General features: G+C 53.3%; 10 protein-coding genes (2 of these 10 only partly in view). 1 reads left to right on the plus strand and 9 read right to left on the minus strand.

The annotated features are described in order from the left end of the window. The 6 genes from HW115_RS09660 to HW115_RS09685 all read right to left on the minus strand — a co-directional run. A protein-coding gene (locus HW115_RS09660; RefSeq protein WP_178932414.1) for an LEPR-XLL domain-containing protein crosses the window boundary here: on the minus strand, positions 1 to 44,176 show its 5' portion. 12,557 nt of this gene lie to the left of the window's left edge; only the first 44,176 of its 56,733 coding nucleotides appear in the window; its start codon is at positions 44,174 to 44,176; the stop codon falls past the left edge of the window. A 283-nt stretch (positions 44,177 to 44,459) separates the two neighbouring features. Further along, a complete protein-coding gene (locus tag HW115_RS09665) occupies positions 44,460 to 46,442 on the minus strand; it encodes a preprotein translocase subunit SecA (protein WP_178932415.1) in 1,983 nt (660 codons plus the stop codon). Positions 46,443 to 46,451: 9 nt separating this feature from the next. Continuing rightward, complete coding sequence (locus HW115_RS09670; RefSeq protein WP_178932416.1) at positions 46,452 to 48,596, minus strand: peptidase M50; 2,145 nt, start codon at positions 48,594 to 48,596, stop codon at positions 46,452 to 46,454. A gap of 31 nt (positions 48,597 to 48,627) precedes the next feature. Continuing rightward, complete coding sequence (locus tag HW115_RS09675; protein ID WP_178932417.1) at positions 48,628 to 50,397, minus strand: efflux RND transporter periplasmic adaptor subunit; 1,770 nt, start codon at positions 50,395 to 50,397, stop codon at positions 48,628 to 48,630. Continuing rightward, complete coding sequence (locus tag HW115_RS09680; RefSeq protein ID WP_178932418.1) at positions 50,394 to 51,134, minus strand: efflux RND transporter periplasmic adaptor subunit; 741 nt, start codon at positions 51,132 to 51,134, stop codon at positions 50,394 to 50,396. Before HW115_RS09680 ends, HW115_RS09675 begins: the two co-directional genes overlap by 4 nt. 65 nt (positions 51,135 to 51,199) lie before the next feature. Next, positions 51,200 to 52,789: a TolC family protein gene (locus HW115_RS09685; protein WP_178932419.1), complete on the minus strand. Its 1,590-nt coding sequence runs from the start codon at positions 52,787 to 52,789 to the stop codon at positions 51,200 to 51,202. A 278-nt stretch (positions 52,790 to 53,067) separates the two neighbouring features. Here HW115_RS09685 and HW115_RS09690 point away from each other — a divergent pair, with 278 nt between their 5' ends. Then, the gene (locus tag HW115_RS09690) at positions 53,068 to 54,558 is read left to right on the plus strand and encodes an amino acid carrier protein (protein ID WP_178932420.1); all 1,491 of its coding nucleotides are present in this window, start codon (positions 53,068 to 53,070) and stop codon (positions 54,556 to 54,558) included. A gap of 47 nt (positions 54,559 to 54,605) precedes the next feature. Here the strand turns inward: HW115_RS09690 and HW115_RS09695 are convergent, their stop codons facing one another. The 3 genes from HW115_RS09695 to hisD form a co-directional block, all read right to left on the minus strand. Next, positions 54,606 to 55,541, minus strand: a complete 936-nt coding sequence (locus HW115_RS09695) for a SphA family protein (RefSeq protein ID WP_178932421.1) — start codon at positions 55,539 to 55,541, stop codon at positions 54,606 to 54,608. A 74-nt stretch (positions 55,542 to 55,615) separates the two neighbouring features. Further along, positions 55,616 to 57,073 carry an arylsulfatase gene (locus HW115_RS09700; RefSeq protein ID WP_178932422.1) on the minus strand — a complete coding sequence of 486 codons (1,458 nt, stop codon included), beginning with the start codon at positions 57,071 to 57,073 and terminating at the stop codon, positions 55,616 to 55,618. Between the two features lie 223 nt (positions 57,074 to 57,296). Next, positions 57,297 to 57,671: the end of a histidinol dehydrogenase gene (gene hisD / locus HW115_RS09705; protein WP_178932423.1), read on the minus strand. Its footprint extends 924 nt past the window's final position; only the last 375 of its 1,299 coding nucleotides appear in the window; its start codon lies off the right edge, out of view; its stop codon occupies positions 57,297 to 57,299.

The following is a 57,671-nucleotide window of genomic DNA, read 5'->3' on the forward strand; positions in this document are numbered from 1 at the left end:
TTTCAAGGAATCCACCTGCGACAGGCAGAAGGTTTTCATCGACCTCGTAAGAAGCCACCACCCCGAGGTCTGAGACCTGGTTGGCACGGAAGTGGAACAGGTTATCATCATCATTACCGAAGATACTGACTCGGTCAGTCCCGCTGCCCCCACCGTCTTTGATGTCAATCGTGGCACTGCCTTCACCTGCAAGACCCACGTTGTATGTGTCCGAACCGTCTCCACCCTTCAAGAGCAAGTCGGATCTGACACCTGAAGCAAAGGTCTGCAGCCCCAAGCGATCGTAATTGACCTGGATGAGATCGTTACCTCCTTCGCCATTGATGGCGGTAGGGCCGCTGATGCCACCGATATTAATCACATCACCTGATCCAGATTCATCACCACCGTCGATGATGGTTTCCGTGGTATGTGTATCCTCGATGTAGAGATTGTCCGAGCCATCGGTCAGGCTGAGGCGCAGCGACTGCATTTCTGCGTAAGCAACACCGGCACCCATGCCAAACCCGAGCAACTCATCAACGCTCAAGGTTCCTGTTCCAGGATCTCCCTGACCATTGTTGAACTTCACAACGTTACCATCGGTCAGGTCCTTGTTCTGCGTGAGTGGGTTGGTGCCGCCACCGAAGAGGCGCAGACGGCCTTGAATCGTGCTCAAACTGGAAGTCGCAGGAGTCGTGGAGGAAGTGCTACCGACTCGGAAAAGGTCATTACCGGGAGCAACCGCAAAACTACGGTAGCCCACCTCAATCTGATCGCTCACCGCATCACCATAGATATTGGTAGCGGCACTCGTGCTATCAATGTTGAAGACATCATCACCATCGCGACCTTCGATCCGGGTGTAAACCGAGCCTGAGGTGCTCAGCACATCCAGTCTGTCATCTCCCTTACCGAGGGCGATATCCAACAGCTCAACACCGCCATCATGATCGTAGTAAATCCCTTCATTGTTCGAGATACCAAATCCAGTGAGGGAAGCACTGCTGAGCGTTCCGTTATTACCCGCGGTGTCTTCGGTATCATCAATGCTCACACGATCTGTTCCTGTGCCACCATTGACGTAAATCGAACCGTTGATGTCATTCAAGTCACCAAGCACGTTGATAAACTCGGCATTCTCCACTGCCGGCTCATTGAACGGCTGACGACCGGTAATATCGGCAGTCTCCCAATATCCAGCTTTGCTACCCACGGCGACCAAATCATCACCTGAACCGAGGTTCAGGGTCAGGTTGCCATCGATGGCACGGACGGCAACGGAATCGTTCCCTGCGCCGGTGTTCAATTCAATGCCAGCGTTAGGTGAGAAATTGAAGGTAAAGCTGTCATCACCAGTTCCGAGATCAATCTGGAAGGTATCGGTCGTATCAATCACTGGCTGGTTGGCAGCATCCGGGAAGAGACCATTGACGAGGAAAATATTGCCGGGGATTCCCAGACCTGAAATCTGGATCGCATCGCGCTCTTCGGTGATTGCCTCTTTCGAAGAATAATATGTCTTCTCACCACCGAAGTAAATCAGCGGCTCGTCACCGCGGTAACGTTGCTCCAGGGGACCTCCAGCCAGATCGGCTGCGGTGATTGTTTTTTCGACAAACTCACCATTCTGTTCAATGAACACCGGCTCGCTGCGCTTGTGAAGGATGCGCTCTCCCTTGCTATCGTTCCAGAACACCAGGTCTTCACGGCTGTCGGCGAGGGTTTGGTTACTGCTGTAACGCATCGCCTGACCTTCAACGGTTTCACGGATGACAAAGGTTCCACCTTGTTTATCAACCACAAGATCACCATCCTGAACGCCTTCGTTTCCGTAATAGGTCACGGCGTCACCGGTGCGGTGGAAGGCAAGCAAGGCAAGGTTGGCGCGAACCGTAACCGATCCGTCATCGGCAATCATGTCTGGGTCAACGTCATTAACCACCAACTGGCCAATCAGCGGGTCAAAGCTGTATCCATTGGTGGCAGCCCCTTCCTCCAGGCGGAAGGTTCCACGTGAACTGCTGATGACCACCGAAACCAAACGATCTCCTCCGCCAAGCACGGCAGGATCTTTAAAGAGGTCAGTGCGGATGCCGCGAAGATTGGTAAAGTCGAGGAACCATCCGTCCACGCCTTGGTTTGGCTTGAAGTTCAGTAACAACTCATTGGCAAGATCCAACTGCTGACCGTCACCGCTAAATGATGCCTCAATAAAGTCCGGAGCGTAAATCAATGTGCCACGGTCGGCGATGATTGCCTGACCCGGCAGACGTTTGAAGACAGACCCATCGCCATTAGTGACTACGTTACCATCCTCATCGAGTGCCACTTCGCCGCCGAGGTAGCGTTGGATTTCACCAGCATTGTGCAAGACCGGGTTATCTTTGAAGTGGAGGATGGCATCTCCTGGCTTACGTGCCAGATCGACCCCAAACGGATCAACCAGAATGGCGCCGCTGAAGAGGTTGTATGCGTCCTCCCCACCTTCGTAGGTCACTTTCTCCGTGCGGAAGTAATTCAACGGATCTTTCAGCGCTTCAATGACCGAAGCACCCACCAAGCCCTGCTGAGCAGGATCAATCAAACGGTAAACTGTTTCACCACCACTATAGAAGCGCTGATCCAAAGTGACCACTCCGTCATGCAGGCTAATCTTGCCATCCTGAATTTGCTCAATATCAATCTGCACGCGGTCGAGCGCTCCGATCAGGTTTTCGGTATTATTGGAACCGTCAATGATCAGGCGGTCGGCACCCGTGGTATTAGGATCGGTGACTCGAATATCAACCGTGCGGGTGTAAGTAATGATCTCAGAACGTGAGACCTCTAACACGGCTGGCAGATCTTTGGCTGCGGCAGCATAAACAATGCTCATGCTGTCATCGACATTGCTAAAGAGGTTGTCAGCAACCCGGAAAGCCCCCGGGCGGTCATCGGTTATGACCGTCGAACGGTTATCGATCAATGGCTTAAAGGCATCGACCCGTTTAATGTGAGCAGGTCCGGCAGATCCAATATGGACACCGATGCCATCCAAGGCAAAGTCACTGCCATTGATGCCGATGACCCGGATGTATTTGGCATTGTTGCCAGCGCCGAGCGAGTAGCTCCGGATATTTTCATTCGCGACATCATTTTCATCTGCCACTTGACGCTCATAGGTGGAGCCATCCGCATCCGTGGCAGTTTCCGTGGTTTCGAAGTTATTGGGGAGAATCCGGCTCAATCCAACCTGGGTGGCATTGTTCCAGGTGGAACCATCGGAGCTCCACTGCAGTCGAATATTCGCAAAGCTTCCTTGGTTGGCAGCATTGCCACTACGGTAAACGTTGATGTCGGCACCATTACTACCAAGAACCAGGAAGGTAGGATCGATGGCGGTCTTCACACCAAATGGATCAACAAACAGCGGCACGGCACCGGCGCCAATCAGGTCAAAGGCGGTTTCATAGAGTTGTGGATTTTTCTCCCCGTCGGTGAACGCGCTCGATGTTTCAAGTCCGTCAGGTCCAATGTAAACAAATCCTCCATTGCGTATGGCTGGCACCCCATAGTCGCGCACGTAGTCGGTATTGATTTCTCCATCCGAGCGCAGCGAGATGGTCCGCACTTTGACCTCATTGCTGAGGGGATCGAAGAACACGATCGGTGCCAACTCGGCATCCGCGTAGTTAATGAAGGTGGACTCATCCAGCTGGACGGTTCCATCGACGTGAGTGGTATTGATGAAGGTATCCGGGAATGCGACATTTGGCAGGGTTCTGACAATTTCCTGCACCTCATCGATATGGGCATCACCATCGAAGAGCAGACCGCCACCGATATTTGCGAGGCTACCGTTGTCGCCAATGGTGACGGTATCCACTCCGGGACCTCCAAAGACCTCGGTGGATCCGGTGGTCTGTTTCAAGAGAATGGTATCATTGCCATCTCCGGCAACAATCCGCAGATCCAACTCCTGACGTTCGTCATCGGTAACTTGACGCAGAACACCTTCACGGCTTTCAGAACCGCGGAGGTCGGTAAGCGCGACGGTAAAGTTATCGTCGCGTGATGCGCCGTTTCCTGGGTCCTCATCGGCAAGGCGAAGGTCGAGGGTTTCAATTTGTTTCAGTTGAACTCCGAAGGTACGGGTGCCGTCAGGGTTGAGGTAGCCATCGTCTGCAATCCGCAGTCCCATACCTTCCACGGAGATATAAACATCATCGATCTCATTGCCGTCACTATCGAGAGCGCGGCGGAATGTGCCGTCATCGAGGGACTCAAAGCGAGGAACCAAACGGTTGGTCACCAATCCGGCAAGGTTCGGCCCGGAGGAGTTATGGAAGATCACGGTGTCGCCCTCGTCTTCAAAGGCATTACCACCCTCGACCACCACTCGTCCACGGATCTCACCCACGGTGAACTTGGCAGCTTCTTTAAAGGCGAATGGTGGAGGGTCAAAGGTGAACGACAATGGTTGGATCGTCTTGGTTTGCGTTGTAATCACACCCTCTTCATAAGACTCGGTGACGTTACTGACGGTGACACGGTAAATATCGCGCTGGAAGACACCGAAGAACCATGAATAGCCCGTGCGAATCCGCTCGACACGAATATTATCCCGATCGAAATCAAGTTGCTGGTTACGCCGGTTCGGATAGGTATTGCGCTCAGCTTGGAAACGGGCGTTGACGACATTTTCAATGGCTGCGACAGCCACCTCGGCCAGGTAATTCGAGAGGCTCGGGTTAAAGATGGAGGCGAATCCGGACCACCAACCAAACTCGAAGGTGTAAACCTCGGTCGGACGGTTAATCGTTACCGTGTTGTATTCCAGCTGACTTGGTAATTCAATAGTCACTGGCGGAGGTGTCACCGTCACAGCAGGAGGATCAAAGACCAGCGGAGGATGGTCACCACCAAAGTGGATAGTATCGTCACCAGAGCCACCAACGATCGTGGTCGTGAATGCCTCATTGGTGCTGAGCACGTAGATATGGTCACCACCACCGGCACCGTTCACCTCAAGTGCCTCAATGCCACGGAAATTAACCAGTCGACCAGCTCCGGCTACCACACTTTCAGTGATGACGAAGGTGTCGGAAATAGGTGTTCCCACCACCACGAGGGTGTCAATGCCAGGACCACCATTGATCGATACCGGACCATTCTCAAGATACGAGTAGCGGTTACTTCCCATACCGCCGAAGAGGTTGGCAAGGTTGGTCACTTCTTCATTATCTTCTGGGTTCTCGCGCAGGACGAGGAAGGTCTTCAACAGGAACCGGTCATCACCACTACCACCGTGGAGGTAAAGCTGGGCACGGTTGAAGTTGACCTCGAAGGAATCATTTTCACCGCCACCATAGATGTAGAGCTTGTTGGAGGCTCCGTTGGTCATGTTTTCGGTATCAGCGACTGGAATTCCCTCGGGGAACTCAAGGGTACGGTTTCCGGTGTCTGGAATCAGTGGCACGGTGCCTACAATGATTTCATCATCACCGTCGCCGGTGTTGATAAGAGTAACCGATGCGGTATCGTCAGAAAGGATGGTATCGTCTCCGGCACCGAGCTCAATTTGCACCAGCTCAATACCGCGGAAGAACAAGATGTCGCCCTTGGCACGATCACCCGTGTGCAGTGCCAATAAGCCAGTGCGACCCTGCCCCGCACCATACGCAGCACTGGAAACTGTATCCGCCTTGGCGGTGCCAAAAATCTTAATCTCATCGCGGCCCTGGCCGGCACCGGTGTCAGCCACGGTAATCCGGGCATTGTCTTCACCGGTCAATGTCACAGCGTAGAGCTCAGCGAGGGAGGCGTCATCACCTTCTGTGGCATTGGCAGTATCGACGGTGATCTCCATGGTCAAGCCACCCACGGTAAGCTCGGTTGTACCAACGGTGGCAGATCCCGTGGAACTGCTGACGGAAATAATCGTCCGTGACGCGCCTCCGGTGAGGATGGCTTTTTCGAAGATCCCTTTCAGGTCTTCAACAATGGCATTGGAAGCAAACCGGGTGAAGCTGTCCGGGATGCCCAGTGTTGGATCCACTCCCTTACTGGACTCGTTTAATTCTGCCTCCGTAGGTAATCCGCTGATCACACCACCGGCTTGCAGGTTATTTTCTCCCTGCTTGAGAAGGAGAACATTGTTGGGTCGGTTGGAAGAAACAACAAAGGTCACCAAGTAGCTGTATGGTCCTACGACATCACCATCGGAGTTGCGCAAAGTGATGTCCTCAACACTGACCGTGCCAATATCCACTTTTGCACTGAGCGCATTCAATGCCACAGCCAGTTCGGCAGCGGATGCATCCCAATCAATAGCCGCGGTTTCCTCCTTATTCAGACCATCGTCAAAGATGAGTGTATAGCTACCACCGGCACCTGAATGGGTGATGCGCTGAACTTCGACTTCGGTCGTGGCATCTTTCACAATACGAGCCACAGAGTCCGTTGTGCCAGCCATATTAATACTCAATGGAGAATCAGCCGTCGTTCCGGCGCTACCACTTTGAGAAGCATTCGCTGGGATCACCGCTCCGGTAGGTCCAAGGAATGCCACTTCCCAAATATACGCTCCGCCACTGCCACCGTCACTCATCTGCTCGACCCGCACTTTGTCAATGGTGCTCAATTTCAGCAAGGCATCACGAACTTGATCACCTGTAGCGTTATAAGCAATGGCATCCGTCGTCTGACCGCCAAAGCTCAGGGTGAAAGTGCCACTGGTTTCACTGTGACGTACCTCCTGAACTTCCTCGCGGTCGAATCCATCCTTACGGTTGAGAATCTGGATCAGTCCATCACCCTTGATCTTACCTGTGATAAAGCTGTTGTCCGTGATCAACATATCGCGGTCCTGCTGTTCAATCAGGGTATCGATATCGTTCGGATCCGTGCTGGCATCGAAGAATTGGTCCAACCCGTCACCACCGGTGTATGTGTCACTACCGACACCACCATTGAGGATGTCATCGAAATTCGATCCGATCAAAATGTCATTCCCGAGATCACCCACAAGGTTGGCAATGATTTGATCGGTGCGTGGAATCGTCACACCGTCAGGGCGGGTCACTGAAACACTCAAGCCTGAAGCATCGATGATATCATTGCCACCCAAACCATTGATAACGGCGGTGTCCCCTTCATGTCGGACCGAGTTGCTGATATTGATGCTAACGGATGGGTTAGAGACGGATAGATTTCCATTGCCATCCACCGAATAATCCGAGCGCCCAATAGCAACAATGGTGTAACGTGCCGTGCCAATCACTGTGCCATCCGCATCCACCCCAGTGAACTCCCCGGTGTTGACCAGATTGAAATAGTCATTGCCCGAATCACCAATCACACTCAAGCGATCCAGGGCATTATCATTCGAAACCGCAAGAACAGCAGCAAGCTGGTTAACCGACTCGGCATCCGGGTCGTCGGGATCCAAGCTTTCTGAAACCACCTTGGTTCCCGTCTGCACTACGCTACGACCGAAATCAATCGTAAACGACTGCAGTCCGGACCCTTCCAGATCCGATACCACGAAGTTGTCCGCTCCACCACGGCCGTCGATGAACAGATTCTCCATTCCGGTGCTGACCAGATTCTGACCATCGAAACTTGAAGTGATGGTGCCACCCACGTTGGTCACCGTGATGTTATCACCACTGACCCGACCGGAAATATTCAAGTGGTCCGATCCGCTGCCGCCTGTGATGGTGGCGTTCCCAGTCTGAGTTTCGATCGCAAAGTTGATTTGGTCATCACCCTCTCCACCATTGATGATTCCGCCAGGTCCGTCGATATCATCATTTCCGGTACCACCGTTGATGACGTCCGCCGAGGTGTTTCCGAAGATCCGGTCGCGGCCACCATCACCATTGAAGGTCACCTGCCCCGTGCCCAGGTTTTCAATAAAGTCATCACCGGATCCACCGTCCACGATGGCTCTACCTTCGCCAATGATACCGGCGTAGTCATTCCCTTCACCCAGCTCGATCAAGTTCTGTTGGGCGGCACGGTTAGGTGTCACCGTTCCGGAGAACGAAACCGAGTCATCGCCATCACCCATCTTAAGATAAACCGGGATGGTGGGCACCTGGGAAACAGGAGCAGCCGGTGTGTTTGGCCCTGGGGCAATCGCATTGCCATCTTCATCCAGAACCGGTGCTCCGAGGAAGACCACATCATCACCGCCAGCGAAGTCACCGTAGATGCTATTGACATACTTGAAGGTATTGGTGCGACCGTAGGCAGTCACCTTGATCGTCCGTCCAGCCTCCGGCTTGGTAGGATCGGTAAATCCAATGTCACGGACAATATAACTTTCATTGATGTGCTGAAGGTCCTCCCTGAGGTCGGTATCCGGATCATCAGCCTGTGGTGTATTGCCAATATTTCTGGAACCGGAGCGGTCACCCACGTTCAGGTAGAGGGCGGATCCAGTGGTGGCATTTTCAACCCATGCCTGTGGGCTGTTTAAGCTGGCTGCCAGATAGACCGGCTTAGGAAGTTGCAGTGTGCCGATCTTGAACCGTGCGGTTTTGGTGATCTTCACGAAGAGAATCTTAATCCGGACAGAGACGGTGAGGACGATCGGTGTCTCACCGGCACCGGCAGCGCGGAAGCTGAAGCTCATACCGAAGGATGCCAATGAAATACCAAAGATCTTCGCTTTGACCTGAGCGGATCCGCTGAGCAGGAATTCATACTGGGCATTCCCCAGGGTGTCTCGTTCGACTTCATCGCCACTGATCTTACCGTCATTATTGGTATCGGTTCCAAGGTATCCGGAACGGACGTGGAAACTAAAGTCACCGAAGAGTCCGGTTCCACCACCACCAAGGCTAACATAACCACTGATGTTGATATCGAACATGCCTTCCGAATCGAGGTAGAAGCTACCTGAAAGTCGGGCGATACCAAAGAAGTCGAGATCGACACTGAAGGCGATCGACCATGAGTTGTTGCCAATTTCAATCCGGAAGTCGGCATCAATCTTGATCACCTGAAGAACCTCGATCTTACCAGAAACGTCGAGGATGAAGGTGTTGGCGGTCAGGTTTTGCGTGCCAAGGACGCGGTCAATATTCGTTGTGTTGATAATCAGAAGTCCGGAGGCTTCAAACGAGGCGATGGTGACATCGGCATCAACAATGACATTCAGGGCGAGAGCCAAACCATTCTGACCTGCAGGTTGGTTCACATACACGGCAGCCCCACCGGATGCGGAGAAGGTAAGAACGCCAGCGACATTAAAGCTAACATCAAAGAGGAACTCAAAGCCGTTCTGGCCAATAAAGAGTGATACCGATCCTTGTGCCGTTGCAATGCCGATAAACTCGACGCTACCTTGCATAGCCAAGAGGAACCCTGGAGGGATCGTTGTCGTCGCCAATTGCTGGTTCACACCCGTCGTGTTGAGTTGGATCACCGCACTCATGGTGAAGTCGAGTCCAATGGCATCACCAAATTCCGTGTCGAGTGAGACCGCGGCGCGTGCCACCAGACCATCGCTATTGATGCGGAAGCCACCATCGACTTTCACCGATCCAATGCCATCGATTTCAAGGCTGGCAAGGACAAGCAGTTCGATGCCTGGATCGTCTCCGGCAAGATCAAGCGTAAAGCGAACATAACCAACAAATTCAAAGCTATCCGAAACGGTCAAGATTCCGGCAAGTTCAAGTTTGAATCCTCCCACGGTCTGGATCGTGACAATATCGGTGATAAGATTGCCACCGGCGTCACGCGCAAATCCATCAAAGACGGTCAGTTGTGATCCATCGCTTCGGTCGTAGGTTTTGGTTTTGGTTTTGAAGTTGGTGACCTCACGGGTGGAGCCGAAGGTATTGATTTCAAGAATGAGGATTCCGGCGAGTTCAACTTCTGGAATATCGGTATTGGAGAGAGAAAGAACGACGCGACCCACCACTCCGGTTTCGGTTCCGACATAGACATCGAAGTTCAGGGTTCCGGTCAGGGTTCCGAGCAGTGGGATGGTGGTGCTGACAGCACCTACGACGGACAGGCGACCACCATCAGCATCGGCAGCAACCGTAATCTGCAGGAAGCCAACCAACTCGATGAAGTCACCGATGATTAACTCGGCTTGGATGATTGCGGTGGCGTAGACCTCGGGAGTTCCGTCAGCGCGACGGCTACCATCGATGCCAGGTGCGCTTTCAAAGATGGTGAAGGAAGCTTTGTCCTCTTCATTGACAACGCCGTCACCATTGGAATCAATCGTTCCGGCCTCGGCAAACCCGGGAAGCTCATCACCGTCGATAATGGCAAGGAAGGAATCAGGAAGCTGGAAGATCACATCCTGCATCGTGGTATTCACCACCACCGTAACTGATCCGCTTGCCTTAAACAGGTTACCGACATCTGGTAATCCGATATCAGCACCAGCAGAAACGCGGAAGGAGCCGGCAAGACCAATATTTTCACCTGCACCCAGACCCGTCTGAACGACCAAGAGACCCGTTGCCTCACCAAAGTTGATCGAAGATTCGCCGGCACCAAAGGAAAGTGAGGCATTGACAAAGAGCTCAAAACGCGTGGGGCTCAAGCTCAGGTAGAAGCCACCTTCAAGGCTCATGATGTCCGTGGATGTTCCCGGAGGACGGATGCGGGCGTAACCCACCAACTCAATCGCGAAGAGTTCAGGTGCCAAGACAAAGGTCTCGGTGCGATCCGCTCCACCGTCGAGCCCCTTGAACGTCAAGGTTTCGGTCTTCTGCTGCGAGGTCAGGTTCAGCTGCAGCATTCCCTCGGCATTCAGGTAGAGACCGTATTGCTCAAGGAAGGAGAAATTCGTGCGGAGGGCTGCAACTCCCCAAATCTGAATATTGTCGGAAACTGTGCGTGAGTTATCAACGACAAAGCGACCGGCCGTGGCTCCGACGGAGCCGAGTTTGTAAAGTGATAGTTGGGCGTTAAAGTCCAACTGGAAGACACTACGGGTGGTGTCAAATTCCATGATCACCTCACCGGACAGTTCAATGATTGGCTCATCAAGGAAACCTGCACCATTAAGAACAATACCACCGCTGATCTCGATGAAGAACGATTCCGATTCGGTCAGAATCTTAATGGCGGATGTGCTGGCTTGCCCAAGGTTGCCAGCGGTGTCAGCCCATGCTCCTTCGATGAACTGCACTTCCATGATCCCGGTATCCAGTTGACCTTCATAGAGGTAACGGAAGGTGTTATTACCGAGATTATATACATCAACAAAGACGAGGTTTTGTGCCTGCGCTCCGGAGAGGATGAATTCCGCGTCGGTATCCAAGATCGTCGAAAGATCCACTTCGGTGCCGTCAATAGGCGTATAGGTGACATCAAAATACGGTCCGGCACGGGTTGGATTAGCAGTATCATCGGCAACAGCTGCGACGTTGATGGGCGGAGCATCAATATCGGTTTGATTGACGGTGCGCCCGTTCTCAATAGCCCAAGTATCGGCATTGAAGGTCACGATGGCATTGGCGGTGCTTTCGCCATTGGTCAGGACATAACGGAAGCGACCATTACCCAAATCGATGGGTGCCTCGTCCAGTTCCACGGTGATCAGGTTGCCATCAGTATCCTTCACCTGGACGGTGATTTCATCATCGGCATCGGTGATCGTGTCGTAATCGATGTCAAAGGTCACAAACTGCCCCCCAACGGTTCCGCGGATGCCATTGAACTGAATATCAATGACACCATCGGTATCAGCGGGCACCTGCTCGGCGGCGATGTAGCCACTGGCTTGCTCGGAGGTTACCTTATTGCCATTGGCATCTTTCCAGGATCCGGCAAGGAACTGGATACGGAAGTTATCGCTGTTAGCGCCCGACTGCAGGAAGTAGCGGAATTTATTGCCGCCCAAACTGACAGGTACTGCTTCGACATTAATGGGGTTGCCTTCTCCATCGAAGAGGAGGAACTCAGCGCCCTCGTCGAGGATCGTATCGGGGTCAATCGGCGCGGTGGTTGATCCGGTTTGTAGTCCGGCATCATTAATCGTCGGAGTATAGACATCATCAAAGACAATATCGATATAACCACGGCCGTTGAGTGTCTCCCGGTTTTCGGTGGATCCCGATGGTGGGTTGCTCAAGTTGGCGCGAGCCACGTTGACAGTAAAGCGTTCGGTTTCCTCAAGGTTGGTATGACCGGCAGAGTCAGAGAAGGTGTTGGCCACAATCGTGAGTGTATAGACACCGATCGCCAGATTCTCACTGAGGGTATAGCGGAAGGTATTGGTGCCACTGATCCTCTCAGGAATACCCTCAAAACGAATCTCGGTTCCATCAGGTGCCGTAAGGGTCAGTTCATCTCCATTGACCGAGTCATGGTTCAGGGTATTGCCATTGGATGGGCGGAAGGTTACATCGATATATCCAGCGTCATTGATCTCGGCAAGCCCGATCTCCGAACCGTTCAAGCTATCGGTTTGGTCACCGCGCACGACCACTGAATCGGCGGTGCTACCCTGGACGGTGTAGGAGCGTGTGAAGGCGTGGTTCGTTTCACCGGATCCGTCTTCCCAGGAATTCACAATGAAGTTGAGGTTCACCTGACCGACCTCAAAATCACCACTGATGAAGTAGCGGAAGACATTTCCGCCGATCGCTAACGGGTTGTTATCGGTGAGTAAGGCGGCGGTTCCAACACCGATACCGGAGAGGTTGAATTCAGGATCACTATCGAGCACCGAGCTCTCCACCAAATCCTGTCCTGCACTGCCGGCAAAGAGGATATCGATGTAGGTCCGGTCGTTGGAAATGACAATATCACCGGCCGTGGCGCTGGTCTCATTTTTGAGCTGCACGGCATCACCGGGCTGGGTTCCTGTAATCACTCCGTCAACGACGCTGAAGCCAACCGATGTAGGATCAATATCCACTTTGATGGTGAATGAAGAACCAGGGGCGGTGGCGTCATCCGCGATGATGTAAGTGGTAGGAACGCTGAGTGTTTGCGTATCAGGCGAGTAGCTGACTGAGAGCGTTTCATTCAAAGTCACCACAACACCGGCGGGTGCTTCAAACTGAATACCCGGTGTATTTAAATCGAAGTCAATAAATTCGAGGTTGCCATCGGTCAACGACCCAGGGTCCAGCTCGAAGCCGGCTGGTGGTGTGACGCCATTGGCAACATCAAAGATCACGTCGAAGACGATCGGCCCTTTATCACCGGGCTGGAAGTTTCCTCCGGCAGGTGTGTTGACATCCTGGTCATCGACATCCCCCGCACTCAGGCTGCTGTCGACATAGGACCAGGCGTTGGCAAGGAAGGTCAGCTGCACCGTGCCATCGATTTCACCGGAAGCATTCTCGGCAAAGTTACCTTGCAAGAAGTAGCGGTAGGTATGGCTGCTATCACTCACACGGATCGGAGCCGTGCTATTGTCCAAGGTAATCGTCCCAAGCCCGGCACCGGTCAAACGGAATTCCGGGGAAAGGTCGGTGATCGAACTCTCAAGGAAGTCGAGTGTGCCGGTGGTCGGACTGACAAACTCCACATCGATAAACGTGCGGCCATTGATGGTATTGATGTCGAGGTTGGCTCCGGTGGTTGGGTCAACCAGACGGGCGCTGGCGCCTTCGACAACAAACCCGAGCGTAAAGGCGTCATTGCCAATCCCAGGTGTCACCACCACGCCATTTTCATCGACGATATCGGCATGTTTAAAGGCATCCTCGGCAAAGCTCAGTTGATAGTCTCCCTTGGTGAATGGTGCATCCACCAAATAACGGAAGCGGCGAACACCGGTGGTGCGCAGGGCTGCGACCAAGAGAGCCTTTTCATAGGCCGCACCCGTGCCGGCAGCATCCGGCACATCGGACGCCGTGAGGACAACCTCATCGCGGTAGCCACTTGGATCGGAATCATCTTTGACCACACGCACAATCCGGTCTTCCAACTCGCCCTCAGACGCTCTGAAGACCAGTGCGGCAGTTTCCACAATACCAAACTCATTGATGATGGTATCGACAGGAACCACTACTCCAGTCAGGGAAGGTCCATTTCCGCTGAGCGTAAATTGGGCATCCAGCAGAGAATCAAAATCGAGCGACACCGAACCGGATGAGGCGTAGTTGACATCCACATAGTAGTAATCATCTCCATCCGTATGTCTGAACATGTTTGCCTCATTGTTGATGACACCGGAATCAATCACACCACCGTCACCGACAGGAGCAATCAGGTCGGCAGTCGGTTGACCTCCACCCGGGATCGCGGTGGCGTCCGTAGCAATTTCAAATTCCACTTCATCCCCGGCTGCATTGCGGAAGCCCATCTTGAGCTTACCGTAGATCGAGAGCAGCTCGACTTGGTCTGGGATATCCGCGAGGAAGAGAACGGTCACATCACCATTGGCAACATTCGACAAGTCAGCGTAGAGCTTACCGGAAATACTGATGTTGTTATCGATAAAGTTCAGCTGTCCACCGACCAGGAATTTTCCGTCGGTGGAGATCTTGATAAACACCTTACCATTAAACAGAGTCTGCGAAGTATAGATCGAGAAGATGCGGGCACTTCCGGAAATAACCAACGGTGAAGTGAAGGCTGCGGTAAAGCCGTTGAGAGCTGGGTTGGCAGCCACCAATCGAGCTTGGGTGGCAACCTGACTGCGCACGGTGTCCAGCCAGGTAGAAACATCGATATCACCGGGAGCGGCAAAGGCGGAACCACGGAGAGCAAACGGATCATCGATCGATGGCAATGTTTTAAAGAACTCAACACTTCCGACAAAATCAGCAATCGTCAGGCCGGAGTTAGGCTCAACGGTGATTGGAATGTCAGCATTCAGCAGAACACTCAATGGTCCGAGCTCGGAAAGAGCAAAGCGGATTCCGAAACCACCGATGCCAGCGATGGCAAATTTTCCTTCAATCCCGATAAAGAACACGCGCTGCTGAACTGGAGTCACCGTATCGAGGGCTGAGATGATGTTGTATTGCTCATCGAGACGAAGGATCCCTCCGATCAATGTGGCTGATACTTCACCACCAAAGAGATTACCCTCAATACTCACTCCCATCGACTCGATGCCGATGATCGGGTTTTTGCCTTGGAAGAGAAGATCAGGAGAAATCTTAATGCCAACCACAGAACCTGAGAAGGTCATTCCCTTCATCCCTTTGATCTCAGTGACCTCGGCGGAAAGAATTAAGACAAAATCACCAGGGTCATTTTCAATGTCATCCCACTGGATACCAATCTGGGTAATCTTGATTGGAATGAATGAAGGCCACTTGAACGACTCACCCGTGGCGGAACCAATGCTGATAAAGACCCCGAACCCAGGCAGAGTATCGAAGCTGCCGTCACCCATGATGCGGAACTGGCGGGCTTCACCCGTGAGCAGCAGCGAGCCAATCTTGACCGTGGCTCCGACACTGACGAAGGAAACGAGCGCCTCATCTGCAGTGGCTCCCGTATCGAGCATGAAGTCGGTCGCACGCAGCGTCACAAAAGTGCTCAAATTCAATTCAAGGGTATCGACATGGAATTTAAAGGCTTTGACCCGACCATTTTCAAATTCGAGGGTCGCACGAACAGCTTCGGTATTCTGCACGCCATTGGTAACGTCGGTGGCATCGTTGCGATCACTCATCGATCCGCTGATCGGTTTACCAGGAAGGAAGCGAACGCCACCGGAAGCGATGTAAATTTCACCATTGAAGACCACTGGGTTTTCGGCATCGAAGTTAACGGTGAAGTTGTTCACGCCGATCCGGATGTCATCGAACTCAAGGATCGTGCCAATCTTAATGGCGGCGGTCTGGCTGCTGGCAACGGTGCCGTCGGCATTGAGCGCTGTGCCGGAGTTCGGGGCATCGAGGCAACCATAGCAGATCTCCGCATTCCCCAGAGTGAAGCCGTTGTCGCGGATCGTCACATCATTGAGTGTGCCCATGATATTGACCGACGGGAACTTGATCACCGCTTTATTCACAGTGATCAATTCTTGTGCCATGCCTTCCGTGGCGGATCCTTCAGCTCCAAATGAGGGATCATAGTTTACGTTGATTCCGTTGGCGGTGACGTTGACCACATCCGGCACGTCAATTTCGAGAACTCCCACACGCAGCCCCCATCTACCGGTCAGGCTGATATCAACGTTACCACTCAGGAGGCCAAAGGCATCAACAGCAACGTCAAAGGTGCCGAGCAGACCAAGCATTTCCACTTTAATGCCGCTATCGGACTGGGCATTGCTCTGGTTGGTTGTCTGGCCATTGGCATCGGTGGCATTGCCACCACCACCAAAGGCGAGGCTGGCACGGTTGACTCCAATCCCCACGGTCAAAACAAGCAGGCCATCTTTGAAGCCGATATCTTCCAGACCAACGGTTGGTCCCTCGACCGTGAGCGGTCCGATATTGATTGGTCCTCCGCCGGTGGCTGATCCGGCAACGGTGGGATCAACAGTAAACGACTGGGTAATATTGCCCGCATTGACGCTGCCGGCGGGTTTGTTCCCCAAGCTGGCAAATGTCCCGTTCGTAAATGTGACACGCACCTGACCACCTTTGAACAAGGAAGGTGCCGGTGGAGTCGGAGCGGGCTGACCGGGTTGCGCTGGTGCTGCTGGCAGAGCATCCATCGGTGTCAGGAAATAACGGTAAGTGACACTCTGGGCGGTATCTTCAAAGCCGGAGATCAAAAGTGGCAGGTTACCGCGGAGGACTGGTGTGCCATTCGGGTTCAGTTTGATCCGATCCAATCCGGTGCCACTCAAGGTAAATGGAGTGGTGTCGGTGATCGTGTCCTTGTTGATTGCCGTGCCATCTTGCGAAGTGAAAGTGATATCGAGATACTGCTTCTGGTTCATGGCAGCGGCATCCACTGCTCCACCATTGGCGGGGCTGGAAATGCTAGCCGTAGCACCAGGCAAGGTATTCGCATCGGGAACCACATTGAAGTATTCAATTTCAGTAAAGTTACCGATACCTCCATTGTCTGAGAACGAGCCGGCGTTGAACTCGACGGTGATGCGGCTATTGAGCTGGTCACTGGTGAGTGTGCCACCGGTCAACTGGTAGCGCCAAGTGTTGGGCTTACCTGGCACGCTGGCAGGAGTGCCGTTAAAGACGAGGTTATGGTTCGTGCTACCATTGACCTTGACGACAAACTCCTGGGCAACATCGGTGATCGTCGCATTGTTTAGTCCAACGTTGTTGAGGTCATTGTATTGGACATCGATGTAACGCTTGGTCAGCAGGTCATTGCCGACAATGACACCTCCAGTGATAGGACCGGCAAGGTCCGCCGTTGGGAAGAAGTCGGTTCCGCTGAAGCCATTGTTATTGCCTGCGCTGTTATCGACCGCGCCTGCGTCCAGCCCCATCTGATCCATGATCGAGAAGCCACGCACCTTAAATGAGGTCAGTTTAAATCCGGCAGCCTCGGTGATTGAGAAGGAAGCACTTCCCTTCACTGCCACCAGGGATTTACCATTTTCATCATTGATCGATACCGACCCTCCGCCGATGAGCACATCCAGATCACCATTCGGGCGACGTGAGATAACGAAGGTGCCGCCAACACTGAAGCGGTTGCCAATGCTGAACTCGGCTCCACGTGCGATGAAGGAGAACGTGCCCGGAGCAATCGACTGTCCTCCGAGATCAACCGCGACGGTCGAGGTGTTGATCAACAGAGTTACAGCACCTTTGACAACTAGTCCATCAAGTCCCACAAGAGCCAGATTACCCGTTGCCTTCACCGCATACAGCCCCTGGCCTGCGGCACCAACACTCTTATAATCGACGACTCCGTCTGAAAGTAATACTCCGATCGCGTCAGGATTAAGTGAGCCGTCCAATGCCTCGAATGGGCCCTTACCAATAAACAGATCAATATCCGTGCCTGAGAAGGTATCGCCAGAACCGGAAAGGTTGCCGCGGAACTCAACAAAGTCACCAAAGTCGATCGCGATATCGAGCAAGACAAAGCTAAAGGCGGCATCGGAAAGTTTAACACTGATGCTTTCCTCACCCACGAGAAGCTTGAGATCGACAGCGGCACCGGTGGTATTGATTCCTCCACCAATCTTGGCAGAGGCACCAGATCCTCCCGAGTCACCATCACCTACCTGCACACGTCCGGCGAGTTGTGCCACAATACCATTCGGTAAGAAGATGATGGCGCCACTGGCATTCACCAAACCTTCAGGCAAATCGTCCGAAGCATCAATACGCACATTGACGGCAGCAATGGACAGGGCTTCGACAGGTGCGGATGTTGGAGTGACGCGCAGCTGACCTTTTTCAAAGGCATAATTCCCGATCAGGGTAAAGCCGCCAATCGTCAGTGTTGCGTTAATGGCCTCGGCTCGGAAGAATGGTCCCTTCTTCAGCTTGAGCACGGTGGTCTCGGTTTGACCGTTGGCATTGATAAAGTCAAAGCGCTCATTGACGGCTATGCCCAAAGTGTTGATCTGGAATTTGAGATCTGCCGTAATCCCTCCACCAATCTGATTCATCAGCGCCTGGGTCAGCCCCGTGGTGCCGCCAAACTCACCAGCGATACCTTGCTGGGTAATGATAATGCTACCGTATCCATTGCGGAGGAAGACGCCGACGTCATCGGCAGTGCCAGCCCCCTTCGGATCTCCAAGGAAGATCGAGACATCGGATAAACCGATACGGATGACTTTGACATTGGCGGCCGTGGTGATCTGCTCGAAGAAGAACACAGCCTCGATCGTCTGACCCATGACAGTGAGTGAAACAGGAGCCGCAGGAACGGTATCCGACCCGGCTGCGCCAGCCTGCAGTTTGAAGTAGGGCCCCTTCTGCACATTGATCGTCACAGATCCGGCACCACCAACTTCAACCGTCCGGGTCACCTTGACATGGGTTGTGTTGATCTTGAGGAAAATGTTGTCTGCAGAGAACTGGATATCCTGGCTTAAGCTAGGTGAGAGGCTGAGACCCACCTGAAGGTCTGCCGCGATACCCGCCTGGGTAATGAGGATGACGCCACTCTGAACGGTGGCAGTGACAAAGACCTCATCGCCGTCGCCTAACTCAAGCACCACATCTTTCAGGGCAATCACAATCTCACCGGTAGCAGATTTCTGGAAGACAAAGTTACCTGTCAGGCGCTGACCGAGAACATCGAGGTAAACGTTGGTGCCGGAAACGGTCAGCCCCGCTGCGATCGTCACGGCTGGAGTGCTTGGGATACCGTCGACATCGAGGTCGTAGCTGATACCAACACGCGGTGCGGATGGTGTAGCACCGGCTGTGGTCAATGAGTTAAACCCAACGCTGAAGGTTCCGCCAACGCTAACACCCGGGATGGTCACCGTTACGGTCACGGTGATCAGTCCGACAATACCACCATTCGGACCGGAGATGATTTCAAGCGTGCTTGGAATCGTTTTCGAGGTGTCGGTTGGATCGACCGGGCTTTCGGCGCGAACGAACTCCTTACCATCGGCAGACAGGGAGATCAGCACATTATCCAGCATAATGCGGGTCACAGATACATCCGCTGCAGCGCCAGATCCGCCGATCTTGTTATCGCTACCGAGATCGGTCTGGCGAATAAAGGTAAAGTCGGCGGCAATGATCTGCCCCCCCAACTCGATCTCCAGCCCTTCTACTTCGACCGAGACATAAGGTCCTTTAGGAAGGTTGAGTGTGGTTTCGACATCACCGATGCGGAAGCTCTCATTGACCACCTCCAAGGTGTTATTGATCCGGACGGTGACCCGATCCACTCCGATACCCTGACCACGCTCGATGAAGACCATGGCGGTAGCGGCAAACTCACCGGCAAGTCCACGTGGAGAAATCAGCAGTTGTGCGGTGCCACCTGTAATCCAGAGTCCGACATCGTCGCTGTTATTTTCAAAACCTTCCGTGCCTCCGTTGTCACCGAGGAAGAGGCTGAGGTCGCTGATGGCAAGTTTGAGCGTTTTTTCATCGTCCGTGGTATTGAACTGACCATCGAGTCCCGGGCTGGTCACTTGCTCGAAACTAAAGTTGCCGGACAGGCTCTGACCAAAGAGATCAAGGCTGAAGTTCTCGATATCGACTCGGAAGTAGATACCAGCTTCCAGGTTGACCATCAGGTCTCCTGAGCCATCAGCACTGGCAATGGGGAAGGTCGAATGCAGTGCCTTGTTCGTGGTGTTGATCGTGACTGTCACCGTGGCGGTGGTTTGAACCAGCCCTGGGATATTCAGATTAATCGTGCCACCAATGACACCTGCGACACCATCAGGAGAAATGACCAGACCGATTGTCCCTCCGGTCATCCGGAGTCCGGCATCGTCAGTGAAGTCATTGACCGTGCCCATGTCGTCACCGAGGAAGAACCCGATGTTGGATCCACCCAAACGAATCACCGTGCTTGGCGGCGCAGTGCCAATCGCAGGAATGGTGCTGCGTTCGAAGAAGAAGTTACCACTCAGCGTCTGACCTGCCACCGAGAGCGTGCTGTTAGCTGCGGTGAAGCGGATGTAATCCCCGGCGTCCAGCTCGAGGCGGATATCGGTTCCTCCAACTTCAAACAACTGGTCGATTTGCTTGCCGGTATTGTTAATTTCAAGAACCAGATCACTGCTGAGTGAAATGCCAGGAATATTCTTGAGCTCCACCGTGCCGCTGATCCGTCCAGCCAAGCCTTTGGTCACCACTGTTCCAACCGTCTCTTCAACCACGAGCAAGGCTCCGGTGCCGTTGGTAAGAGCGACATAATCTTTCTGACCATCACCGAGAGTGAGGGCGACATCGAGAGCTGAAATACTCAGCATGCTACCGGTCGGTGTTGTCAGTTTTTCAATGGCGAAGCTACCCGAGAGGCTCTGACCAGCAATACTGAGAACGGCATTGGTCACTCCGATACGGAAATACGGTCCGGCAGGAAGATCAATCTGCACGGTGTTATCGCCCACCTGCACCGAATCAATAACACGACCGTTGGTGTTGTTGATTTCCAGGCTAAAGGTCCCGCTGAGTTCAACACCATCGACCAGTCCACCGATATCGACTGTGGCGCTTAAGGTTCCGGCGATACCTCCGGTGTTCGGCATAATATTGCCGTTGGTGTCGGTTGAATCAGGAAGGATGAGCAAGGTGCCACTACCGTTGGTGATCGCAATCCCGGCAAAGTCGATATTGAGGTTCTGAACGATCAGCGTCAGACGGTCCTGACCATTGGCATTGGTTTCCTTACGGACAAAGAAATCAGCCTCAAGCACGATATCCGCGACCGTGATATTTCCGCCGATGGCAGCAAACTCAAAGAAAGGTCCACCCTCGATACGGGTGCTGGCAGCGTCATCAAGAATGACAGGAGTCAGTCCGGTGTTGACCCGGATAATGATTTCATTGGCGGAAATGCTAACCGGGCCGAGGTCGAGTGAGGCTCCGAGTGTCAGCTGGCCGGCAACCCCTTGTTGGGTCACGAGGAAGGCACCATTGATGTTGGTCAGTTCGGCCAAACCGTCGCCCAAATTAAGGTTGGCATTTTCAACCACAAACGAGAGGTATTTACCACCGTCTGCCCGCACGCCCTGCTCGAACTGGAAGGTGCCGTTGAGCGTCTGACCTGCAATCACGACATCAATGTCAGCGGCACGGAAGCGAAGGAAGGGTGCTCCAACTCCTGCGGCAGGAACCGTCAAAGTAACATCGTCCGCACCAGGGATCTGGATGGTCTCGGTCACGGCTACTGTGCCGGTGTTGAACAGAAGCGACATGTTCGCTGCGATCGTGATGCCGGGAATGCTTTCTGTGAAGTTACCGCTGATGGCACCCGCGATACCATTTTGATCAATCCGGATCGCTGCGCGTCCCTGGCTGATGCTGATCAAATTCTGTGAACCATCGCCAATGCCGATAAAGACATCGCTGGCGGCAATGCGGAGAATTTGCTGTCCACCTTCAGTGACTTGCTCAAAGACAAAGTTACCGCTCAGTGTCTGACCGAGAATGTTTAGCTCCAGTCCAGTCGCTGCCACCTGGAGATATGGTCCGGCGGCGATGTTCAGGTTAACCACGCGGGTTCCGATAGTAACCACCTCTTGCACCGCCTCGGTGCCGGTGTTGATACGAAGGCTAAAGTGACCGCTGAACCCAAGATCAACACCTGGGACGGTCAGAGCCACCGTGCCACTGGCTTGTCCAGCGAAGCCGGCTGGAGTGATAACAAAGGCACCTTCACCATTGGTGATCGAAAGTCCGGCGTCATCAGCATCCCCTGCTCCACCACGGTCACCGAGGAAGATATTCAGGTTGGTGACGCCAATCTTGATAAACTTCGGTGCGGTCAAGCCTCGATCGCGCGCCTCTTGGGTGATCTCGCCCTCGGTTTGCTCAAAGCTGAAGGTGCCACCCAACTCTTGGCCGAAGATCACTACTTGCGGGATCGTTGCTGTGATCCGGATAAACTGTCCGGCTGGCAGTGTCGTTGCCACTCCCCCAACATCAAGAGTCTGGGATGTTGGAGTGGTGTTGATTTCCAGTTTGGCAGTGATGCCGGAACCAAAGTCGATGTCTGGAGTCGGAAGGTTGAAGTTCAGTGTGCCTTCAATGATTCCAGCGAAGCCGGCAGAGCTAAAGCGAAGAGTCGATGCCGGACTGGTCAGTGTGATGTAAGGAGTAAAGATCTCGTTATTCTGAGCATCACGGGTGCTGGCGCCGAAGCTCGCACTGAGATCTGTGATACCGATCTCGATGAATTCCTCGGTCATGGTGAACCGGAAGTCACCCGAGACCATCTGACCTGCAATGTTGAGGTCAAAGTCGTCTACAGTTACCGTCGTTGTCGGTGTGTCAGGCACCACCACGATGTCAGCAGGAAGCCCACTGGAGGTTGATGGCAGTTCCAGAGAACGACCCACTCCAGCGGTGGAGGCATAGACAACGCGAACACGACCACTGAGGGAGAAGCCTTCCAGACCAATCACCTGCACCACACCTTCACCGACGAAGGTTTCGCCATCGGCGGAGCGGGCAAAGCGGGCATCGGTCAGCAAGAAGCCTTGGGCAGCAGGGTTGATTTCACGTGTCGCAGGGTCATCACCGATGAAGGCTGGACCATTACCAACAAAGACAACACCGGAGCCACTCTCAATCGAACCGTTATCGATCTCTACCAGAATGTAATCACCAATGGCAAAGGATGCTGAAACCTGCACCTCGATACCTCCGTTGGTCGTAATAGGAGCGAGATCAATCACAAACTCACGCTCACCTAACATGATGCTTTCATCCACCGAACGACCGGTGGTGTTAATCAGCACATTGACCGAGGCACCCAGGCTTACATCTCCACCCTCTTCACCCACGCTGAGGCTACCGACCAAGTTACCGGCAATACCATCGGCGTAGAGAACCACAAATCCTTCGGCTGCGGCAACATCTTCACCACCGACACTGAGGGCGGCATCTGCAATCGCGATCCTTGTTGTGATCTCACCTGTCGTTCCATCAGTGGTCTGGTCAAAGACAAATCCACCGACAATGGCAACGGGTCCGACATTAAGGGCTCCACTAACCACTTCCACACGGACATAAGGACCGGCAGGCAGAACGCCTAAGCCGTCACCCAGGTCGACTTCTGACCCAGTCGTATTTAAAAGGAAACTAGCATCCGTCACATCCAGGCTGAGGCTATCTCCCAGGGAGGCGCTGATGCCAGCATTGGCTACCCGCAGTCCGAGCCCTTGGGAATTGACCACCAAAGCTGTGGAGGCGGCGGTGACGACGATGATATCATTGGTGCCATCATTCAGGGCAAGGCGGAAGTTAGTGACCAAGAGTCGGACCACCTGCTCACCACTCGCCAAGGTCACTTGCTCGATCAAGACCAGATCCGCAGTCACCTGCTGTGACATCACGTTGATCAGCACCCCGGCAACCTCAACCTTAAATTCATTGGCTGCCGTATCGAAGGTCACGGTGGCGGTGCCGGACATCGTCACATCAGGAACATTCAGCGCAATCACACCGGTGAAGTTGCCAGTCACGCCTGTGCTGCGCAATGTCAGCTCACCGCTCGCCAATGTAACACTGACAAAATCAGTGGTGCCATCACCGAGTCCGAGAGAAACGTCATCAAAACTGAGGATGGTGACTTGCTCACCAGCCTCATCGCGTTGTTCAAAGGCAAAGTTACCTCGGAGTGTCTGACCGGCAATTTCCAATGACAGGTTGGTGCCGCCAGCACGGAAGTAATTTCCAGCATCGAGCTCAAGTTGCTGGGTGATGTTGTTGACCACAAATTGTTCATCAATTGCGCGACCTGTCTGGTTCAACTCAAGTGTGAGTGTGCCACTGAATTCAATACCAGGAAGGTCGGTTGCAACATCAACACTCAACTGGCCGGCAACCCCATTGCCGGTTGGATTCGGTGAGCTAATGATCAGGAAATATCCTTCGCCATTGGTGAGGCTGATGAATTCGCGATCACCATCACCCAGACCCAGCGAGGCATCGGTGATGGCAATCCGGATCGCAGTGGTGTCATCGGATGGATCATCCACAAGAGTGCCACGATCCAAAACAACACTTTCGAAAACAAAGTTACCGCTCAGTCGCTGACCGGCGACAGCGAGGATAATGTCATTCCCTTCGAGGCGGAAATACGGACCGGCAGGTAACTCAAGGCTGCGGGTCGCAGCTCCGACGCGGAAGGACTCCTCAATGGCATTACCGGTGGTATTGATTTGAAGTGTCAGCTTACCTTCAATGCGAAGGGCATCTGCTGGCAGGATTTCAACCCGTGCGGAGATTTCAGCGGCAAAGCCATAAGAAGTGATCAGGAAGAGTCCGGATCCCTCGGTGAGACGAAGTCCGGCATCTGCGGTTCCAATCGAGATCTCAGCATTGGCAACGGCGACACGAATGATACTGGTATTTTCAACAGGGTTGGTAACCTGCTCAAAGCTGAAGTCGCCTTTGATCGTCTGACCCGCAACGGAGATTTCAGCCTGGGTCACATTGAGGCGCACCGTGTTGGCGGCAACTCCCAGATGATTGCTGGCGGTGGTGTTAAGTTCAAAGTCGACCGTGCCATCGAGAGTGACACCATCAACGTTGAGGATCGGCACGATGCCTGTAACCAAAGCGGCCACTCCGTCAGGCAAGAAGAGGAACTGGGCAGAGGCAACCGTCACCCCGATAATGGGTTCGGTCTCGGTGCCACCAATGCCGAAGCTCAGATCCGTGACGGTCACGCTGAGCGCTTTGGCACCGCTGGTGAGGGTGGTTTCGGTGATTTCAAAGTCAGCCTTCAAGCGGAGGTCGGCAATGACCAAGGTAACATCGTCACCGGCAACGCGGAACGTCTGACCGGCATCAATCTGTAAATTCAAAGTGGCTGATCCGACGCGCAGCGTTTCATCCACTGCGGCGCCTGTGTTATTCACCTCAAGGGTAAGTCCACCTTCGAGGGAAATGCCTTCGACGCCGAGATGCACATCACCGGAAATCCGACCCGCCAGTCCGGCAGCCGTGACGACAAAGAGCCCCGTGCCGTTATCCAATGTCAGCAGCCCGTCAGCCAAATTGATGGCGACGTTGTTAAAGCCAACACGGACGATTTGAGAGTCGAAGTCTTCACCGGTTCCTCCGGGGAGTCCATCTGCACCCAGTGACTGCACTTGCTCAAAGGCAACATCACCGGAAAGCGTCTGACCGAAGAGGTTGACTTGAACGTTGCTTGCTTCAATTCGCACATAAGGACCAAATGGCAGTTCCAAGGTGTAGGTCTGACCGGCGATGACAAAGTCTTGGTTGACCGCGGCATTGGTATTGTTGATCCGAAGTGAGAAGTCACCGCTAACCGAAACGTCCGGTCCGAGGTCGATACCAATCGTGCCATTGATTTCACCGGCAAGACCGGCATCGGAAATGACCAGAGCACCCGATCCGTTGGTCAGCGAAACAATATCCGATCCTCCGGAGGTCAGGGCAAACTCAACTTCGGTAGCACGGATGGTCAACAGGCTGGCACCCGTGGTTTGATTGGTGGTCGACTCAATCGCAAAGCGTCCTTGGATACTCTGACCGGCAACAATCAGTCGGGCCGCAGCTTCCACACGGAAGAACTGACCAGCAGGCAGATTAATGTCCACCTGTGAGGCGCCCACCATGAAGCTCTGATCGACAGCGTCAGGTGTCGTATTGATCGACACTTCAAAGGTTGCCTCGGGAGTGCCAATACCTTGGAAGATGATTCCCGGAATTCTGACATCAACACCACCACTGATGGTTCCAGCGATGCCAGCCTCGGTCACGATCAGGACGCCGGAAGCATTCACAATCGCGACACCGGCGGTGGCTGAGCCCAGAGTGATACCTACATTGGCGGCCGCAATCGTCAGCGTCGATCCGTCATCGGCTGTGCCAAAGATGCCGTCAGGTCCTTCGGTCACAGCCTGACTGAAGGAGAAATCACCGGTGAGGCTCTGCCCCATGATATCGAGCGTCGCATTGATGGCTTCAAATTGTTTGACCTCAGCGCCATCGACAAATGTCACCGCCACTCCAGGACCGGTACTTCCGGCAATCGTAAGCACCTCAGAAATGGCATGACCCGTCGTATTGACTCGAACACTCGCCTCGGCAGAAATAGTGACGCCATCGACACCGATCAACTCAATGGTTCCGGTGGCAACCAAGGCAAAGGTTGTTGGGTCATTTTCCGTTGCTCCGGCGATCTGGATCAGACCGATGCGGGCATTCGTGAGGAGAGCTCCTTTGGCGAGTGGGTTAATCGACTCATCACCGATCCGTAACGGTCCTTGACCAAGGAAGATTTCCAAGTCCTCACCGGCGAAGGTTTTGGCAGCAACATCATTGCCACCCACATTGATCGTGCCATCGGAGAAGGCAACATTGCCTGAGATAGTTACAAAGTCACCAATGTTGATGGTCAGATCGGAGATCGAAATATCAAATGCCATTCCTTCGTTGGCGCTAAAGACGATCGGAATGCTTGTGCCACCGATGAGGATCGTTTCATTGACTGCGCCACCCGTGTTATTGATGCGGAGGGCTAAATCACCACCGGCATCGATGGGTCCAAGAGAAAGATCAGCGCGACCGGTCAACATACCGGCAAAGCCACCATTGGTGATCACAAAGGCTCCCTGACCATCGACAAAGGTAGCACCCTCGCCATTGAACTGAATGCTGGCGGTCACATTGCTGGCTCCCAACATCGTCACCGCATTCACTCCCGATCCGCTCTGTTCAAAGACAAAGTCACCTTGCAGGGAAACATCCGTGCCACCCACTTCAAGTCCGGCAGGAGCCAGACGGGCATTAAGTGCCTCAACCCGGACAAACGGACCAACAGGAAGGTTGAATCCTGGGTTGCCAGCAAAGGCGGTCAACTCTGGTGTCACGGCAAATGGCAGCGAGTTAATCTGCACCGTCACTTGATCCACCGTGAAGTCGAGACCCGGAATGCTGAACGGGTTCTGGCTCACCACAATCTGACCGGCAACCCCTTCAGGTAAGATCAGCAATTGTGCCGAGGCATCTTGCACATTAACAAAATCACCAATCTGCACGGAAAGCTCATTGATCGCGATACGAACGACATTGCGGGCTCCCACCGTCACTTGCTCAAAGTCAACATCACCGCGGATGTCGAGACCAGGAACCGACAGCACCACATCATCCGCAGAAACGCGGACAAATTGAGCTCCGGCGGATGTCCGGGTATTGATATCGAGCATCAACTCAGAAACGGAGAGCTCAACACCCTCGATACCAAAGCTAACACCCGCGAGGAATGAGGCACTGACACCATCGGCGAAGAGATCGATACGTCCTGCATCGACGGTGATATTGAGCAGTCCATCACCGAGGTTCATTTCAGCATTGCTGATCTCGATGCTGGTGACCTCTGCTGTCTGGGTAAAGGCGAAGTCACCGGAAAGGCTCTGACCCGCAACAATCAATTCAGCATCCTTGGCGGAGACACGGAAGAACGGACCGGCAGGAAGTGAAACGGCGATGGTTTCACCACCCAACTCAAAGACCTCGTTGATCACATTCGGAGTCTGATTGATTTCCAACCCGAGTGTTCCGCTGAAGCTCACTCCCGGGACATTGAGGGCAACCGTGCCGGTAATGGTTCCAACCAAACCACTGGCAGCGGCACCGGAGGCATCCGTATAACTCTTCAGAAGCAAGACACCGGAACCATTGCTCAGCGTCAGGAACGGATCGTTGGCTGGTCCGAGATTCAAACCGGCACGGGTAATGACCACGCGGGTTTCCGTGGCACCGTTGACCGTGCTTTGCTGGAAGGAAACGTCAGCGGTCAGGCGTTGGTCGGCGATGACGATTTCGGCACCGATGGCTGCAACCCGGAAATAAGGACCGGCGGGCAGATCAAGGATCAGCGTTTCTCCAGCAAGTTCGATGGTTTCAAACACAGCGGCTGGGGTGGTATTCACTGCAACTTGCAGCTCATCCACATTCAGGGTGAATGCCAGTGAGGGGTTGGTAGCAACCGATACGGAGAACTGACCGGAAACCCCTTCAGGAGTAACCAGAAGAATTCCCGATCCATTGCTGAGTTCGAGGAAGTTCGTGGTGCCATCACCAAAGCTGGCGGAAATGTGCGACAAGCCAAGGCGTGTGATCGTCGATCCATCAGCGAGCGTTTCATTGCCTAGGAAAACATTGCCAGAGAGCGATTGACCCGCAATCTCGATGCTGAGATTCGTTCCGGAAAGCTGGAAGAAGTTTCCTGCCTCAATGCCCTGGCGGGTCGTACCATCGGCAGCAACCACAAACTCTTCGGTGAAAGCTTCACCGGTGGTGTTAAGCAGGATGTTCAAATCACCACTGAGTTCAACCCCCGGGATGTTGAGAGCAAAGCTGCCACCAATCGCGCCCACCAACCCGACATCGGTAATCAGCAGGTCACCAAAGCCATCAGTGACCGTGACGTAATCCGTGCCAGCATTGCTGATCTTCAGTGAAGCATTGGCAAGGAGCAAACGTGTCTCGCGTCGGTCATCGTTAAGATTGAATGGTGTATTATTGACGTCACGCAGGCTCTGCTGAACCGTGATGTCTGAAGTGATGACGTTGTCGCCAATACCAATCGTGACGCCCAAGCCAACAATGGAAACATAGGCTTCACCTGCGGCATTCGCCACTTGGTCTGAAGCAAAGATAACATTCACACTCTGGCTGGTGCCGGGGATGGTGATGGTTTCATCAACCGCTTGATTCGAGCTATTCACCCGGACCCGAACGGTGCCACTGAGTGTGATGTCAGGCAAACCAACCACACTGACATCACCGCTGGCATCGATAGCGTATTGGGTGGCAGTGCCTTCGGTGATCTTGATGAGTCCAAGGTTGGCATTGTCGATCAGTAACCCTTTGGCAAATGGATTAATCGATCCGTCCGCCAATGTTGCTGGACCTTCTCCAATGAAGAGGCGGAGACCTGAACCAGCGACCACTGAAATGCCATTGCCTCGATCCGTGAAGCTGAATGAGCCTTCCAGAAGAATGATGTCACCAATCACCAACGAAGCATTGGCGAGCGCAACGGAGAAGACCATGCCTTCACCCTCACCGAAGAAGACGTTAATAGTGGAAGCGCCGAGGGTAATCGTTTCATCCACCACGACACCGGAGTTATTGACGCTCAGGATCAGGGTGCCACCGGCATCGAGATCACCGGCAGTTACGGCAAGATCACCGGACAGGGTTCCGGCAACTCCGGTAGGAAGAAGGATCAGTGCACCTTGTCCATTGATCAGGCTGGCTCCTTGTCCATTGACATCAACGGCAACCGTCACATTCGCCATCGCAACACGGGTCAGGGTCGGTGATGACTCAAAGAAGAAGTCGCCGGCAAGCACGGCATTGGCACCCAGTCCGTCCAGTGTCAAGTTAGCTCCCAGAACCGCCACGCGAACAAATGGACCAGCTGGCAAAGTGAGAGTTTCAAGCCCGTCACCGAGGGAGAACTCACGGGTCACTTCGGTGAGTCGGGTATTGATCTCAATCCTTACCTGATCGGTGCTCAGTGAAACATTCGGGATGGTGACGGCAATATTTCCAATGCTAAGAGCACCGACGATACCTGCGGCGGTCACCTCAAATTGACCCACACCTCCACTCACCGTGAGGAACGGGCTGGCTGGAGGACCAAGGGCAAGAGAAACATCGGAGAAGGAAGCAATGATCGATCCGTCAGCCAGCTGAGTAAAATCAAAGTTCCCTGAAAGTGTCTGACCGGCAATATCGATCGAGACATTTGAACCGCTAATCTGGACAAACGGCCCTGCACGCACGTTGATCTCACGTAATGCTCCTTGCACATCGAAATCGACATCCAAATCAACTCCCGAGGTGTTGATCTGAAGTTCAAAGGCACCACCTAGTGTCAGTCCTGGAACGTTCACTCCCACGGTGCCACCAATGTTGGCAGCGATGCCACCGGAAAGAATCAGGATATCACCAAAGCCGTTATCCAAGGTCAGCAGTCCGTCACCAATGCTGGTGCTGACATTGCTCAGCGAAATGCCGATTGCCAACTCACTGATACCACCACCAAGGTCAACACTTGGACGGGAGAAGTTGAGATCAGCACTGATGCTGAGGCCGGCGATTTCGAAGGAAATGTTGGGTGCGGCGATTTCAAAGAACAATCCATCACCAATGCTTGGCACATCGGCACCAGAGAAATTGATGTTGATTGGGGCATCGAGACCCGGAATTGAAATCGACTCGTTGATGCTGGGAAGGATGTCACCGGTGATGGTATTGAGACGGATCGAGATTTCTCCGCTAAGATCGAGGTCGGCAATACCCAACACGGAAATGGTTCCGCTAGCTTCAAGTGCGTAAAGTGAGCCGCTTGGGCTATCGACTTTGATCAATCCGATGGTGGCACCGGTGATCAGAAGCCCGCGGGCGTTCGGGTTAAAGCTACCGTCGGCAAGTTGTGGCACCCCTTCGCCGATAAAGATCAGCAGGTCAGTTCCTCCGGCAATCTGGTAGTTACCCCGGCTTGTGAAGCTGAAGGAACCTTGGATCAAAACCAGATCGGCAATGTTCAAGCTGGCATTGGCAAGTGCGACGGAGAAGACCATGCCTTCGGCAGCGCTGAAGTTGATCTGGAAGGTATCGGTTCCGAGTGTGATGGTCTGGTCGATTGCACCGCCGGTGTTGTTCATACGGAGGTAAAGGTCACCGCCGGCTTCAAGACCACCAAGTGCGACATTCAGTGAACCTTGCACCGTTCCGGCAAGTCCATTGGCAGTAATCACCAGAGCTCCGGCACCATCAATGAGACGGGCACCTTCACCATTGACGGTCACTTCAGCGGTGACCTGGCTGAGAGCGAGACGGGTGATGCCACCAGCTTGGTCGAAGGCAAAGTTACCGCTGAGGCTGGCACCGGGAAGGGCATCGATCGTCAGAGAAGCGTTCAGGATTTCAACACGGATATAAGGTCCGGCGGGCAAGGTCAGTGTCTGGGCGCCTTCGGCACCGAGGATAAATTCATCGGTTACGGTCACGGCACGTGTATTCACCTGCACGGTTACTTTGTCCGTCGTGAAGGTCACCCCTTCCACATCGAGCGTAAAGGTGCCAACGCTGATGCCTCCGGCAACACCCGTGCCATCAATCAGGAAAGTGCCAAATCCATCGGTCACTGAAATGATGGTCACGCCTTCGGATTTCAGATCAAGGAAGGCATTTTCCACATCCACCCGAACCGAGCCATCGGCATTTTGTTCGAAGGTGAAATCACCACCGAGTTGCTGACCGGCGATCGTCAACTCAACACCCGTTCCGGCAATCTGGAAATAAGGACCGACTGGCAAGGTCATCGTTTGTGACACACCAAAGACATCATAGCTCTCAGCAATGGCTTCACCCGTGGTGTTGATCAGAAGAGAGAAATTGCCGGTGGCGGAAACATTGGGAACATCAACCGTGATCGTGCCCTGCACTTCGGCAGCCAAACCTTCAGGAAGCACTAGGAAGTCACCCGTGCCACCCGACAAGGTCACATAGTTTTCAGTCAGGGAACCAAAGGAGGCGTTGACGTTACGCAGGCTCAAGCGGAGCACTTCGATGTCGTCCGTGCTGTTTGCCGGTGTGTTGTTCCGGTCGGAGCGGTAACGGTTGACCGAAAGGTCGGCAACCATCGACTGACCTGCCACTTGCAGGGTAATACCCACGGCTTCGATCAAGGCATAAGGACCATTGATACCTGCGACCTGACTTGCATCGAAGTTCACGGTCACCGACTGCTCGGTGCCGGGGATGCCGATCGTCTCGGTGACCGCTTCATTGAAGGTGTTGACCCGGACCCGGATGGTTCCCTGTAAGGTCAGGTCAGCAATACCGATCACTTGCACATCTCCATTGGCTTCCAGTGCGTAGAGTGGACCACTAGGACCGTCGAGTTTGACCAAGCCCAAGGTGGCATTGTTAATCAGAAGTCCGCGGGCGAATGGATTGATGTCACCATTTTCTAACTTCGCAGGACCTTCTCCAATAAAGAGAGTGAGCTCCGTTCCTGCCGCGACCTGGCGACCGGCATTGTCGACGAAGGAAACATTACCTTCGATGGTGACGATGTCGCCAATGTTGAGGGTTGCCCCGACGAGTGCGACACCAAAGAAGTTGCCCTCGGAATCGGTGAAGATCACCTTGATCCGGTCAGCGCCAATCTCAATCTCTTCATTGACGGCTGCGCCCGTGTTGTTGAAGCGTAAAATCAGAGTGCCTCCGGCATCCAAGCCTGGGACACTGGCTTGAAGTGTTCCGCTGATGCTTGCGGCCACACCGGTGTCGGTGATGATAATCGCCCCTTCGCCATCGATCAGTGAACCGCCGGAGCCATTGATATCAACCGATGCCGTAACGTTGGTGGCAGCCACACGGGTCACAGTGCCTACTTGGTCAAAGAAGAAACTACCGGAAATGGCAGCGGGAGATCCACTGGAGCTCAGACCGGTCAGTGCCAGGGTGACATCGAGCACTGCCACACGGACAAATGGACCGGCAGGGAAATCGACCGTCTCTAGTCCGGAGCCAAGGTCGATGTCGCGGCTGACAGCCACCGAACGGGTATTGAGCTGAAGATAGGTTTCACCCACGGTAAACGTCACATTCGGAATCGTTACGGCAATCGAGGAAATCGCAAGTGCTCCAGCAATGCCGTCGGTGGTGATTTCAAAATCGCCCGCAGCGTTATCCACCACCACGACGTTGGACCCGTTAGCCGTCAGGGTGATATCCACCTGCGTTGCCGTCACCTGCACACTGCCATCGGCGTGCTGGGCAAAACTGAAGTTACCGGTCAGTGTCTGATCGGCAATGTTCACGGCAACATTGTCACCGGCGATATAAAGGAAGGGACCCACAGGAAGCACCAGCGATCTCGACTGACCAAACGCCGTGTAACTTTCGTTGATCGGTGCGGTGGTGGTATTCACTTCGAGGGTGAAGTCAGCGCTGGTTGAAACATGGGGAACTTCAAAACGAAGCTGACCGGTCACTGCCAGTCCGACACCATCGGTGAGCAACAAGATATCACCCTCGGCATTTTCAAGAATCAAGATCTCTTCGGTATCGGAGCCAAAGGCAGCACGACCATTCGCAAGCGAAAGTCTGACGATGTCCGCATCATTGGCATCTTTATAACGGCCGATGGCAAGGTCACCGGAAATCGACTGACCGGAAACATCAATCAGCACTCCCAGCGCTTCGATCTCGATAAAGGGAGCCGTCACCGTTGCCACTTCTGCGGCGGAGAAAACAACATCAACATTTTCCGTTTCACCCGGGAAGACGATCGTCTGATCAACCGCTTGATCCAGCTGGTTGATTCTGACAGTCACGGTTCCTTCGAGCGTGATCTCAGGAAGACCCACCACCTGAACGCGTCCGGTAGCAGAAACGGCGTAAAGTGTGCCAGCTGCATCATTCAGTTTCACGATGCCAACCACCGCTTGGTCAATCAGGATACCGCGGGCTTCCGAGTTGAGTGTGCCATCGGCAAGGAATGCAGGTCCCTCACCAATAAAGATCGTCACATTCTGTCCGGCAGCCACTTGTAAATCACCACGTGAAACAAAGCTGAAGGATCCCTCGATGGTGATGACATCCGCAATATTGAGGGAAAGACCATCCAAGGTGACTTGGAACAGGGTCTCTTCACCCACACCGAAACTAACGGTGATTTCACGGGCACCGAGGCGAACAATTTCATCCACGGTCGATCCCGTGTTATTGATCCGGATAAAGATCGTCGCTCCGGCATCGATTCCTGGCAGGGCAACATCCACCTCACCCTGAACCACACCGGCAACACCGGCTGGCAAGATGACCAGAGCACCACCACCATTGGTGAGAGTGGCGCCACTGCCGTCGACTTCAACCGCAGCCGAAACGTTGCTCATGGCAAGGCGGGTAACACCACCCGCTTGATCGAAGAAGAAATCACCGCTCAAGGAAGCTGCCGATCCACCAACGCTCAATCCGCCCAGTGTCAGGCTGGTATCAAGCAAGGCAACCCGAACGTAAGGACCGCCGGGCAAGGTCATCGTTTCAGGTCCTGTGCCAAAGTTAAACTCACCGGTAACTTCCTGCGCCCGTGTGTTGAGTTCGACACGAACCTCACCCGTGCCAAGTGTCACTCCGGGAACATTAAAGCTGAAGGTTTGGATGCTGAGACCACCCACAATGCCGTCTTGGTTAATTTCAAAATCACCCGCACCACCGGAAACCGTAACAACTCCGGAGCCGATATTGATTTCGACATCCGAAGCGGCAAAGCGGACGCTGTTATCAGCGCGCTGTTCGAAGAAGAAGTTACCGCTCAGCGATTGTTCGGCAATTTCGATCTGGGCATTATTGGCCTCCACGCGGAGGAAGCGACCTTGAGGAACACTTAAAGCAACCGGGGTGCTGTTAACCACAACGACTTCATTAATGGCACGGATCGTTGTGTTGATACGGATGCCGAAACTGGAACTGGTGCTGACTCCGGGGACATTCAGAGCGACGTCGCCATCAATGCCACCTGCAATACCATCATCGAACAGTGCCAACGCGCCAACACCATTGGAAATCGTCACAAAGTCATTTCCAAGAGCAAGACTGACATCGCTGGCAGCCACAATCACCGTGCCATCGTTACTGCGCTCGAAGGTGAAATTACCATTCAGTGACTGACCGGAAATCACCAAAGCAACATCCGATCCGGAAACGCGAACGTATTGACCGGCGGGAAGATTCAGCGTCTGGGGCGTTCCGGTGAGGTTGACGGTTTCATTGACTGCTGCGGTTGAAGTATTGGCCGCGACGGTAAAACTACCGGTCACCGAAACGTCCGGAAGATCCAGAGTAAGGTCACCTCCAAACTCAAACGCGAGACCGGCGGTCGTGGCAACCAAGGCACCATTGCCATGATCGAGAACGAGAATATCGCGGCTGCCATTATTAAAGGTGAGGCGGGCATTGCTCAACTGACCGAGGACGCGACCATCGGCAGCCTGCTGAAATCCGATACTACCGGAAATCTGATTGCCCAGCACATTCAAACTGACATCACGTCCAACCACCTGGATCAATGAACCCGCTGCCACTTTCAGCGATTGCTCGGTGCCGGTCAGGTTGATCGTGCGGTCGACGGCAGTGGTGGTCGTATTGATAAGAAAGCGGAAAGAACCACTGGCGGAAACATCGGGCAAGTTGAGGATCAGGTCACCGGCAACATCTGCGGCAGCGCCTTCAGCGGTCAGCAACATCACACCATTGCCATGTTCAAATACCAGAATGTCAGAACCACCATCGCTGAAGGCAGCACGGATGTCAGTTAGTTGCACCAGCACTTCACCCGCGGCATTTTGCTCAAAACCAAATGAGCCGCTCAGTGTCTGACCATCGATGACCAACGCAACCCCCTGACCCACGATGCGGACAAAAGGACCGGCTTCGACCACCAGTGAGCGGGAATTGCCGGCAATCGTAAATGCTTGGTCAACCGCTGTGCCTGTGGTGTTGATGACGAGGCTGAAGTTGCCCGTGGCACTGACCTGTGGAACCGAAAGATCAAGCTGCCCATCAAACTGTGCTGCCAAACCATCGGTAAAGACCAACAGATCGCCATTGCCATTGGTGAGTGAAACCAGCTCATTGCTGCCGTCAGAGAAGACCGCACTCAGATCGGAAAGTCCCAAGTAGAATGCATTTTCGGTGCTACCGTTGCGGTTCAGTGAAATACGGCGCATGGCAAGGTCCGCCGTCATGCTCTGACCGTAAGCATCGATCAGGATATCGCTGGCTGTAATCTCATAGAATACCTCACCGCCATTGGTGACCTCGGAACTATTAAAGTCGATCACGACCGTTTCCGATGTTCCGGTCACTGGCAGCGTCTGGCTGACGGCTTCGCCAAACTGGTTCAGACGAATGGTCAACTCGCCACTCAAATCGAGGTGGCTGACGCCAATGACCTGAACCTGACCCGAGGCAACCACCGCGTAGGTATCACCCAACTTAATCAAGCCCACTTTGGCGTTACTAAGCAGGAAGCCACGGGCGAGTGGATTGTTACTTCCATCTTCAAGGGTGGCTGGGCCATCACCGACAAAGACAGAAAGCCCGGTGCCCGCTGCAATTTCCCGGCCGTTGGAGGAGGTAAAGGTAAGTGATCCCTCCACCGTGATGATGTCAGCAATGGTGATGCTGAAGTTGGCCAATGCCACCGAGAAGAAGTTCCCTTGTCCGGCGTCGTACTCAAGCTGGATGCTATCGGGACCGAGGGTGATCGTTTCATCCACCGCACCGCCGGTATTATTAAACTGAAGAATGAGAGTCGCCCCGGCGGAGACACCTGGCAGGCTGGCAGCCAGATCACCTTCGATCACACCCGCTGTGCCGGTTGAGGTGATTAATAAAGCACCCCGCCCATTTTCAAGGTTGGCACCACTGCCATTGACTTCGATGGCGGCACTGACATCAGCTGCGGCAATCCGGGTGATGCCACCGACTTGTTCAAAGAAGAAGTGACCGCTGAGTCGGGCTGGCACGCCACCCACCTCAAGGTTGCCAAGTTCAACCGTCGTAGACAGCAGGGCAATGCGGAGGAATGGTCCGGCAGGGAAAGTCACTCCGGCAACCGTTGCTTCAGTGGTGCGGGTGTTGACCTGGAGTTCGGCGGTGCCGACGTTAAAGAAGAGGCCGGGAAGATCAAACTGCAGTGTGTTGATGGTCAAACGACCTGCCAGTCCGGCTTGAGAAAGTTCGAAATCGCCTGAAGCATCAAGGACAGATGCCAGGGTGCGACCGGAGGCGTTAATGTTGAGGCTGGTGTGACTAAAGGAAAGAAGGGTGAGACCGGTGTTGGTCTGCTCAATGATGAGATCAGTCGTCAGTGTCTGACCCGCGATATCAACTGAGACTTGTGAGGCTTCGAGAGCAAACGTCGGCCCAGCACGAATCTGCAGTGCTTTTTCAACACCATTGATTTCCACCGTTTCGTTTACTGCGGTGGCACGTGTATTGATTTTCAGATCCAGGGCAGCCGTGATAGCGACATCCGGCACGTTGATGGCGATATGGCCGCTGATATTGGCAGCCAACCCGGCAGCATTGATCGCAATGATTCCTTCGGCATCACTTAAGGCAAGTGCTCCATCACCAAAGATCGCATTCACCTCCGTTGCGGTGGCAATCACATCACCGGCAGCATTCTGCTCGAAGAGGAAAGTACCGGAAATACTTTGACCCTCAACCGTCAGTTGGGTGTCGATGCCTGAAATCCGGAGATAGGGACCTGCCGCAATTTCCACTCCACGGGTGACATTACCCACGTTGAACGTTTCATTGATCTGATTACCCGTGGTATTGATTTGTAAACTGTACGAGCCACTGGCAGAAACCGATGCCACTCCGAAAGCAAGGTCGCCAGAAGCTTGCATTGCCAAGCCGTCATCGAAGAGGAACAAGTCACCACGAAGGTTGGAAAGAGTTAAAAGGTCCGTTCCTCCGGAAGTAAAGGAGGCACTACCATCAGCAAGGCTGGCACGGAACACCTCGCGATCGTTAGAGCGATACCGGCTGATGTTGATATTGGCGGCAATCGCCTGCCCTGCGACACCAAGAGCGAGATTGGCTCCGGCGATTTCAAAGAAGGCATCACCGGAAATCGATGCTGTTTCGCTGTTGCCCATGACAACAGGTGCCGTGGCATCTCCTGTTGAAACCGATTCATTGATCGCCTCTTGGAATGAGTTATAGCGCAGCGTAACCGTTCCACCGAGAGATAATCCATCGATGCCGATGACTTCGACATTACCCGTGGCCTGCAATGCATAACTAACCACTCCGGCATCGGTGTATTTCACAACGGCAAAGGTGGCATCCGATAACAAGAACCCGCGGGCAAGTGGGTTGGCCGATCCATCATCCAGCGAACGAGGTCCCTCGCCAATGAAGATCTCGACTCCGGTCGCTCCCACTACTTCACGGTTGCCATTGCTGGTGAAACTGAATGAGCCCTCCACGTAAATCAAATTGGCGATCGTCAGGCTGGCGTCGGAAAGAACAACCGTGAAGACATCACCTTCGCTGGTTGAAAATACGATCTCAAGTTCATTGGCACCCAGGGTAATGGTTTCATCAACAGCCGCTCCGGTATTATTAATACGCAGGAAGAGTTCGGCACCGGCATTCAGACCCGGAACTGCGAGGGCAAGTGAGCCTTTTAAGACACCGGCCAATCCGGTATCGCGAATCACAAAGGCGCCTTCACCATCGGTCATGGAGGCACCGCTACCATTCACCTCCACTGCGGCCGTTACTTCAGACGCGGCAAGGATCAGAAGATCGTCGGACTGCTCGAAGAAAAAGTTACCGCTGAGTTCGGCGGCATTACCAGCGACGGTCAGACCAGAAAAGAGAACCGTGGCATCAAGTGCTGAAACACGGACAAAAGGACCGGATGGCATTTCAAGTGTCACACTTGAGCCGTCGAGTTGAGCGCTACGATGAATCGCTACCGGCTTAGTATTGATCTCAACCGAAACAGTCGATGATGAGATCGTTACACCAGGGACGGTAAAGTTGACGGAACCGACCACAATGGCGCCGTCGAGCCCTGAGGCATCGAGCTGGAAGTCACCGGAAGCACCGGTAACGGAGACAAGGGGTAAACCATTCGCACTGAGAGTCAGATTGACTCCACTGGCAGTCAGGGTCATTCCACCTTGGTTATTGGCTTGGAAATCGAAGGTGCCGGTCAATGTTTGTCCGGCAACGATGAGATTGGAGTTTACTCCGATCACTTGCACCACCGGCCCCGCACGAATCTGAATCGAGCGGGTCACATCACGTAAAGAAATGGTTTCGTTGATCGCACCTGGCATCGTGTTCACCACCACCCGGAAATGACCGGAGGCAGCAACGTTGGGAACCAGAACCGAGAGGCTGCCACTGAGGTCGAAGGCTGCTCCTTGGGTGGAAGCAAAAATCGCACCGGCGCCATCATCGATCTGAAGGAAGTCAGTCGTGCCGTCACTGATTGTCGTGCTGATATCGTCAGCCACAATCATCAAGTCTCCATTGGCTCGGGACTCGATGATAAAGTTACCGGAGAGACTCTGGTCACCCACCATCAATGAGGAATTAAGACCGGCGATGGCAACCAAGGATCCAGCAGCAAGGTCAAGGGTGAAACTTTCACCTCCGGCTGAGATCGTCCGATTGACAGCAGCGGATGTGGTATTCACCTCGGCAATGAACTGGCCGCTGGCAGAAATGTCAGGGAGGTTGAGTGCCAGATCACCGCTGAAACTGACCGCCAGTCCGGTGTCGTTCAAAATCAATCCACCGACACCATGACTCAGGCTGGCTTCAGCATTGGGACCGAGGGCAAGTTGACCGTCGGTCACCGCACCGACAAATTCACCGGTATTCAATCCACTACTTGGGTCAAAGCTAAAGAGGAAGTTACCGCTGACGGTGTTGTTGGCGAGTGTGGCGGTGGCTCCGGCGACATCGATCTCAAAATAGTCGGAAGCGCGGAAAGTATATTGGTTGTTCTGGAAAACTTTCGTCAGCGCCTGACCGCGGGTATTAAACTCAACATCGGCACCATTGATCGCAAAGCTGACATTCGGAATGCCGTTGATCACCATGCCCCCACTGAAGGAAGCCGCGACACCCAAGCTATCGACAAAGAGCACACCGCTCAGATTGGTTAATTCATAGGAGCCGGTTCCGAGGTTCGCTTGGATGTTAATATCCGATGCCGCAATCAGCAACTCATCCACGCCTTCGGAGGTCAATCCTGAGGAGAGCACCAAGGAAAGATCACCCGTCAATGAAGCACCCAACATCGTGAAGGCCGTGTCTTCAAAATCGATCGAGAAATATGGACCGCTCGGCACATCGAGCGTCACCGACTGATCGGCAATTTCGAGTGTCGAGAAAATGGCCTGATCGAAAGTATTGATCTTTAATGTCGAGCTACCGGCGAGATTGAGGTCCGGGGTATTAATGGCAACCGATCCGCTGAGCTGACCTGCAAATCCAGAACGGCGCAAGACCAGACCTCCGGCAACACCAGCGACATTGCCAACGCCACCCGGCAGGCTGAGGTCAACATTGGTGAAGCCAATTTCCAGCCCTTCGAATTGTGGGGCATCCGGCAAACCAATGCCGTCAAAGTAATCGACCAAGTCGGATTTGATCAGACTGAAATCGATCGCTCCACTGAAATCCAGGGTTCCCAATGTCAGGTCCAGGTTGGGACCGCTCAAGCTAAAGTCGCCGGCACTGATACCACCGAAATCGACAGCCATCGTGTTGAACTGGAAATCAAGCAGGCCGGACAAATCCAGTGATCCGCCAACCACGCTCAAGCCGGAAAGGTCGCCAAAGACACCACTATTGGAAATGCCAAAACTTCCGGTGGGAAGTGACATCTGCACCAGCGGCTCACCTGGCAAACCACCAAAGTTGATCGTCAAATTCTGAAACTCAAAATTGAGCAGCGGCTGCGCATCCACCAATGAGGTGCTTAATGCAAAACTACCTTCCAGTTGGGCAGCACGCAGATCGATCACAAAGTGACCCGACTGCAAACGGAACTGGGGACCGGAAGTGATCACCGTATTTGCTCCGTCACGTGGTGAGGTCACCGTGACATCCGTTGCTCTGGTATTAACATCCAACTGAAGCTCACCTTCGACCCGGATATCATTTTCCGTGTAGAGGAATGCCCCGGCAAGTTGGGTGGCGAGGAAAGATTCTGAAATGACTGCCACACCGGACAAGTCCATCTGTCCGGCATCAAGACCATGAGTGGAAAGGCGGACCTTGTCAGCCAAGCCAATCAGCACCTGCTCGTCACCTGCCTGACCCGTCCCGGAGGAAACCACTCCGGTGGTTTGGTCAATCGATCCAGTTTCAAAGATAAAGTCACCGGTGATGGATTCTCCCTGGGTGGAGATCGTTAAGTCATATCCGGAGAGACGAACAAACGGCCCGGCAGGAAGATCAACCGAACGGATGCCGGTGGTCGATGCCACCGCGGAATCTCCGGAGTTAAACTCGGCTGACAAAGTTCCGGCAAAAGTAAAATCGGTAAAGCCGGAAGAAATGATCGATCCGGTCACACCGCCAAACACCGCATCATTGGCAAATGTGATATTGCCCACACCGTCACGTAATCCGAGATAGCCGGAACCAACGGCAAAACTGGCTTGGACCTGGTTAAAGGCAACATTCAAAGAATCCGTATCCGCCGTGACACGTGCGGCACCCGAAATCGTCTGGTTGTCGATTTCAAGATTCAGCGCACCAAAGTCAACCGTCAGCTCGGATGAGCCCGTAGGGAAATAGAGTCGGGTTCCATCGGCAGGGTTACCATTGCGCTCAAGCACGGTATCAATCACCAGTCCCGATTGATTCAACTCAAGACGACCGGTGCCGGACACAGAAACCGAACCAAGGTTTTGGGCGGCAAAATCACCATTCACCACAACCGTGTAATCATCGGTCTGGGTAAAATGAATAATCACCACCGTGGCATTGGCGACATACAATCCGGAAGCATCCAGATCAAGCCCCCACACTCCGGGGATGAGAGGGTCGACACCAAGGAAAAATTCGACGTTGTTGTCTGCGATGACATTGACATCGTAATCCACGCCATCGATTCTGAGAGATTCCGAACTGAAGGAAATCGGGCCACGGTACTGGATGCGATCACCTAATTCAAAGAAAGCGGAAATCGCAGTGACTTCAAAGAAATCCTGCAATGCTTCGGTAGGGCCAAAGTTGAGGGTCATCTCACCGTCACCAATCGGCAGACTGCGGGAGACTTCCTGGTTCGTGGTATTAAAGCGGACTTGTAAACGTGCACCTGCCGCAAAAGCGGAGCCAGCTTGCACCTCCGCCGTGCCATACAACTCACCCGCGACACCATTGATATTCCCCAAAAGAACACCACTCGCGTCCGTGACCGAGGCCGCATCCGTCACCAGGGACAGCGCATCAAAAGCAACGAGAAATTCCATCCCGCCACCATCCACCGCTTCGGCAAAGAAAGTAAACTTGCTCTGACCGATATTCGATTGGATCGCAACCGCCACACTGTCAGGGGTGCTGACCTGGAATTGGCGCTGACCGTCGACCGATGCATAACTGACATCCACTGCGGCATGACTGACATCAAAGCCAACCAAATCAGCATTGAGAATACCTGAAAGTGTCACGGCAGTGTTGCCCGTTGAATCGATGGTCAAAGCTCCATCCACATCGCTGACTGAAACATTCATGCGGGGGGAATCCGAGAAAACGAGCGATCCATCTTCAATGGTAATGTTGATCCCCTGCTGGTCCGCCGTGCTTAAGGCGATGGAAAAATCAAAAATCAGATCCGCCGCTTCAGTATCAAGCGAGACATCGTCACCACTGAGGGCGGCTGTTCCATCAGCCGCAGTGACACTGATCGAGGTGCTACCGGAGGAAATCACTTCATCGACCAAATCCTGCCCGGTGGTATTCCAAAGCACAGAAACCTGACCATCAAGCGCGACATCCGACCCGTAAACATTCACCTCACCCGAGGCAGAAAAAACAAACCCTTCCGTGTCCGGGTTATAAGCAAAAACACCATCCACATCGAGCAGTCGCAGCCCGGCTTCATCTCCCTGGAACAGCCCTTGATCGGTGTTGGCATCCACCAACATCGTGCCATCCGTGACACCAAAAACCAACTGATCACCATCCACATCCACCGAAAACTCGCCACTCAATTGAGTCGATCCCAGGGTGATGGTTCCAAAGAAATCCGTCACCGTCAGCAAACTAAGATCCTGGCGGTTGGCAAGGGCATCTTCGAGAATGTCATTGGTGGCTTCGTCACCGGCATTCACCATCAGATCGGCTCCATCAGCCAGAGCCACCACAGCTTGATCGCCCACGCCCACCGTCTTAAGAACATATCCGGTATCGGTCACAAAAGGAACAAGGGCTAAAGTTTCACTCAACTTTAAGCCCTCGATTTCATCAAAATCTCCTTCGCGGTCGGCAAAGGTCATAAACTGGAATTCATCACCTACCTGCGGTTCAAACCCCTCAATCAAGGAGATTTCCAGCTTTCCTCCCAAGGTCGCGGTGCCCGTCGCAATCACGCGGTCAAACTCAGCGGCCGCAGTACCGGCTAACTCAATTTGTAACAAGCCGGAGGTCTCAAAATTGTCAACCTGCACCTCACCAGGGCTGTTCCCAGGGGCAAATTCGCCTTCAATCAGTAAATCCTTGGTCGTTGTTCCTGATCCATCCAGACGCTGGGTTTCGCCAATCACGATCGTTTCATCCGAATCATTTTCGGCGTCAGAGCCAGAGGATTCTTCAGTTGCTCCCGCATCATCCCAGGAAAAAGCCTCACCTCCACCCAGGAGCGACATCTCCTCATCGTGAGGCATGAAAGTCTCCGCACTCGCCTCCACTTCCACCACATCAGCAAAGTGAACTTCCTCCAATGCGGACGAATCAACCGCCGCCAATGGAGACAAGCCATATGACTCAGGGCCAGCGTCAACAGGTGCCGCCGATAAAAGGATTTTGGGCTCCAATTGCTCCACTCCATACGACATCACAGCGCTACCAGAAACGCCATTACGACGTCCTTTGCTAACAATGTCAGTTGGGGGTAAACTAATCACGGAACCCGGGCATCAGATCATAACAAATAACAAGTGGCAATAATTATTGTGAGTAAAGTGTGAATAACATTTAAGAAATGTAAATAACATCAGCTCCAACCAGCATAAAATCAACACGTTAGGGCGCTCTGTGAATAACTTCTGAGTAACTGTGAATAAGTGACAGTATACTTTACACCCTATCATTTTTCGTTCATGAACAGGACGATCCGCGATCCATTTGCGATCATGGAATAGTCGTGGTTAGACAATTTTCACTTCTACCAAAATCTAACCTCACCCATTAATCACGAGCAAAGCCTAGCGACATTCGCTGCTGCCGGTCGTTTTCGCTCACCTGTTTCCTCCGGAAAGCCGCCAATTTTTCTGCGCGACGTTGAACATAAATCAAAGCGAGATGGCAACACCTTGGAAGTTTCATCCGACCGGTTTCCTGATCAGCCGGCGCTTGCATCAAACGCTGGACCCATTTGGGTAAAAAGGTCTCAAACAAGGTGTCATCCATGGCGTAATGGCGACTTACAGATCCGGGGTCACCTTGTCGGCCCGAACGTCCGAACAACTGACGATCAACCCGCCTGGCTTCATGAGGCTCAGTGGCAATGACGTGGAGGCCTCCGATTTTTTCCACTCCATATCCCAATTCAATATCGGTTCCCCGCCCGGCCATGTTGGTCGCAATGGTGACACGCCCGCGACCTCCGGCTTTGGCAACAATCCCAGACTCCTGAGAAATACGTGTCGCGTTCAGAATGACATGATCAATCTCCCTCAAACTAAGTTTGCGCCCCAAGCGCTCACTGGATGTTACCGTTCTGGTTCCCACCAACACCGGTTGACCCGCTTCGTGACAACGAATGATTTCCTTGAGCAAGGCGTCTTCCTTATCCGATTCCGTCAGATAAAAACATGGAGCTTTCCGAGTCGCTATGTTGGGTAAATGCCTGGGAATACGAATCGTCGGGATCCCATAGGTAACCCAAATTTCATCCGCAATTTCCCGTGCGGTTCCGGTGGCCCCCGACAGCCGACGGTACTTTTTGAAAAACGTCTGAAAGGAAATTTGGGCAATCGTGGTACTCGGGTGGGTGACTTCCACGCCCTCTTTTGCCTCCATGATCTGATGCAGGCCGAGTTTCCATGAGCGGTCCGGCATCGGGCGTCCCGTACTCTCGTCCACGATCACCACTTTGCCATCCTCAATAATGTACTGGGTCCCCAACACAAAAAATTCACGGGCTTCAAGCGCCAGTAAGATCATCTGCTTCCGCCGCTGTGGACAGCGCCATAGCGGCACATCCGGAAAATCATCCTGATCCAGTGCTTTCTCTTCACCGTCCGCGGTCAAGGTAACCTCCCGGCGACCCCGAACCACCTCGTAATCACTTTCTTCACGTAAAAATTCAGCGATCCGCCACGCAGCGACGCAAGCGCCCTGCAATTCTTCAGATTCGATTTTCTGACTGATCAACAACGGCGTCACCGCCTCATCAATCAAGCCGTTGTCCGCTTCATCGATCAATGCCCGAAACAGGCCCCTCTGGGTCAAACGGACACCACTGCCCGGCGCATTGACAAATTTTCGCATATGCTGCCGTTCGCCTGAACGCTCCCACTCACCGAGTTGGAGACGGTCACGCAGGTAATCCGCCGCCACCTCCTTGGCCGTGGTGTAGGTGATATGAGCCTGATAACCAAGCCGTCGTTGATCGGGGGGAGTCTCTCCGGTCACCGCTGCCACAGAAATCCCCAAACGAAGGTAAAACCGCTGCATCGTCCGGGCATCACGCTCAGCCAGATAATCATTGGCCGTCACCACATGCACCGGTTCTCCTTTCCAGGATTCAAACGCCGCCGCCAGCGCGATCGATAAGGTTTTTCCCTCACCGGTATCAATTTCAGCCAGATACCCGTGAATGAGGGCCAGGGCCGAGAGCATCTGTACCGGGTAGGGAGTTAATCCCAGCTCACGTCTGGCAATTTCACAAATCAGCGCCAGTGCCTCCGCATCCGGAGCATCAGCATGAGTTACATCCAAATGGGTATCATTCACCCTCCGGTTGAGCTCCCCGTTACTCAGCTCTTCCAGGTTTTCCCGCAAGATGACCGCACGATCAACAATCGACCACCAGGGACGCAAAATCGACTTCCTCCGCTTCCATTTCCCCAGCGTACGCTTGGCCAGATAATCCAAGCCTTTGAGGTCAGGACTGGCTTTTTGTTGAAAGAAGGATCTTTCAAACCGGCTGGGGGCATCAATCGGCATATCGGATGATCAAAGTTGGTATTCCTGTTGGAAAAACTGCCGGATGGCATGAGTCCACTGGCGGAGAAGCGGGGTTTTGGGCAAAGGAAAACGAGCTACACCACGCTGGCCATGTTGAGGAGCGGACGCTTCGGTCATATTGATTTTTCCTCGGACTTGGAAATAGGTTTCGGTCGCGCTACCGCCCCCTTGCTGGTCGGGAGCCACTCCGGCGGATCCCCCGCCGGCAACCCCCAATGCGGCACTTGGCAAATCATCCTGCCCTGCAGGAATGGCTTCAATCTCAGTCAATTTCAAGGTTTCACCCTCCTGTCCGTAGATTTTCAACTCCGAATCCACGAGCGAAAACCGTCCCGCGTCACGCTGGTGTACGACGGCCGTAAACACATAGCCCGTTTCAGCCCGCACAATACCCAGCGTCTGGCCGCGTGGTACCACAGACCCTGTCACTTCATGCAGCTGATCGGAAATCCATCGGCCGGCTATCGGAGCCCGAACTACCAGGCTCTCCAGCTGGGCATTCAACGCAGCCTGGCGTGAATCCAGCGCTTTTAGAAAGGCCTTTAACCCAGCCAGTTGGGTCCCCTGCTCACTGCGATCCTGGTGCATCAACAGCTGCGCCCGTTCACGCTCAATCCGAATCAACTCACCCTCGTGTTCCAGTTCCTGATTGGTCAACTGCACCAGAACTTGCCCAGCTTCCACCATCGTTCCGGACGGGGTGACCAGCTTTGCAATCCTGCCCGGAGAGCTGGTATAGACATGTTGGAAATCAGCTGATTTCACAATACCTTCCGACCGAAAACTGTAAGGCATCGGGAAAAAAGCAAGAAAGGCGAACACCACCGCCAAAAAACAGGTGACAATTCCGATGGCACGCATACGTCGATTCATAAGCTTTGGACTGAAGAATAAATATTTAAATCCCTTAAAAGGGGGTAGGAAAACCCAGACAACACAAAAAATCAAAGCCAAAATCATCCCCAGAATCATGAACTGCTTGGAGACAAAGATCAGAATTCCGATCATTAATAAAAACCGGTACACCCAGCTGGCAAAAAAGTAACAGGTAAAACCAACCTGCTCCCGGCGGGATGTGGTCGGGATCGGTCCGGGGTCGATTTTGAAGATTTTTTTATTCACCCACCACCCCATCAGCGACTGCGAACGGCCTTGCAGGTTCGGGGTTTCGAGCAAATCACAGAGGATATGGTAACCATCGAACCGCAACAGGGGGTTCAGGTTGAACAACAACGCTCCCACCGAGGCGGTGATCGCTACGTTATACGCAACACGGGTCATGATGCCATCCGCCCCTTCTGCCCATACCTTGACAGCTATCGCTGCCACAAAGAGCTCCACAGCCATACCGGCAATCCCGACAATCACCCGTTGGTACTTGCGGGCAAAGGCATAACACGAAGAAGCATCCACATAAGGAAGTGGGTTAAACACCAAGAGCATAATCCCCATTTCAGGCACTTCCCGACCATATCGGCGGCAAGCATACGCATGACCGAATTCGTGTAACACCTTGGTGATGATCAAACTTAAATAAAGGTAGGGAAGGTTGGACCATCCCAGAATCGATCGCGAGGTGTCTGCAAATTCCGACCAGTTTTCAATCAATGCCAACGCACCCCAGATAAAAACAAGCGTCCACAATAAGGCACCCACCGGGGTAAATAACCAGGCAAAGAGTGAGAGCGTTTTGCGGAGAAACGGATCCGGATTAAACAAGCGAATCTTCAAAAACAACAAACTGGAAAAGCGTTGTTTCTGTTTCTGTTTATCCTCCCGCATTTTAGCATCCTCCAGCGCGTCAATATCCGCCGCTTGGTCACTGCGTAATAAACCCGACTGATAGAGCTGGGATAAAAGCTGCACCACCTCACCCTGACCGGGGGCATCGTGGGGATCTATTTCCAATGCCCGTTCCCAGGCCTCTTCCACCGATGACGCATCCTCCAGATAACAAATAAATCGATACGCAGCGGGACGCACCCGGAAAAACCGGTGCCCGAGTTTATCGCAAACCACATACCATGGCTCGCCACGAAACATCTGGCGAATCATCTCAACACCGGGCAACAAACGAACCTGGCTACGGCTTACCCGATACCATGATTCATCAAAAACCGTCCGCTGTCTCATGATCAAGTCTGCTATGACGCCTCCGCTTGCGCTAGAACCACAGCTTCAAGCGAAGGAAGTTCCATGTCCGGTGCAAGTAAATCCAGGCGATCGATCGTTTTTCGACATCAACCTTACAGACACCACTCATACCGGGGCGCCACCAACCTTCTGGCGTATCGGTCACCGAGACCCTGACCCTAAAATCCGTGCCCGTCTCTTTCACCACGGCCACCGGCTCATAAGCATTCAGCAATACATCAAACCGATCCTCCGGGCGCGAGGTGAAGGCAATTTCTCCCTTCATATCCTGCTGGAGAAAATGAATATCCCTCTCATCGACCTGCAGCTCGCCGTAAAGATCGGAAATCTGGACAATCCGCATCAGGATTTCACCCACCTGAGTGGGTGAGGACAGGCGTTCTTTCAAATCACCTTCAACAATCACCCCATCAAAAGGAGCGCGGATCTGGGTGCGAGCCAAACGGTAATCAATCACCTCCAACTTGGCATCCGCCTGCTCGATCGCGAGCATCGAGAGCTTCATCTGAGATAAATCACCTTCGGCCTCATAGCGGCGCGCCTCGGACAAACTGCGGTCTCGCTCTGCCCTCAGCTCGATTTGTTGCATCACCAACTCCCGCTTATCCAGCGTCACCAGCAGTTGTCCTTTTTGAACCACATCCCCGACATTCACTTCCACCGTGTCGATGTAACCGGAAAATGGAGCGGTCAAATCCGCCGATGCCTCAGTCCGCAAAATAAACGGAGCCTTCACTTTATAGGTAATCGGAATCACACAACAGAGTAAAAAACCAAGCACCAACACCAACCCGGCCAATTTCCAACCCGTGTGACGGTAGCCCAATAAAGAGGCGAACAGCTTACGAACCGATCGCCACGCCCGTGCCCCAATCCAACCGGATTTTTCATACAAGGTCACCAGCTGGGGACTGACCAGATCCAATACCACCCGCAAGGCATCCACCCTTTCCTGGGTAACCGCCTTCGAGTCCGCCGGATACTCCACCGCCACGGCACCATGCACTTCCCCATTTTTACGCAAGGGGAGGGAGAAGATCTGACAATTGCCATGTGACTGGGAGAAGGCACGGTGCTGCTGGTTGATCTCGGCACCTGCAAGCTTGGGTTCACCCACTTCACAATCCTGTTCAGCCGCTTCATCCATCGCTCTGGCAAGAGCACCCGCCGTCTCGGTGTCATTACGAACGCGGCCACCGTGATTGGTTGCCACGAGTTCCATCAGGCCTTTTTTACGCCACCCCAAGGTGACCCGCATGGCTTTGAGCTGGGTATCGAGCTCGTTACAGAGCTTCATCGATGCCTCACCGAAATGGGCTGATTCTCCGATAATCAGGCCCAAATCAACCACCCGTGAAATTTCATCCAAGGATTTTTCCGACACTTCCGCCTTCTTCTGAGCGGTAAAAGCCGCCACGGCCACTTCGACAAAACGACAAAGGTGCCGCTGCTCCGTTTCCGTCAGCGCCCCGTCCCGGGCAGCAACCAACGATATCTGGCTAGCCGACCCTGAAATTTCCAATGGCAAGACCATCCAACACTCCTTGTTTTCCTCAAGCACTTGAGGCTGAGGGGAATGGGTCATAATCGCCTTACGGACTGCAGCGGGGGCCGACCTCAGATTACTCCCCTGACTGGCTCCAAAAAGCTTCACGGAATCACCATCCACCTGAAGCGCAACACACTGGCTCAGCTGCCAATCCTCGGCAACCGCTTGCAATACGTTGTTCCAGAAATCAGATGGATCCTCACCGGTGTTAAGAATATCCTCCAAATTCATTTCCCGTTCTCCGTTTCAGGTAATTTAACTTTAACCCGCAATCCAGGCTTCGCTTTCAACGTTTGATTATCCAACTCAAACCTCACCCTGAACAATCCACTACGGGAGTCGAGTTGAGGGTCAACAAACATCAACTTCGCCTTTTGCTCACCCACCGCAGGCAGTTCAGGAAAAACAACCGCCACTTCCATCCCCTCTTTCAAAATCGACAAATGCTTGGTTGAGAGAAAGAATACCAACTTCATCTTGGAAGCATTGATAATTTCAAACAACGGCTCAACACGCCCAATCGCTTCTCCCGGGTCTTTCAAACGGTACACCACCGTACCGGAAACCGGCGCCTTGACCACTCTCTGATCCACTGAATACTGAGCCATTTCAAGCTCTACTTGCAGACGCTTTAACTCAGCTTCCATTTCGAGCAAGTTGGACCGACTCTTGATCTTTTTCTCAAAAAGCTCGCGGGCCGTCCGGGCATCTTCCTCAGCCTTCACAATCATATGCCCCAAACGCTTCACCTCCAATTTCTCACGGGTGGAGAAAAGCTTGGCTAACACACTCCCTTTTTCGACCACATCTCCTTCCTCAACCTCAACACTTTCCACGATCTCTTCTACGGGGGAGCTAATCGTAATCCTCTCATACGGCTGGCTGGTCCCCTCAACCCAGACATCTGCCTGTGCACAAGGAAGCCAGACGGCCAATCCCCCTAATATCATCATTGATCGAATCATCATCGTTTTTTGGATTTGTCTAAAATTAAACCGAGCCTTGGTCTCACCCGAGCTCGCCCGTCACGTCGTTATTTAGTCTCCGTGGGGCTTTCCCCTTGTTTACCCGTGCCATTGGCCAGTGCGAGAGCCACTTCCACCTCCTCCAGAGAAATCCCCAAACGGGTAAAAATTTGACCAGAGGCTAACCATACCATGATCACCGACTTACTCAGCGCGGCCTCACTATGCACCAAGGTTACTTCCGCATCGTTAAGAATTTGCTGCTGCTCCACCACCCGGTAAAAATCGCCCTGACCTTCGTCAAATAAATCTTGCTCTTGCTGCAAACGCTTTTTAGCCAAATCCACCGCTTTTCTAGATGTCACAATCCGCTGCTTCGCCGAGTCCACTCTGCTGAAAGCAGTATCCACCTCCAGGGAAATCATCCGTTGGGCCTTGGATAACTCCAACTCAGCCTGCCGCTTCTGTGCCTTGGCCGCATCAACAGCGGCCGTCACTCCGTCGCGACCGAGTGGCATTTTAAAATCCAGCCCAATCGACCACTCCGTACCTTGTCGGTCAAAGGCTTCTTTGTAAGAATCGTTAGAATTATCCGCCAAGCCGTAAAGACCCACCGTTCCGGTCAAATTCAACTGAGCCTTGGTTGAGTCGTTGGCACGTAACACATTCAACTTGGCCGTTTCCACCACATGTTTGTAATACGCAATATCCAGTCGGCGTGTTCTCCCATACTCAATCAATTGACGTTTGGTTCCCAAATTCTTGGTGGAGCAAAATCCGGCACTCGGCTCGAAACGGGTATTCCCTTCAAGGTCAGGCCCCCGGTCAATCAAGCCAAACAACGCATTCACCCGCTCGATTTTATCCGCTGCCGCCGCAATATACTGATCTTGCCGTTGATAAACCGCTAACTCAGCAGTCACCACATCCGTCTCCAATCCCTCGTTACTTTTAAGCAACTCACGATTGCGTTTCAACATTTGATTCGCGAGAGCGATGTTCTTCTGATGAACCTTCAACACCCGGTCCGCCGCCACAATGTCTGAATACCGGCTCGCAACCTCGGCGGCAAGGTTCATCGCTTTCACCCGGGTGAGCACTTCCTGGGCCGCCACCCGCCGATGCGCAATATTCACCCCTGCCATATTGGCATCCATTCCAAAACCACGCAATAAAGGCTGCGTAATCGTGATCCCGGTAAAGCTTTCATATTCAGGCGTATAGAGCGCACTACTCGAAGTTTGGTTCAAGGTGTTGACCAAACGCGAATATCGCGTTCCCACCTCAAATATCGTTCCCGTGCTATACTTTTTCTTAAGCCCAAACCGGGCTGTCAGATTTTCATCAAGAAAAAGTCGTTCCGAACTTCCGGGGATCTGAACTCCACCAACGGCAACATATTCTCTGGTATTCTGCGGCTTGGTCCTGTCCTCATAACGAGCCAAGGCCTCAACCCCCCAATCAAACTCCAACAACTCACGACGCACCTGGGCCCGGCTGATGGCAACACTTTCCTTTTCACTTTGCAACTCAGGGTTTTGTCGTAGTGCACGCCTCAATGACGCATGCCGACTAACAAGTTCAGTTTGCTCAGCTTCAACAACAGTCAACAAGCAGGTAAAAAATCCGATACTGGCAACAGAAGATATTGATTTCATATACAAATGATTAAATTCGGGGGTGCTCAACTATCTATCAATCATTGAACCGTTGGCTAAAATAGCAACAAGCCGATAACAGTTGGAAGCCCTTGTAGTATCGTCCGAAAACCAAATAGCAATTAGATTTCGCCCAAATGTGCGACAGCATAGGCCACCCACTGAGCACTCGGCATGCCGAAAGGGTAGATTTTTCTCCTGCGATCAATCCGCAACCTTGCATCTTCCCCTCTAATACGCTTGGATGGATGAGCTCGATTCTTCCATACGGAGCCATCATGGAATCTCTTATCTATCAAATCAACGACATCATCTGGAGTTCCGCCTTCATCGCGGTCGCCCTCGGTGTCGGCATCTACTTTTCGATTATCCTCCGCTTCCCCCAGCTGCGGCTGGTGCCACTGATGGCAAAGCTGCTCTTTCGAGGAAATGAAACCAAACAGGGGGTCTCCTCATTTCAGGCCTTCGCCATGGCGATCTCCGGCCGGGTCGGAACCGGTAACATTGCCGGTGTGGCCACGGCCATCGCCTTGGGGGGCCCCGGTGCGGTGTTCTGGATGTGGGTCAGTGCCTTTCTCGGTGCCGCCACTGCCTTTGCTGAATCCACACTGGGTCAAATGTACAAACGGGTGGACCACGATGAATACCGTGGTGGCCCCGCTTACTACATCCGGCACGGGCTGGGACTCAACTGGTATGCCTGCATTTTCGCCTTGGCGACGATTCTAGCCATGACGATGTTCCTTCCGGGGATTCAGGCAAAAAGCGTGGTTCAAGGCATCACTCTCGCCTTCGGCTGGCAGCCTTGGGCTGTGGGTCTGCTCATCGTTATTCCCCTCGGTTTGGTTATCTTTGGCGGCGTGCACCGGATTGCCCACGTGGCTCAAATCCTGGTTCCTCTGATGGCAGCCGCCTACATTTTGGTCTCACTGGTCATCATCATCATGAACATCGACGCTGTCCCCAAGGTGTTCAATCTCATCCTCAGCTCGGCCTTTGGAACCAGCCAGGTCTTTGGTGGCATCGTCGGCCTGTCGATCAGTTGGGGAATCAAACGAGGGATCTACAGCAATGAGGCTGGCCAGGGAAGCGCCGCCCATGCGGCCTCGGCCGCCGAAGTCAGGCACCCCGCGGAACAAGGGCTGGTGCAAGCCTTCTCCGTCTATATCGACACCCTGCTCGTCTGCAGTGCCACCGCTTTTATGATTCTCTTCACTGGCAGCTACAATGTGGTTCAACGCGATGCCTCGGGGAAAGACATCGGCTATGTGGCAGAACATCTCCCCGGGGTGGAATACGGAACCCAGTTCACTCAGTATGCGGTCGACAGCCAATTTGCGGGATACGGACAGGGCTTTGTTGCCGTCGCCTTATTCTTTTTTGCCTTCACGACCCTAATGGCCTACTACTACATGGCAGAAACCAACATTGCCTTTCTGAATCAAAAGCGCAACTGGCGATGGCCCGTCCCTTGCTTACGTATCGTCATTCTCTTATCCACCTTTTACGGGGTGTTTAGCGCAGCGGGCTACGTCTGGACACTGGGAGACATCGGTGTCGGGATCATGGCCTGGTTGAATATCGTCGCGCTAATCCTCCTCCGCAAACCCATCATCCGCACCCTCAAGGACTACGAACGGCAACGCAAATCCGGAGAGCCCATCACTTTCCGGCCATCCGATTTGGACATCCCCAATGCCTCATACTGGGAGGACCGGCAAACAACAAGCCATCAAGCTGACGAGCCTGACCCTTCGCCCCATACATAATATCAAGTAGTCATTGGCGTCAAAACAAGCCCAGTCTATCACGCCTTTTAAAAAGAGAAGGTCGCACTGAGGAAAAAGTGATCCCCCTCCAAGCGCTTATCGACTCCGAACTCATGAATCCAGCGGGCTGAAACACCCAGTGGGCAGCCACCCAGCTCACCAGCCCAGTAAACAGCCGGGCCAATCCCGGCAGCTTCGCCCTTGAAGTCACCTAACAGCGCGCCCGAACCAGAATCCCCGGTGATTTGCTGATACACAAAACCTTGCAAACCGATCGCAAAGGTCTCGGAGAGATACTGGTTCAACATCAACTCGAGGTGCAACTCCTGACCCGTCTGGTAGTTGGTGTCTTGGTTCTCCGTGTTGTAAATGTAACCAAGGGCAAACGAAAATTCCGTCCCCTTTTCCGGATGCAAATACGTCGTGGAAAATGTCGTTTCAAAACTCCAATAGTTTAATCCACCGTTGAGGTCATCATCCTGGTCATATTGACCGATGGGTACGGTCACGATTTCACTCGCATTAAAATGCCAGTTTCCACAATTCCAATAAAGTGAAATGGGAATCAGCCCCAAATCACTCACAAACAAACCGTCATCATCGAATGACCGATCGTTTTGGCCAAGCTCCACCGTAGCTGAGAGATCCATCGCTAAAACCGGCAGATAGGCACCCATGGCATATTGCGCTCCAAACAATTCATGTTCGGTGACCTTCAGTGCCGTCAACATGTACATCGCCATATCAAGCTCAAGCTCGGAACGAATCTGTCCCACATCCACAAAGCGCTGCCTCCCCGCATCTCCATGATAGAAATAAAGATCATTCCTCAAATACAGTCCGGGTTCCGGCTCGAGAGCGACTCCAAAATCGCCATAAAATCCAGGGGTGTAATGGGAGCTTCCTCCTTCAGCCGCATATAAAGACGGAGAGATGAACAAGCTCATAGCGGTAGTGATCAGATGGCGTCGTAATGGTTTCATGGTTGGATGGGAAATGGTAGAGTGATGAATGGTCGGGGGGGGATGAACATCAGTAATGAATTCAACTCCGGGACTTACTTTGTTGTTGGCGGAGTGTAGGGGTCAAGCGCTCCCGGCTTGATAGGTGCCTCTTTTTTGAGCGATGCCGCATGCTCCATCAGCTTGGGCATGGCCGCCTTGGGAACCCAGGTGTCGGCAAAAAAGACGTTTTCCCGCTCCGACATGTCGCTGTAGAGGTTGTAAAGCTTGGGCATGCCATACTCCTTGACCGCGCCGGCCCAAGTATCCAGTTCCTTGAAGTGAAGTTTCCAGTTGCGCCACTTGAGCCCGTAAATGTCGTTGCCCATGTAAACGATCACCGACTCACGACCGGACTTCTTCTTTTTGCCCGTCATGAAATCCACCATCTCCATACCGTCGATCATCCGGTCCTCCGGAACCTTGCCACCGGCAATTTTCGCCAAGGTCGGAAAGAGATCCATCTCGTGAACAATTTCATTGCTCGCTTTGCCGGCCGGAATCTTGCCGGGCCAGCGAATGGCAAAGGGGACACGCATGCTTCCCTCAAAGCTGGTGAACAAGGTCCCCCGCCATGGACCGGGACTCCCTTGGCTGGTGGTATCGAGAGAGACGATGTCATTGCCGTGCGCCATCTCCGGCCCGTTGTCGGCGGTGAAGATAAAGATGGTGTTGTCCCGAATTCCCAGATCATCAATGGAATCGAGCAAGCGACCGGTGTAAGCGTCGATCTGCGTCAGCATATCGGCCCAGGCCCCGTTGCCTGACTTGCCTTGGTAATCAGGGTGAACCATCGTGGGAAAGTGGGTCGCTGTGTAAGGGAGGAAGAGAAAGAATGGCTTCTTTTCCTTGGCGTTGGTCTCCATGAACTTAATCGCCCTGTCTGTCAGGTCCTTATCGATGATCGGACGGTAGTCCAGTCGGTAAGGCCTTACCTTTTTGGGTTTCTCTCCCTTCTTTGCATCCATCACCCAGGTTTCCTCAACACCGCTTTCGGCAAAACCGGGCCGACTCGAGTAGGTCGATTCATCGGTCGAATTGTGGATGCCATACCACTCGTCAAATCCCTGATCTGTCGGGAACCTGCCTTGGGTGCGTCCAAGATGCCATTTGCCGTACATACCGGTCGCATAACCCGCATCGGACAACATCTCCGCCATGGTATATTCCCACTGGACCAAGCCATAGACGCCATCGCCGAGTGGGACAACCCCGTTGCCGCTGCGAATAGCGTAGCGACCGGTCATAATAGCCGACCGCGAAGGGGTACACTGCGCTTCCACATTAAAGTTCGTCAGGCGCAGCCCTTCATCGGCGATTTGGTCCATTCGGGGCGTCTCTGCCCCCCGGACGATTCCGCCCCCATTAAAGCCGGGTTCACCCCAACCAAAATTATCAAGAAAAACCAAAACGATGTTAGGTTTTTCTGCGGCAATTCCATTGGCACTCATCAATCCTGCCGTCGCCAAGGTCAAGAGTCCGCTCGTTATCCATTTTCCTGTTTTTGTTTTCATGAGAGTGTTGTTCTAGCATGGGGTACCAGAAACCTGCTTCAGGTCAAGAAACAAACTAACACAAGAGTGCAACACGCTGTTATAGCGATAGACACAAACAAAGGATTACAAGCTACTGAAGGAGCCAGCGCTCCCTCTCGCACTTCAGAACCAGCCGGCAGGAGAAAATCCTGCCCTGCGATGAGGGCAAGCAAATCGATTCCCGGACGAGCGCGACACCACGCTACTTCTTCACCCGAATACTCACGGACTTACCGTGCGCATCCAGCCCCTCTACCCGGGCGAAGGTTTCGACCGCTGCCAGAGATTTTTTCAGAGCCGCCTGATCCATCCGCACAATACTGGCACGGCGCTGGAACTGGTCGGCGCGGAGTCCCGAAAACGATTTTCCGGATCCTCCGGTTGGCAAGGTATGACTTGGCCCGGCAACAAAATCACCCACGGCCACGGCGGCCAGCGGTCCCAAGTAAATAGCACCCGCCGTCCGAATCTCGTCAAGCCACTTCTCCTCGTCCTCAACCACCAATGACAGGTGCTCGGGAGCAAAGGCATTACAAATCTCCACCGCTTCCTCCAAGGTCTTGGTCAGCAGGCAGAA

Origin of the sequence: Oceaniferula marina, from assembly GCF_013391475.1 — a bacterium.
GTDB lineage: Bacteria > Verrucomicrobiota > Verrucomicrobiia > Verrucomicrobiales > Akkermansiaceae > Oceaniferula > Oceaniferula marina.

Bases quoted from the DNA above. Each gene is read 5' to 3' on its own strand.
- HW115_RS09665 (WP_178932415.1), bottom strand. From the start codon at position 46,442: ATGCCGATTGATGCCCCCAGCCGGTTTGAAAGATCCTTCTTTCAACAA.
- HW115_RS09670 (WP_178932416.1), bottom strand. From the start codon at position 48,596: ATGAGACAGCGGACGGTTTTTGATGAATCATGGTATCGGGTAAGCCGT.
- HW115_RS09675 (WP_178932417.1), bottom strand. From the start codon at position 50,397: ATGAATTTGGAGGATATTCTTAACACCGGTGAGGATCCATCTGATTTC.
- HW115_RS09680 (WP_178932418.1), bottom strand. From the start codon at position 51,134: ATGATGATTCGATCAATGATGATATTAGGGGGATTGGCCGTCTGGCTT.
- HW115_RS09685 (WP_178932419.1), bottom strand. From the start codon at position 52,789: ATGAAATCAATATCTTCTGTTGCCAGTATCGGATTTTTTACCTGCTTG.
- HW115_RS09690 (WP_178932420.1), top strand. From the start codon at position 53,068: ATGGAATCTCTTATCTATCAAATCAACGACATCATCTGGAGTTCCGCC.
- HW115_RS09695 (WP_178932421.1), bottom strand. From the start codon at position 55,541: ATGAAACCATTACGACGCCATCTGATCACTACCGCTATGAGCTTGTTC.
- HW115_RS09700 (WP_178932422.1), bottom strand. From the start codon at position 57,073: ATGAAAACAAAAACAGGAAAATGGATAACGAGCGGACTCTTGACCTTG.